The 57,671-nt window shown below is 41.1% G+C and carries 42 protein-coding genes, 2 tRNA genes and 2 rRNA genes (2 of these 46 only partly in view); 10 read left to right on the top strand and 36 right to left on the bottom strand.

The window, feature by feature from the left end; translation table 11 throughout:
* The 11 genes from HW271_RS07775 to HW271_RS07825 all read right to left on the bottom strand — a co-directional run.
* A 23S ribosomal RNA gene (locus HW271_RS07775) occupies positions 1 to 1,601 on the bottom strand; it reaches 1,302 nt to the left of the window's first position.
* Positions 1,602 to 1,725: 124 nt separating this feature from the next.
* Positions 1,726 to 1,798 (bottom strand) — tRNA-Ala (locus tag HW271_RS07780).
* 50 nt (positions 1,799 to 1,848) lie between these two features.
* A 16S ribosomal RNA gene (locus HW271_RS07785) occupies positions 1,849 to 3,396 on the bottom strand.
* Together the 16S and 23S rRNA genes with 2 tRNA genes alongside form the textbook arrangement of a ribosomal RNA operon.
* A gap of 228 nt (positions 3,397 to 3,624) precedes the next feature.
* A tRNA-Glu gene (locus HW271_RS07790) sits at positions 3,625 to 3,696 on the bottom strand.
* A gap of 240 nt (positions 3,697 to 3,936) precedes the next feature.
* A complete protein-coding gene (gene rpsD, locus HW271_RS07795; RefSeq protein ID WP_004253981.1) occupies positions 3,937 to 4,548 on the bottom strand; it encodes a 30S ribosomal protein S4 in 612 nt (203 codons plus the stop codon).
* Between the two features lie 204 nt (positions 4,549 to 4,752).
* Positions 4,753 to 5,787: a cell wall metabolism sensor histidine kinase WalK gene (locus tag HW271_RS07800; RefSeq protein WP_178895516.1), complete on the bottom strand. Its 1,035-nt coding sequence runs from the start codon at positions 5,785 to 5,787 to the stop codon at positions 4,753 to 4,755.
* On the bottom strand, positions 5,784 to 6,482 hold the full coding sequence (locus tag HW271_RS07805; RefSeq protein WP_178895517.1) for a response regulator transcription factor: 699 nt from the start codon (positions 6,480 to 6,482) through the stop codon (positions 5,784 to 5,786). Before HW271_RS07805 ends, HW271_RS07800 begins: the two co-directional genes overlap by 4 nt.
* Positions 6,483 to 6,562: 80 nt before the next feature.
* Positions 6,563 to 8,188 (bottom strand): SSURE domain-containing protein, encoded by a 1,626-nt coding sequence (locus tag HW271_RS07810; RefSeq protein WP_178895518.1) that lies wholly within the window; start codon positions 8,186 to 8,188, stop codon positions 6,563 to 6,565.
* Between the two features lie 136 nt (positions 8,189 to 8,324).
* Positions 8,325 to 8,990, bottom strand: a complete 666-nt coding sequence (locus HW271_RS07815) for a TrkA family potassium uptake protein (RefSeq protein WP_178895519.1) — start codon at positions 8,988 to 8,990, stop codon at positions 8,325 to 8,327.
* 13 nt (positions 8,991 to 9,003) lie between these two features.
* A complete protein-coding gene (locus HW271_RS07820; RefSeq protein WP_178895520.1) occupies positions 9,004 to 10,380 on the bottom strand; it encodes a TrkH family potassium uptake protein in 1,377 nt (458 codons plus the stop codon).
* 33 nt (positions 10,381 to 10,413) lie between these two features.
* Complete coding sequence (locus HW271_RS07825) at positions 10,414 to 11,178, bottom strand: nucleoside phosphorylase (protein ID WP_178895521.1); 765 nt, start codon at positions 11,176 to 11,178, stop codon at positions 10,414 to 10,416.
* A gap of 190 nt (positions 11,179 to 11,368) precedes the next feature.
* On the opposite strand from HW271_RS07825, the gene HW271_RS07830 reads away from it, so the two are divergent.
* The 3 genes from HW271_RS07830 to HW271_RS07840 all read left to right on the top strand — a co-directional run bounded on the left by HW271_RS07830 (position 11,369) and on the right by HW271_RS07840 (position 12,771).
* The gene (locus HW271_RS07830) at positions 11,369 to 11,821 is read left to right on the top strand and encodes a DUF3290 family protein (protein WP_178895522.1); all 453 of its coding nucleotides are present in this window, start codon (positions 11,369 to 11,371) and stop codon (positions 11,819 to 11,821) included.
* Positions 11,818 to 12,450: a DUF421 domain-containing protein gene (locus tag HW271_RS07835; RefSeq protein WP_074324953.1), complete on the top strand. Its 633-nt coding sequence runs from the start codon at positions 11,818 to 11,820 to the stop codon at positions 12,448 to 12,450. Before HW271_RS07830 ends, HW271_RS07835 begins: the two co-directional genes overlap by 4 nt.
* Positions 12,451 to 12,567: 117 nt before the next feature.
* The gene (locus HW271_RS07840; RefSeq protein WP_006151004.1) at positions 12,568 to 12,771 is read left to right on the top strand and encodes a CsbD family protein; all 204 of its coding nucleotides are present in this window, start codon (positions 12,568 to 12,570) and stop codon (positions 12,769 to 12,771) included.
* Between the two features lie 60 nt (positions 12,772 to 12,831).
* On the opposite strand, the gene HW271_RS07845 is transcribed toward HW271_RS07840, so the two are convergent.
* The 5 genes from HW271_RS07845 to HW271_RS07865 all read right to left on the bottom strand — a co-directional run bounded on the left by HW271_RS07845 (position 12,832) and on the right by HW271_RS07865 (position 30,082).
* Positions 12,832 to 14,073, bottom strand: coding sequence for a carbohydrate-binding domain-containing protein (locus HW271_RS07845; RefSeq protein WP_178895523.1), 1,242 nt, complete (start codon positions 14,071 to 14,073; stop codon positions 12,832 to 12,834).
* A gap of 153 nt (positions 14,074 to 14,226) precedes the next feature.
* Positions 14,227 to 14,790 (bottom strand): sugar O-acetyltransferase, encoded by a 564-nt coding sequence (locus HW271_RS07850; RefSeq protein ID WP_178895524.1) that lies wholly within the window; start codon positions 14,788 to 14,790, stop codon positions 14,227 to 14,229.
* A gap of 145 nt (positions 14,791 to 14,935) precedes the next feature.
* Entirely contained in the window at positions 14,936 to 22,540 is a 7,605-nt protein-coding gene (locus HW271_RS07855) for a CshA/CshB family fibrillar adhesin-related protein (protein ID WP_178895525.1), read from the bottom strand.
* Positions 22,541 to 22,796: 256 nt separating this feature from the next.
* A complete protein-coding gene (gene rpoC / locus HW271_RS07860) occupies positions 22,797 to 26,447 on the bottom strand; it encodes a DNA-directed RNA polymerase subunit beta' (RefSeq protein ID WP_178895526.1) in 3,651 nt (1,216 codons plus the stop codon).
* A gap of 32 nt (positions 26,448 to 26,479) precedes the next feature.
* Entirely contained in the window at positions 26,480 to 30,082 is a 3,603-nt protein-coding gene (locus HW271_RS07865) for a DNA-directed RNA polymerase subunit beta (protein ID WP_178895527.1), read from the bottom strand.
* Positions 30,083 to 30,615: 533 nt separating this feature from the next.
* Here HW271_RS07865 and HW271_RS07870 point away from each other — a divergent pair.
* The 3 genes from HW271_RS07870 to HW271_RS07880 are packed head-to-tail and all read left to right on the top strand — an operon-like array spanning position 30,616 to position 32,879.
* Positions 30,616 to 30,921 carry a rhodanese-like domain-containing protein gene (locus HW271_RS07870; protein ID WP_006150962.1) on the top strand — a complete coding sequence of 102 codons (306 nt, stop codon included), beginning with the start codon at positions 30,616 to 30,618 and terminating at the stop codon, positions 30,919 to 30,921.
* 19 nt (positions 30,922 to 30,940) lie between these two features.
* Positions 30,941 to 32,596, top strand: coding sequence for an FAD-dependent oxidoreductase (locus HW271_RS07875; RefSeq protein ID WP_178895528.1), 1,656 nt, complete (start codon positions 30,941 to 30,943; stop codon positions 32,594 to 32,596).
* Complete coding sequence (locus tag HW271_RS07880) at positions 32,586 to 32,879, top strand: rhodanese-like domain-containing protein (RefSeq protein WP_178895529.1); 294 nt, start codon at positions 32,586 to 32,588, stop codon at positions 32,877 to 32,879. The genes HW271_RS07875 and HW271_RS07880 overlap by 11 nt, the downstream gene beginning before the upstream one ends.
* Before the next feature lie 97 nt (positions 32,880 to 32,976).
* On the opposite strand, the gene HW271_RS07885 is transcribed toward HW271_RS07880, so the two are convergent.
* Complete coding sequence (locus tag HW271_RS07885; protein ID WP_006150993.1) at positions 32,977 to 33,234, bottom strand: metal-sensitive transcriptional regulator; 258 nt, start codon at positions 33,232 to 33,234, stop codon at positions 32,977 to 32,979.
* 486 nt (positions 33,235 to 33,720) lie between these two features.
* On the opposite strand from HW271_RS07885, the gene HW271_RS07890 reads away from it, so the two are divergent.
* A complete protein-coding gene (locus HW271_RS07890; RefSeq protein WP_178895530.1) occupies positions 33,721 to 35,733 on the top strand; it encodes a DUF2079 domain-containing protein in 2,013 nt (670 codons plus the stop codon).
* Between the two features lie 48 nt (positions 35,734 to 35,781).
* On the opposite strand, the gene HW271_RS07895 is transcribed toward HW271_RS07890, so the two are convergent.
* From HW271_RS07895 to dltB (HW271_RS07950), 12 genes are all read right to left on the bottom strand, one after another.
* Positions 35,782 to 36,636: a VOC family protein gene (locus HW271_RS07895; RefSeq protein ID WP_178895531.1), complete on the bottom strand. Its 855-nt coding sequence runs from the start codon at positions 36,634 to 36,636 to the stop codon at positions 35,782 to 35,784.
* A 130-nt stretch (positions 36,637 to 36,766) separates the two neighbouring features.
* A complete protein-coding gene (locus tag HW271_RS07900) occupies positions 36,767 to 38,269 on the bottom strand; it encodes a zinc ABC transporter substrate-binding protein AdcA (RefSeq protein WP_178895532.1) in 1,503 nt (500 codons plus the stop codon).
* Between the two features lie 9 nt (positions 38,270 to 38,278).
* Positions 38,279 to 39,085 carry a metal ABC transporter permease gene (locus tag HW271_RS07905; RefSeq protein ID WP_178895533.1) on the bottom strand — a complete coding sequence of 269 codons (807 nt, stop codon included), beginning with the start codon at positions 39,083 to 39,085 and terminating at the stop codon, positions 38,279 to 38,281.
* Positions 39,078 to 39,782, bottom strand: coding sequence for a metal ABC transporter ATP-binding protein (locus tag HW271_RS07910; protein ID WP_178895534.1), 705 nt, complete (start codon positions 39,780 to 39,782; stop codon positions 39,078 to 39,080). The genes HW271_RS07905 and HW271_RS07910 overlap by 8 nt, the downstream gene beginning before the upstream one ends.
* The gene (gene adcR, locus HW271_RS07915; protein WP_178895535.1) at positions 39,782 to 40,222 is read right to left on the bottom strand and encodes a zinc-dependent transcriptional regulator AdcR; all 441 of its coding nucleotides are present in this window, start codon (positions 40,220 to 40,222) and stop codon (positions 39,782 to 39,784) included. Before adcR ends, HW271_RS07910 begins: the two co-directional genes overlap by 1 nt.
* 246 nt (positions 40,223 to 40,468) lie before the next feature.
* On the bottom strand, positions 40,469 to 41,737 hold the full coding sequence (gene dltD / locus HW271_RS07920) for a D-alanyl-lipoteichoic acid biosynthesis protein DltD (RefSeq protein ID WP_178895536.1): 1,269 nt from the start codon (positions 41,735 to 41,737) through the stop codon (positions 40,469 to 40,471).
* A complete protein-coding gene (gene dltC, locus HW271_RS07925; RefSeq protein ID WP_178895537.1) occupies positions 41,730 to 41,969 on the bottom strand; it encodes a D-alanine--poly(phosphoribitol) ligase subunit DltC in 240 nt (79 codons plus the stop codon). The genes dltD (HW271_RS07920) and dltC overlap by 8 nt, the downstream gene beginning before the upstream one ends.
* A gap of 13 nt (positions 41,970 to 41,982) precedes the next feature.
* Positions 41,983 to 43,227, bottom strand: coding sequence for a D-alanyl-lipoteichoic acid biosynthesis protein DltB (gene dltB, locus HW271_RS07930; RefSeq protein WP_178895538.1), 1,245 nt, complete (start codon positions 43,225 to 43,227; stop codon positions 41,983 to 41,985).
* A complete protein-coding gene (gene dltA, locus HW271_RS07935; RefSeq protein ID WP_178895539.1) occupies positions 43,224 to 44,774 on the bottom strand; it encodes a D-alanine--poly(phosphoribitol) ligase subunit DltA in 1,551 nt (516 codons plus the stop codon). The genes dltB (HW271_RS07930) and dltA overlap by 4 nt, the downstream gene beginning before the upstream one ends.
* Positions 44,775 to 44,794: 20 nt before the next feature.
* Entirely contained in the window at positions 44,795 to 44,926 is a 132-nt protein-coding gene (locus HW271_RS07940; protein ID WP_049525793.1) for a teichoic acid D-Ala incorporation-associated protein DltX, read from the bottom strand.
* A gap of 451 nt (positions 44,927 to 45,377) precedes the next feature.
* Positions 45,378 to 46,550, bottom strand: coding sequence for a D-alanyl-lipoteichoic acid biosynthesis protein DltD (dltD, locus tag HW271_RS07945; protein WP_178895540.1), 1,173 nt, complete (start codon positions 46,548 to 46,550; stop codon positions 45,378 to 45,380).
* A 37-nt stretch (positions 46,551 to 46,587) separates the two neighbouring features.
* Positions 46,588 to 47,742 (bottom strand): D-alanyl-lipoteichoic acid biosynthesis protein DltB, encoded by a 1,155-nt coding sequence (dltB, locus tag HW271_RS07950; protein ID WP_178895541.1) that lies wholly within the window; start codon positions 47,740 to 47,742, stop codon positions 46,588 to 46,590.
* Positions 47,743 to 48,122: 380 nt separating this feature from the next.
* Here dltB (HW271_RS07950) and hslO point away from each other — a divergent pair, with 380 nt between their 5' ends.
* Entirely contained in the window at positions 48,123 to 48,995 is an 873-nt protein-coding gene (gene hslO / locus HW271_RS07955; RefSeq protein WP_178895542.1) for an Hsp33 family molecular chaperone HslO, read from the top strand.
* On the top strand, positions 48,982 to 49,962 hold the full coding sequence (gene dusB, locus HW271_RS07960; RefSeq protein ID WP_178895543.1) for a tRNA dihydrouridine synthase DusB: 981 nt from the start codon (positions 48,982 to 48,984) through the stop codon (positions 49,960 to 49,962). Before hslO ends, dusB begins: the two co-directional genes overlap by 14 nt.
* 50 nt (positions 49,963 to 50,012) lie before the next feature.
* On the opposite strand, the gene HW271_RS07965 is transcribed toward dusB, so the two are convergent.
* Both HW271_RS07965 and HW271_RS07970 read right to left on the bottom strand, forming a co-directional pair.
* Positions 50,013 to 50,699 carry a YoaK family protein gene (locus HW271_RS07965; protein ID WP_178895666.1) on the bottom strand — a complete coding sequence of 229 codons (687 nt, stop codon included), beginning with the start codon at positions 50,697 to 50,699 and terminating at the stop codon, positions 50,013 to 50,015.
* A gap of 123 nt (positions 50,700 to 50,822) precedes the next feature.
* Positions 50,823 to 51,509 carry a hypothetical protein gene (locus tag HW271_RS07970; RefSeq protein WP_178895544.1) on the bottom strand — a complete coding sequence of 229 codons (687 nt, stop codon included), beginning with the start codon at positions 51,507 to 51,509 and terminating at the stop codon, positions 50,823 to 50,825.
* A gap of 262 nt (positions 51,510 to 51,771) precedes the next feature.
* Here HW271_RS07970 and HW271_RS07975 point away from each other — a divergent pair, with 262 nt between their 5' ends.
* The gene (locus tag HW271_RS07975) at positions 51,772 to 52,002 is read left to right on the top strand and encodes a hypothetical protein (protein ID WP_178895545.1); all 231 of its coding nucleotides are present in this window, start codon (positions 51,772 to 51,774) and stop codon (positions 52,000 to 52,002) included.
* 51 nt (positions 52,003 to 52,053) lie between these two features.
* Here HW271_RS07975 and HW271_RS07980 read toward each other — a convergent pair.
* The 5 genes from HW271_RS07980 to HW271_RS08000 form a co-directional block, all read right to left on the bottom strand.
* Positions 52,054 to 53,402, bottom strand: a protein-coding gene (locus HW271_RS07980) for an IS3 family transposase (protein ID WP_178894523.1) whose coding sequence is annotated in 2 segments (ribosomal slippage) — positions 52,054 to 52,961 and positions 52,961 to 53,402 — 1,350 coding nt in all. Because the reading frame shifts where the segments join, the coding sequence is not laid out codon by codon here.
* A gap of 74 nt (positions 53,403 to 53,476) precedes the next feature.
* The gene (locus HW271_RS07985; protein ID WP_178895546.1) at positions 53,477 to 54,250 is read right to left on the bottom strand and encodes an NUDIX hydrolase; all 774 of its coding nucleotides are present in this window, start codon (positions 54,248 to 54,250) and stop codon (positions 53,477 to 53,479) included.
* 75 nt (positions 54,251 to 54,325) lie between these two features.
* On the bottom strand, positions 54,326 to 56,758 hold the full coding sequence (locus HW271_RS07990; RefSeq protein ID WP_178895547.1) for an ATP-dependent Clp protease ATP-binding subunit: 2,433 nt from the start codon (positions 56,756 to 56,758) through the stop codon (positions 54,326 to 54,328).
* A gap of 6 nt (positions 56,759 to 56,764) precedes the next feature.
* Complete coding sequence (locus tag HW271_RS07995; protein WP_178895548.1) at positions 56,765 to 57,223, bottom strand: CtsR family transcriptional regulator; 459 nt, start codon at positions 57,221 to 57,223, stop codon at positions 56,765 to 56,767.
* Positions 57,224 to 57,549: 326 nt separating this feature from the next.
* Positions 57,550 to 57,671, bottom strand: partial view of a hypothetical protein gene (locus HW271_RS08000; protein ID WP_178895549.1) — the 3' end only. It continues 178 nt past the right edge of the window; 122 of the gene's 300 nt are visible here — the last part of the coding sequence; its start codon lies beyond the right edge, outside the window; its stop codon occupies positions 57,550 to 57,552.

Raw genomic sequence — 57,671 nt, forward strand, 5'->3', positions numbered from 1 at the left:
TTTTCTTGGCAGTGTGACGTCACTAACTTCGCTACTAAACTTCGCTCCCCATCACAGCTCAATGTTATAGAATTAAGCATTTAACTCAATTCACACCTCACTGCTTAGACAGACACTTCCAATCGTCTGCTTTAGTTAGCCTACTGCGTCCCTCCATCACTACATACTCTAGTACAGGAATATCAACCTGTTGTCCATCGGATACACCTTTCGGTCTCTCCTTAGGTCCCGACTAACCCAGGGCGGACGAGCCTTCCCCTGGAAACCTTAGTCTTACGGTGGACAGGATTCTCACCTGTCTTTCGCTACTCATACCGGCATTCTCACTTCTATGCGTTCCAGCGCTCCTCACGGTACACCTTCGCCACACATAGAACGCTCTCCTACCATACCTATAAAGGTATCCACAGCTTCGGTAAATTGTTTTAGCCCCGGTACATTTTCGGCGCAGGGTCACTCGACTAGTGAGCTATTACGCACTCTTTGAATGAATAGCTGCTTCTAAGCTAACATCCTAGTTGTCTGTGCAACCCCACATCCTTTTCCACTTAACAATTATTTTGGGACCTTAGCTGGTGGTCTGGGCTGTTTCCCTTTCGACTACGGATCTTAGCACTCGCAGTCTGACTGCCGACCATAATTCATTGGCATTCGGAGTTTATCTGAGATTGGTAATCCGGGATGGACCCCTCACCCAAACAGTGCTCTACCTCCAAGAATCTTGATGTCGACGCTAGCCCTAAAGCTATTTCGGAGAGAACCAGCTATCTCCAAGTTCGTTTGGAATTTCTCCGCTACCCACAAGTCATCCAAGCACTTTTCAACGTGCCCTGGTTCGGTCCTCCAGTGCGTCTTACCGCACCTTCAACCTGCTCATGGGTAGGTCACATGGTTTCGGGTCTACGACATAATACTAAGACGCCCTATTCAGACTCGGTTTCCCTACGGCTCCGTCTCTTCAACTTAACCTCGCATCATATCGTAACTCGCCGGTTCATTCTACAAAAGGCACGCTCTCACCCATTAACGGGCTCGAACTTGTTGTAGGCACACGGTTTCAGGTTCTATTTCACTCCCCTCCCGGGGTGCTTTTCACCTTTCCCTCACGGTACTGGTTCACTATCGGTCGCTAGGGAGTATTTAGGGTTGGGAGATGGTCCTCCCAGATTCCGACGGGATTTCACGTGTCCCGCCGTACTCAGGATACTGCTAGGTACAAAGACTATTTAAAATACGAGGCTCTCACTCTCTTTGGCTGATCTTCCCATATCATTCTTCTATAGTCTTTGAGTCCACATTGCAGTCCTACAACCCCGAAGAGTAAACTCTTCGGTTTGCCCTCCTGCCGTTTCGCTCGCCGCTACTAAGGCAATCGCTTTTGCTTTCTCTTCCTGCAGCTACTTAGATGTTTCAGTTCACTGCGTCTTCCTCCTCATATCCTTAACAGATATGGGTAACAGGTAGTACCTGTTGGGTTCCCCCATTCGGAAATCCCTGGATCATCGCTTACTTACAGCTACCCAAGGCATATCGTCGTTTGTCACGTCCTTCTTCGGCTCCTAGTGCCAAGGCATCCACCGTGCGCCCTTATTAACTTAACCTTATTTTTTGACCTTTCAGTCATAAACTCTTATTAATACTACAGCGTTTTCGGTTTATTTTCTTGTTACTATTTGATATAGATATTCAATTTTCAATGTGCATTACTTGGTGATCTCTCACCAATGGAGCCTAGCGGGATCGAACCGCTGACCTCCTGCGTGCAAAGCAGGCGCTCTCCCAGCTGAGCTAAGGCCCCACAAGACCTCTCAAGACTAAACAAGACCAATGTGCATTCCTTATCCTTAGAAAGGAGGTGATCCAGCCGCACCTTCCGATACGGCTACCTTGTTACGACTTCACCCCAATCATCTATCCCACCTTAGGCGGCTGGCTCCTAATGGTTACCTCACCGACTTCGGGTGTTACAAACTCTCGTGGTGTGACGGGCGGTGTGTACAAGGCCCGGGAACGTATTCACCGCGGCGTGCTGATCCGCGATTACTAGCGATTCCGACTTCATGTAGGCGAGTTGCAGCCTACAATCCGAACTGAGACTGGCTTTAAGAGATTAGCTTGCCGTCACCGACTTGCGACTCGTTGTACCAGCCATTGTAGCACGTGTGTAGCCCAGGTCATAAGGGGCATGATGATTTGACGTCATCCCCACCTTCCTCCGGTTTATTACCGGCAGTCTCGCTAGAGTGCCCAACTGAATGATGGCAACTAACAATAGGGGTTGCGCTCGTTGCGGGACTTAACCCAACATCTCACGACACGAGCTGACGACAACCATGCACCACCTGTCACCTCTGTCCCGAAGGAAAACTCTATCTCTAGAGTGGTCAGAGGGATGTCAAGACCTGGTAAGGTTCTTCGCGTTGCTTCGAATTAAACCACATGCTCCACCGCTTGTGCGGGCCCCCGTCAATTCCTTTGAGTTTCAACCTTGCGGTCGTACTCCCCAGGCGGAGTGCTTAATGCGTTAGCTACGGCACTAAACCCCGGAAAGGGTCTAACACCTAGCACTCATCGTTTACGGCGTGGACTACCAGGGTATCTAATCCTGTTTGCTCCCCACGCTTTCGAGCCTCAGCGTCAGTTACAAGCCAGAGAGCCGCTTTCGCCACCGGTGTTCCTCCATATATCTACGCATTTCACCGCTACACATGGAATTCCACTCTCCCCTCTTGCACTCAAGTTAAACAGTTTCCAAAGCGTACTATGGTTAAGCCACAGCCTTTAACTTCAGACTTATCTAACCGCCTGCGCTCGCTTTACGCCCAATAAATCCGGACAACGCTCGGGACCTACGTATTACCGCGGCTGCTGGCACGTAGTTAGCCGTCCCTTTCTGGTAAGATACCGTCACAGTGTGAACTTTCCACTCTCACACTCGTTCTTCTCTTACAACAGAGCTTTACGATCCGAAAACCTTCTTCACTCACGCGGCGTTGCTCGGTCAGACTTCCGTCCATTGCCGAAGATTCCCTACTGCTGCCTCCCGTAGGAGTCTGGGCCGTGTCTCAGTCCCAGTGTGGCCGATCACCCTCTCAGGTCGGCTATGTATCGTTGCCTTGGTGAGCCGTTACCTCACCAACTAGCTAATACAACGCAGGTCCATCTGGTAGTGGTGCAATTGCACCTTTCAAGCACATATCATGCGATATCTACTGTTATGCGGTATTAGCTATCGTTTCCAATAGTTATCCCCCGCTACCAGGCAGGTTACCTACGCGTTACTCACCCGTTCGCAACTCATCCGCTCGGTGCAAGCACCAAGCTTCAGCGTTCTACTTGCATGTATTAGGCACGCCGCCAGCGTTCGTCCTGAGCCAGGATCAAACTCTCATTAAAAGTTTGAGTTCTCACTCATTTCTGTCACTGACAGATTTATTGTTTTTTCATTGTTCAGTACTATAACCTTAAGTTATAGTGCCCTGCACATTGGTTCGTCTTGTTCAGTTTTCAAAGGTCTTTGTCGCGCTTGCGACAACTATATTAGTATATCACAGTCAATTTTCTCTGTCAACAGGTTTTTTTAACTTTTTTTATAACCTGTTCCCATCAACCGCGATACACACATAGTCCGTACGGGATTCGAACCCGTGTTACCGCCGTGAAAAGGCGGTGTCTTAACCCCTTGACCAACGGACCCTGAGCTTGTCAACTCTTTCTATTATACCTACTTTTTGACGCTTGTCAACTGGTTTGAATTATTTTTTATAAAAAATTTTTTCTATTTTTTTCTTTTATATTAATTACTGTTAAAACAACTTACTTTTTATATAAGAAAAAAACACTATATACTTTTTATTGTGAAATAGGAAAAATCATGATCAAAGTATAAAACAAAAAGCCCACTGTTGTAGGCTTTCTGTATCATATATCTTAAAATTAAAGCATCTTGTTGTAGAATTCAACGATAAGTGCTTCGTTGATTTCTGGGTTGATTTCATCGCGTTCTGGCAAACGAGTCAATGAACCTTCCAATTTTTCAGCATCGAATGATACGAATGCTGGACGTCCAAGAGTAGCTTCAACTGCTTCAAGGATAGCTGGAACTTTCAATGATTTTTCACGAACTGAGATTACTTGACCTGGAGTTACGCGGTATGATGGGATATCAACGCGTTTTCCGTCAACAAGGATGTGACCGTGGTTTACGAATTGACGAGCTTGACGACGAGTAGTCGCAAGACCAAGACGGTAAACTACGTTATCCAAACGACGTTCCAAAAGAAGCATGAAGTTGAAACCAAGGATTCCGCCTTTGATTTTTGTAGCTTGTACAAACAAGTTACGGAATTGTTTTTCACCTACTCCGTAAGTGAAACGAAGTTTTTGTTTTTCAGCCAATTGCAAACCGTATTCTGACAATTTAGAACGGTTGTTTGGTCCGTGTTGTCCTGGTACGTAGTTACGACGTGCCAATTCTTTACCTGTACCTGTAAGTGAAAGGCCTAGGCGACGAGCTTGTTTCCAAGATGGTCCTGTATAACGTGACATATGTATGTCCTCCTAATATAAATAAAATTTCGGCGGAAATAGTCACTTAGAAAGCCCTGATTCGTGCAGATGCCCTTCGCCTAAACAGCCCCAAGGTTACTTGTTATAAGACACCTGTTGACGAGCTTCATGCTTTCCTGCTGCTATTTCACACAAAGGCTATTGTATCATGAATCTGTCGATTTGTAAAGAGATTTTACGCCTTTATTTCAAATTAAGGCAGAATGTGAACTTGCTTCCTAAGCCATACTGGCTTTCTGCTGTTATTTCACCACCTAGTTGATGAGCTAGTTCTCGCGCAATCGCAAGTCCTAATCCATGGCCACCTGTCTTCATATTACGCGACGTTTCTACACGATAAAGTCGGTTAAAAATTTTTTCCAAATCTTCAGGAAGAATACCTTGACCCTCGTCTTTCACACTGATTATCAGTTCTTCTTCTGTTAATTGGGCAAGAACCTCGATTCTGGTTCCTGGTTCTGAATATTTAAAGGCATTGTTTAACAAATTGACCAGAATACGAGAAAGTTTGTCATAATAACTCTTGATTTTCGCCGACTCAGGTGATACTTGAATGTAAACATCCCGCTCCTCTTGTTCAATCTGGAGTTGAAATTCACTCATTGACTCAATCAACAGCTGATCTAAAAAGACCTCTTCGACTTCTTCATCAGCAGTATCTTGAGGTTGTGTGTTAAGAGTCAAAACATCCAATTCCTCCACTAGTTTGTTTAGACGCTCAGTTTGCCGACCAATCGTGGTTAAATAATGGAGTCGTTCCTCTTCCTTGATTACTCCATCAAGAATTCCTTCCACAGTAACCTGAATGGAGGTAATGGGTGTTTTAATATCGTGAGAGAGCTGAGCAATCATCATTCTTTTTTCTTGCTCACTCTCATCAAGTGATAGAAAAGTAGCCTGCAAATTGTGGGACATGTCATTAAAAGCCTGGCCTAGCTCTTGAAATTCTATCGGCCCTTTGGTTTCAATTTCTGTGCTAAAATCTTTACCAGCTATATTCTGAGCTTGTTTTTTCAAATGTTTCAGAGAAGAGAAAACGGGCGACAAAAGAAAGATGCTCACTGCAGCGCCAATGAAACTTGCAATCAAGGTCATTCCAACCAGAAAGTAAACTTCACTTTTATCAATTAACATTCGTTGGATTGCCCAGAAAACAACCAAAATCGTTAGTAGAGTCGAAACTAGATACCCCACTAAAATATAGCTTTTTAATTTCATTTTTTTCCTCTCGGTCTTTCCATCTTATAGCCCAATCCCCAAACAGTTTTGATAGCAGGAGTGTTTAAATTCGTATACTTACTCAACTCTTGTCTCAAAGCATGAATATGAACATTGAGTGTATTGGTATCATCCACATAATCCTCTTGCCATACCTTCTCGTAAAGTTCAGTTTTTGAAAAGACTCTCTCAGGATTGCTGGCTAATATCCATAGAAGTTCAAAAGATTTCACTGTCAATTCCAAAGGCTGTTCCCCAATGCGAACCTCATGAGTCACATGGTTGATCACTAAGTCACCAAACTCAATCTGCTCGGTCTCTCCGCCACGACTAAGACGGCGTAAGATATTATTCACTCTTAAAACTAATTCCCTTGGGCTAAACGGTTTAGCTATAAAATCATCTGCCCCCAAACTTAATCCATAAATCTTATCCTGTTCGCTTGTCTTAGCAGTTGTAAAGAGAAAGGGTTGATCAGGAGCAATATATTGAACTTCGCTGATGAAATCATAACCGTTCATATTAGGCATCATGATATCCGTGATAATGAGATCGATAGATTTTTTTCTAAAAAGTTCTAATCCTTCCTTACCGTCATGGGCAACTAAAACATCGTAACCTGCCTGCAAAAGATAGCGATTTTGAATATCTAGAATATCTATCTCATCATCAACCAACAAAATTGTCTTTTTCATCTGACACTCCTTTGACAAAAACAGTGTTATACTTGCTTTAGTATAACACTATTTTCTCTAATGTTTAAGTGATTTGAATCTTAATCTTCTCGTTTCGTTTTCCAACCCAAAAATCCAACAAGACCTGCCAAGACTAGGCCAAGGGCTCCAAGTCCAGCTGTATTCGTTTGAGCTTCACCAGTATTTGGTAGCATCGGTTGCCCATCATTTTTCCTAGTTTCAGCCATGGAATCACCCATTCTCATCTCTGAAGCTTGGGCTTCCTTCATCATATCCTTCATTTTGTTCATTGAATCTGACGTAGAAGAAGGCATTGCCATCTGATCGCCTTGAGGAGTTCTGGACATCATTTCTAATCCATGAAGTCGAATCGTTACTTGACGAGTAGCAACCAGATTGGTCAAATCAGGTTTGCCATCTTTAGAGCCATACACCTTGATGGTAGCTAGATATGTTTGGCTTCCGTTAGCTCGAAGTTGCTCTAGCAAGGCCTGACCATCTTTACCAACCGTATTACCATTCAAATCTACTTCGTAGAAATATTGGCCTTTAGCCAAGCCTTCAAGTGGTAATAGAGCAGGATTTTTTGCTGTTCCATTGTCTGACCATGGGGCCTTGTCAGAGGCTTTCAAGATAAGGCGGGTCAACATTCCATCTCCACCAAAAGCTTCGTAAGGAATGACTTGGTTGACACCGGCTGTGAATGGGCCTGGGAAGTTAGCCTTGTCCAAGTAAGTGGCTGGGACATCTACTGTGTCTTTGGTGTTGTCAGCCACACCTTTTTGCACCTCAGCTGGTGTGGTCAAACCATTCAAATTAACAGTCAAATCTTTAGTCGCTACGAGATTTGTTAAGTCAGGTTTTCCATCTTTAGCCCCGTACACTTTAATAGTAGCTTTATAACTTTGCGTTCCATTTTGTTTTAAAAGGTCAAGAAGCTCTTTATCTGATTTACCTTGAGTACCTGCCAAATCTACTTCATAGAAGTAGAGGTCTTTGCCCAATTTCTCTACTGGTGGGAGGGCAGGATTTTTAGCCGAACCGTTGTCTGACCATGGAGCCTTGTCAGAGGCTTTCAAGATAAGGCGAGTCAACATGCCGTCGCCAGCGAAGAATTCGTATGGAATGACTTGGTTGACACCAGCTGTAAATGGTCCTGGGAAATTGGCTTTGTCAAGGTAGCTAGCCGGGATGTCTACTGAGTCTTCGGTGTTATCAGCCACGCCTTTTTGTACTTCAGCTGGGGTAGTTGCTGGTTGCGCTTCACTTACGTCACAATCTTGCCCAGAAACTGTAGACGTAGGACCTTCTACAGGTTTAACTGCATCTTCTGTTTGTTTCTTAGAGTCAGGTTGTGCTTGCACTTCTTCTTTTGGTGCTACTACTGGATCTTTAGCATTTGCGTCCGCTTTTTCTGGAGAGCTTGTAGAATCCAAGCTTACTTTAGATACTGTGTCTGATTGTTCTGAAGGAAGAGCTACATCGACTGCTTTTTTTAGAGCCTCTGCTGGTAAGTTGCTCTTTTCACTCACCGAATCTGCATCTGGCACGACTTGAGCAGTGGTCGGATTGACCACATCAGCACGCGCAGAACTTGGTTGTCCGACCAGGACAAAGAAGCCACTAGCTACAACAACTGAAGCAACACCGACACTGAGACGGCGAATAGACCAACGAGTATATCTCTGATTTGGATTGAATTTCATAGGATTCTCCTTAGAGTTTTCTTTTTTTGATGACTCTAGTATAATCTCCTAAAATTAAAAAGGATTAAGAAAAAGTTAAAATTTTTCTTAAATCCCTCTTATAAAATACTTATATTGACTCAATAATCTTTTTCTTCTACTCATTGAGGCGTGCTAGATTATCCAAATATTGGTTATTGATTACTGCCATCATATAGCCATCAGCTTTCAAAAGATCATCTGGTCCAAATTTAACATCTAAGGGAGCATTTTCGTAGTCACGAAAACCAAGGATATTGAGATTGTATCGTCCTCGAAGGTCCAGTTGACTTAGGCTTTTGCCTGACCACGATTGTGGAATTTTCATCTCGACAATGGAGACATTCTTGTCCAACTGAAAGACGTCTACGCTATTATGAAAGAGAATCGTTTGAGCTAATGAACGACCCATTTCATACTCTGGTGAAATAACAGAGTCTGCACCGATTTTTTCAAGTACTTTTTTTGCTGTATGACTTTTAACCTTAGCAATAACAGTTGGTACTCCTAGACTCTTGCAATGCATGACTGCAAGCACACTAGATTCTAAATTTTCCCCAGTTGCCACCACAACTGTATCGCAGGTATCAATTCCTGCTGAGAGCAAGAGCTCTTCATCTGTGATATCTCCAACAACTCCACGTACCAAGACTGGTTCAAATTGATTGATTCGCTCCTCATGGTCGTCAATAGCGATAATATTTATATCATGCTGAGCGAGAGTTGTAAGAACACTACTCCCAAAAATACCCAAACCTAAAATTCCAATTGTCCGATCCGCCATAGTTTATCCTTTCTTATCCTATAGTAATGTCCGCTTTCATATAGTGGATTGTATCTTTCTTATCTGGTTGATACTCAGCCAAACTAACTAACAGTGTGAGTGGCCCGATCCGGCCAATAAACATCAGTAGCATGACGACGCTAAGAGCTAATTTACCTAACTCTGGTGTCAGATTAGCAGTTACTCCAACCGTAGCAAGTGCTGAAATTGTTTCAAACATGATGTAGATAAAGCGCGGATTCCCTTCTGCTGTTATTCCTAGTAGGATTAAACCCGATAAAAAAGTTATCAAGAAGATAATAAAGACACTGAATGATTTTTGGACTGTCCGAGGTAAAATTGTTCTCCGAGCTACATTGGCATGGGGTAATCCTAAAAGTTCACTGCGTGCAAATACTAATAATACAAAGAAGGTTGTGATTTTAAGCCCCCCAGCTGTTCCACCAGGCGCCCCACCGAGAAACATTTGTAAGATATAAATCATCAAAGTAACAGGCCGAGCCTGGGTGTAATCAATAGAAGCAAAACCTGCCGTTCTCATACTAACTGTTTGGAAAAAACTGACTAGCAATTTATCAGGGATGCTGAGATTGCCAATCGTTCCCGGATTGTTCCACTCTATCAAGAGGGTTGAAACTGTTCCAGTAAATAAAATTCCAGCTGTCAAGAAGAGAACCAACTTGGTATGGAAGCGAAGCCGACGTTTTTTCTTGCTCAACTGCGTGGCCAGGTCAAACCAAACCATGAACCCTAGACCGCCTGTGATGATCAAAGCAGCAAGCACTAGATTAATCAAAGGATCAGTTTGAAAAGCTACTAAACTTGTACTTCCAAAATTATCAAAACCAGCATTACAGAAAGCTGAAATAGCTACGAAGATAGAGGTAAAAATTCCTCGGCCCCAACCAAATTCCGGAACAAAACGAAAACTTAACAGGAAGGCTCCGAGTCCTTCAACGATAAAAGTCGTCAAGAAAATCGAACGTATGAAAACCATTAAAGAATGAGTTTCTCCATAACTAAAGCTCTCCAGAATTGTTTCACGGCTACGAAGACTTAGCTTTTGCTTACTTTGAATATAAAAGACCCCTATAAAGGTCATGAGACCCAAACCACCAATCTGGATCAAAAACATACAGATTAACTGACCCCAGATGTTATATGTAGTAGCTACTGGTTGAGTAAAGAGTCCCGTCACACAGACCATGGATACTGCTGTAAAGAGATGGTCGAAATAGGTCGCTTGGGAGCTTGTTGCTTGCACAAATGGCAGACTCAAAAGGAGAGAGCCTGCGAAAATAACCAAAGCAAAACTTAAAAAAATTCGACGAGCAGGTGATAAACGTCCCAAGGTCGTGTTTATTTTTTCCGAAAATGATTTGAATAGCATAGTTACATTGTACCATAAAAACAATTAAAGCAGTCACATATGACTAACGATTTCAAGACAGAGTTCTAAGGCCTTGTCAAAAGCTTCTGAACCCCAATCGCGCTGGTCATAGTTATCAAGATCTGCCAATGAATCAGCCGTGAACAGCAACTCACCCCAGACTGCACCGCGAAGTTGAGCTACTGCTGCTAATGCAGCACATTCCATCTCCACAACTGCACAGCCTTCTTCCTTACGATAGGCAACTTTTTCAGCTGTTTCTCGGTAAAAACCATCTGTCGTCCAGGTCATGACTTCCTCATAAGGAATACCTCTTTGTTCCAAGACTTGCTCAATGGCAGAGATAGCCTCAATCTGCATCTCCATATAACGAGAAGGCGCTACATAGTGGTAGCTGGCCCCCTCATCTCGCAGAGCGCGAACAGGGACGAGAAAGGCATTTTCCTCTATATCGGCTAGGACTCCACAAGTACCAGTGGAAATGATTTGCTCCACACCATAGCCAATCAACCAATCCATAAACTGGGCCGCTGGAGCGGAACCGACAGGCGCTTGGGCCAAACACACTTTTTCACCTTTGTAGTCCATGACATAAACCGGGTAGGTCTTAGTGGCAGAAACAAACTCCCCTACGCAATCTGCTTCTACTTCCTGAGCATAGCGGTCAATCTCTTCTTCCAAAAATGCATAGATGCACTTCTTTGGTAACTGTAAATCCAAGCCTTCGTGATTGGGCATAATGACTGCCTGAGGATTATCGTCAAACTCTAAAATAGGAATAGCATGTTTTTGAATCATAGAATACCTCCTCTAAATTTTTACTATTATAACAAAAGCCAAACGAAAGTCAAGACGGGAGGCTAAGTCAAATTATAAAAAACCTACCTTAAGTAGGAAACAACAATTAAATGCTATTTTCCTAATGGTAAAATTGCTATATCTTAGGAATTATTTTATAATAGATTGAATTTAAAAAAGGAGAAATCTTATGAAATTCTATTCATACGACTATGTTCTAAGCCAAATCAGTCAACAGGATTGGGTCATGATTATTGTGTCGACGCTCTTAGTGATTGTGACTGGATTCTTTGCATTTAAGGCTTTCAAAGATAAAAGAGGGAGTAAGTTCCGTGAATTATCGCTCATTTCTATTTTGACGTTAATTGCTTTTGTATTGATTAGCATTACGAATCTTCAAAACAACCAATCCAATGATAATCAATTTCGTAGTTCCTTGCACTTCATCGAAATTGTATCAAAAGAGTTAGGTGTTGATAAGAAAAATGTTTATGTCAACACATCAGCAGTGACTGATGGGGCGATTATTAAAGTAGGTGACAATTTTTATCGTGCCATTAGTGGGACTGCCCAAGATAGCTATTTATTAGAAAAGATGGAACTCTATAAATCAGATGTGGAACTCGTGGAGGTTGAAAAATGATAAGCTTTTTTGCTACAATTGCAATTAAATTAGCCTTGGGGCTACTTTCTCTTGTTTTTGTTATTAACGTAACAGGTAAAGGAAATTTAGCACCAAGTTCTGCAGTAGATCAAATCCAGAACTTTGTTCTCGGGGGTATTATCGGTGGGGTTATCTACAATAGTTCCATCACTATCATCCAATACATTGTTATCCTCATTATTTGGACTATTCTCATTTTACTCCTCAAATGGTTGAATACCAATGTTTCCTTCATTAAACATCTGATTGACGGAAAACCTACGATTATCATTAAAAATGGAACATTAGATCCAGAAGCCTGTCGCTCAAAAGGTCTAGCTGCTGCTGATGTTGCTCTTAAATTGCGCGCTCAAGGAATCTTTCAATTAAAGGATGTCAAGAGAGCTGTGATTGAGCAAAACGGACAACTAATTGTCGTAAGAATGGGTGACGAGAATCCTAAGTACCCAGTCATCACAGACGGTGTTGTCCAAGTTGAAATCCTAGAAACCATTGGCAAAACTGAAGAGTGGTTAATGGATGAGTTAAAACAAGAAGGTTTTGAAGAAGTCTCTAATATCTTTATTGCTGAATATGATAAAGGTCAATTGAATGTTGTAACCTATTAAAAAAATAAACTGATGCTTTTTGTATCAGTTTTTTGCTTTTTAGCATAAAAGGGTATATACTTAAATTAGTATCTGATGTAATTTAGATAATACAAAAAATTAACGGAGGTATCCCCCATGTCCATCGAAGAAAAATTCAACCAAGCTAAAGGTTCTGTCAAAGAAAGTTTTGGTAAACTTACTGGCGATACTAAAACTCAAGCGGAAGGAGCTGCAGAAAAAGTAGCTTCAAAAGCTAAAGAAGTTGCTGAAGATGCTAAAGAAGCTGTCGAAGGTGCAGTATCTGGCGTAAAAAACATCTTTAAAAAAGACGGAGAATAATTCTTTCTCATCCTAATATCATAAAAATCTCCCTTCTCTTTCGAGAAAGGAGATTTTCTTTTATGGTCGTCCATCAGGAGCGGGACCTCCAGGGCTACCATTCCCTTGAGGGCCACCGCCAGGTGCCCCTCCGCCTCCAGGCATAGAATTGACAATCTCAGTTTGTTTTTCACCATTGAGATAGATATCTCCGCCTGTGCAGGTCGCTGTTCCATCAAAGTCAAAACCAGTTTGACCAGTCATTTTGATGGTTCCTCCATTAACTGTAATATTACCATTTGAGTCAATTGGATCCGTGTCCCCTTGACCAACTTCAACCGTCAAGTTCCCACCATTCATAGTGAAGAAAATTTCACTTTGTTGAGCATTTTTGTTGGCTGCATTGACACCATCATCCGTTGAATAGATGGCGATATCTCCACCGTTGATAGTGATTGACTTACCTTCAAGCCCTTCTGTAGAATTCTTAACGGTATAGGTACCACTATCAATAACCAAATCACCTGATGCGTGGATACCATCGTCCCCTGCAGTAACAGTGATGGTATTATCAGAGAGATACATGGTTCCTACAGATGTGTCCTCATCATTGTCGACCTTAACTCCGTCTTCCTTGGCATCGATAGTCATGGTTGTGCCAGTAATATTGAGTTCATCATTGACATTAAAAGCATCTCCGACTGCTGTGATGTTGTAGGTCCCGCCTGTGATGTGAAGTGTATCGTTGGCCTTAATACCATTGTTTTTCTTACCATCTACATTGAGAGTTCCTTTACCATTGATGGTCAAGTCCACTTTAAAGAAGAGGGCAGCATCAGCTTTTTCATCACTATTAGAAGCAGAATCTGAGAGGCTATTAGTTGTGCCATCTGCTAGAGTTAGGTAAACATGACCAGCTGATGTTGCAGAAATAGCTGCATTGGTATTGGTCATGGTCACACCCTTTAGTACGATATGTACATCATCAGAATTCCCAGCTTCGATCTTGATTTGAACTCCATCAGATTGACCAGAGATCACATAGGTACCTGACTTAGAGATTGTAACGGTAAATCCTGATACGGCCACTCCATCACCTGATACCATCGCCGTTGATCCTGACAAGGTTACAGTTGCGGCTGCCTTTTCATCATAGGAAGTATCGTAGTCCTTATCTGTGAAATAGTTAGTTTTCTTAGCATCTGTAGTGGATGTAGTTGTTGCAGCACTATTGCTTGTATTTGAAGTTGACTGGGTACAAGCTGTTACCAGTGCTAGAGTTGCTATACTCGTTAATAAGAATGTCCATTTTTTTGCTTTCATGCTCGTTTCCTCGTCTTTCATTTACATGCTCTTAGTCTACGTGACTTTCCTAAAACAAGCCTAAACTTTTTCTAAAAGTTTTCTTAACCCCATCCGAACTTCATTAATAATCATTGCTTATGGTACAAAAAAGAACAGCATTTCGCTGTTCTTTTAATTTTCTTTGACCGGAATTTCTTTGATAACTCGTGCTGGGTTGCCTGCCAAAACTACATTATCACCAAAAGATTTAGTAATGACAGCTCCTGCTCCTGCAACAACGTTATCACCTAGTGTAACACCTGGAAGGACAATAACCCCACCACCTGCCCAGAAGTTCTTGCCGATTGTAATTGGTTTCCCAAATTCTAAACCTGAATTTCGTTCATCTGGATCCAGGGGATGAAGGGGTGTTAAAAATTGGCAGTTAGGACCAATCATAGCATTGTCGCCAATGGTAATGGGACAAACATCTAGCATGGTCAGATTCCAATTGGAATAGAAATTTTCTCCCAAATGAATATTGACACCATAATCCACTACCAAACGAGTATTGACATAGAGATTTTCACCAGTTGAACCAAACCATCCTTTGATGATTTCCATACCTTTTATTGGATCGACTTCTTCATTAAAGGAAGCTTGCTTTTGTCGTGCTGTTAGTGCTAGAGCACGAAGTTCTGGATCGAACGGGCGATAGGGTTCTCCGGCAATCATTTTTTGGTATTCACTTTTCATATCTTGATATCCTTGCTTGTTTTACAAGATTGTAGCATAGTTCTATCCTTAAAACAAGCAGCAAAGAGATAAAAAAACTAGTACATCTTTGGATGTACTAGTTTTTAATTAGAAAGGTGACTTTCTCACTACTTTACAGAGTTGTTTAGTCTTCTTTCTTTTTACGGGCAATAAGTCCAAATCCACTCAAGACACCTACTAAACCAAGAGCAGCAAGGCTAGCATTATCCTTAGTACCTGTGTTTGGCAATTGAGGAGTATTTTCCTTAGCTGGAGCCGGTTTAACTGGAGCTTCTGGTTTTTCTGAATCTGGAGTTGGTTCTGGATCTGGAGTCGGCTTTGGATCTGGAGTTGGTTTCGGATCTGGAGTTGGCTCTGGATCTGGAGTTGGTTTCGGATCTGGAGTTGGCTCTGGATCTGGAGTCTTAACCTTCTCATAAACGTGCTCTGTGTCACCGTTTGGCAACTTCTTAGTTTCAACGAAGCGGTATCCTGGAATGTCTTTCTTAGGATTTTCGCCGTCTTCTGTTGGATATCCTGGAATTTCATTTCCGTCTTTATCTTTGTGACTAGTCTTCACTTTTTCATAGACATGTTCTGTGTCGCCGTTTGGAAGTTTCTTAGTCTCTACGAAGCGGTACCCTGGAATATCTTTCTTAGGATTTTCGCCGTCTTCTGTTGGATATCCTGGAATTTCATTTCCGTCTTTATCCTTGTGACTAGTCTTCACTTTTTCGTAGACATGTTCTGTGTCGCCGTTTGGAAGTTTCTTAGTCTCTACGAAGCGGTATCCTGGAATGTCTTTCTTAGGATTTTCGCCGTCTTCTGTTGGATATCCTGGAATTTCATTTCCGTCTTTATCTTTGTGACTAGTCTTCACTTTTTCATAGACATGTTCTGTGTCGCCGTTTGGAAGTTTCTTAGTCTCTACGAAGCGGTATCCTGGAATATCTTTCTTAGGATTTTCGCCGTCTTCTGTTGGATATCCTGGAATTTCATTTCCGTCTTTATCCTTGTGACTAGTCTTCACTTTTTCGTAGACATGTTCTGTGTCGCCGTTTGGAAGTTTCTTAGTCTCTACGAAGCGGTATCCTGGAATGTCTTTCTTAGGATTTTCACCGTCTTCTGTTGGATATCCTGGAATTGCTTTACCTTCTTTATCTACAAATGTAGTAACTGGTGTTACTGTTGGTGTGTATGTTGCAGAAGCTTTTGTTCCGTTCATATCTTCACGAACAACTGTAACGGATGGAGCTGTTCCTGTAAATTCAGGTTCTGGTTTGAAGGTTACTGTTCCGTCTGGTGCTACTGTGTAAGTACCAACACCTGGAATAGTCTTAGTTGTTGAACCATCGTCAAATGTAGCTGGAACATCATCATTCATTGGAACACGGCTATCACCTTCCTTGAATGTTGGTTTACCAGACTGTTCTTTACCTTTTGGTCCAATAGTTGTAGCTGGTTCTGCTGTTGGTGTTACTGGTGTAACAGTTGGGGTGTACTTAGCTGTTACTGGTGTACCATTCTTATCGACACGTTTAACAGTCACGCCTGTTCCTGTGCCTGTGAATGATTTCTCTGGGACAAATGTAACTGTTCCGTCTGGAGCTACTGTGTAAGTTCCCTCACCTGGAATTACCTTAGTTGTTGAACCATCTTCGAAGGTTGCAGGTGTATCATCATCCATCGGTACATCTGGGTTACCTGGTGTGAATGTTGGTTTACCTGTTTGTGTTTTACCTTGAATATCAGTAGATGTTGTTGGATCAGCTGTTGGTGTTACTGGGGTTACAGTTGGTGTGTACTTAGCTGTAACTGGTGTACCATTCTTGTCTACACGTTTAACAGTCACGCCTGTTCCTGTTCCTGTGAATGATTTTTCTGGTACAAATGTAACTGTTCCGTCTGGAGCTACTGTGTATGTTCCTTCGCCTGGAATTACCTTAGTTGTTGAACCATCTTCGAAGGTTGCAGGTGTATCATCATCCATCGGTACATCTGGGTTACCTGGTGTGAATGTTGGTTTACCTGTTTGTGTTTTACCTTGAATATCAGTAGATGTTGTTGGATCAGCTGTTGGAACAACTGGAGTAATCTTAGGTGTGTATGTTGTTTCAGCTGGAGTGCCGTTAGCATCCTTAGCTTGAACTTTAACTGGAACTACTTCACCTGAGTATGACTTATCAGTTGGTGTAAAGGTTACAACACCTGTTTCTTTATCAACTGTGAAAGTACCAATAACTTCACCACTTGGAGATTTAGCATCTACAGAAGCCGCCGGTTGACCATTTTCGTCAAGAAGAGTAATGGTATCTTTGTCGATTGGTGCAACTGGATCACCTTCTGTGAAGGTAACAGTACCAGTTTGAACCACACCTTGAGGTGCAACTGATTCAGCTGGAGTTGCTGTTGGTGTTACTGGAGTTACTGTTGGTGTGTAGGTAGCTGTTACTGGTGTACCGTTCTTATCGACACGTTTAACAGTCACGCCTGTTCCTTTACCTGTGAATGATTTTTCTGGAACAAATGTTACTGTTCCATCTGGTGCTACTGTGTATGTACCTTCACCTGGAATTGTCTTAGTTGTTGATCCATCGTCAAATGTTGCTGGAACATCATCATCCATTGGTACGCTTGGGTTACCTTCTGTAAACTTAGGTTTACCTGTTTGTTCTTGACCTTGTTTGTCAGTTGATGTTGCATCTTCAGCTGTTGGAACAACTGGAGTAATCTTAGGTGTGTATGTTGTTTCTACAGCAGTACCGTTAGCATCTTTAGCTTGAACCTTAACGGCAACAACATCACCTGAGTATGACTTGTCAGTTGGTGTGAAGGTTACAACACCTGTTGCTTTATCAACTGTGAAAGTACCGATTTCTTTACCTTCTGGCGACTTAGCAACTACTGATGTAGCTGATTGACCATTTTCGTCAAGAAGAGTAATCGTATCCTTGTCGATTGGTGCAACTGGGTCACCTTCTGTGAAGGTAACAGTACCAGTTTGAACTACACCTTGAGGTGCTACTGATTCAGCTGGAGTTGCTGTCGGTGTTACTGGGGTTACTGTTGGTGTGTATTTAGCTGTTACTGGTGTACCGTTCTTATCGACACGTTTAACAGTCACGCCTGTTCCTGTGCCTGTGAATGATTTCTCTGGGACAAATGTGACTGTTCCATCTGGAGCTACTGTGTAGGTTCCTTCATCTTGGATAGTCTTCGTTGTTGAACCATCTTCGAATGTTGCTGGTGTATCATCATCCATTGGAACTACTGGATCACCTTCTGTAAACTTAGGTTTACCTGTTTGGGTTTGACCTTGTTTATCTGTTGAAGTTACATCTTCAGCTGTTGGTGTTACTGGGGTTACTGTTGGGGTGTATTTAGCAGTAACTGGTGTACCGTTCTTATCGACACGTTTAACGGTCACGCCTGTTCCTGTGCCTGTGAATGATTTCTCTGGGACAAATGTGACTGTTCCATCTGGAGCTACTGTGTAGGTTCCTTCACCTGGAATTGTCTTCGTTGTTGAACCATCTTCGAAGGTTGCTGGTGTATCATCATCCATTGGTACACGGCTATCGCCTTCAGTAAATACAGGTTTACCAGTTTGTGTAGCACCTTGGATATCTGTAGTTTCAACTGGTGTTGCAGTTGGGGTTACTGGGGTTACTGTTGGTGTGTAGGTTGCTGAAGCTTTTGTTCCGTTCTTATCTTCGCGAACAACTGTCACAGCTGGTGCAGTTCCGACAAATGATTTCTCTGGTACAAATGTAACAGTACCGTCTGCTGCTACTGTGTAAGTACCAACACCTTCAACTGTCTTAGTTGTTGAACCATCTTCAAATGTTGCTGGAACATCTTCGTTGATTGGAACAGTTTTTTCTACTCCATCAACTGTAACAGTTCCACCCTTGAACTCAGGTTTACCTGTTTGAGTTGCGCCTTGGATGTCTGTTGTTTCAGCTGGTGTTGCAGTTGGTGTGACTGGAACAATCTCAGGTGTGTAAGTTGTATCAACCTTGATTCCGTTTGTGCTTTCAGCTTGAACCTTAACAGGCGTTACTTTACCTGTGTAAGACTTATCAGTTGGTGTGAATGTTACAGTACCAGTTGCTGGGTTGATCGCGAATGTACCGATTGGTGTTGTTCCATCTTCAGCATAAGCTGGTGTAGTTGAAACTTCGTTACCATCTTTATCTAGCAATGTGTAGCTATTGTCTTTAATGGTAATAGCTTTATCTTCACCATTTACTTGAACAGTTGTTCCTGCAAAGGTTGGTGTACCGGTTTGAGTCGCACCTTGGATATCTTTTGAAGTTGCAGGGCTTGCAGTTGGAACTGCTGGCACAACAGTTGGTGTGTAGGTCGCATCTGAAGTAATGGTTGCAGTCTTACCATTAGCGTTTGTGATAGTTGCAGTTGCTTGAACCTTAACGCCTTTGGCTGTTCCGACAAAGTCTTTTTCTGGAGTGAAAGTTACCGCTCCTGTAGTAGGATCGATTGTGTATGTTCCTTCTCTTGGAACAGTCACAGTTGTCTCATCAGTAGGTTGACCTGTTGCTGGATCTACCAATTTCTTGCTTGTGATTTTTGCAGTTTTGTCGTTGCTCAACTCAAATGTAGGAGTTTGAGTTTGTGGAACGTTTTGGATATCCTCAGAAACCTTATCTGTTGGAGTGATTGTAATTGGAGTCACTGTTGGTGTGTACTTAGCTGTAGCAGTCTTAAGGTATTCATCACGAACAGTACCATCTTTATCTCTTCCGACAGGTGCAGTCAATGATACAGTAATACCTTTTGCAGTACCAGTAAATCCTGGTTCTGGAACAAAGGTAACTTCTCCTGTAGCGTCATTGATTGAGTATGTTCCTTCGCCTGCTACTGTTACAGAGGTTGCATTGGTTACTTGACCAGTCGCTGGGTCCACCAATTTAGCAGGGTATTCCAAGCTTGGAGTGACAGAGATCTTGTCGCCATTAGCATTAGTTGTAGTTGTGTTAAAGGTTGGGGTACCAATTTGAGTTGCTCCTTGGACATCAGTTGAAGTCTTATCAACACCTTCAATATTACTTGGAGTTACTGTTGGGATGTAAAGACCATCCATTGTGTTTAATACTGTATCAACGTTTGCTTCCTTATCTGGGAATTTAGTTGACCAACCAGTATCGTAACCATTACTATCTGTACGACGGATAGAGATCCCATCAGCTGTGCCTAGGAAGTGATCTTCTGGGATGAATTCCACATCTACATCTTTACCATTACCAGTAACTTTGTATTTACCTTGACCTGGCACGACATAGTAACCTTCCGCATCCAAAGTAGCCTTGTTCCCATTTGCATCGACAATGTATGGTGCTACTGTTTCATCAATTTTTGCTGATTCAGTTAAGCTATAGCCTTGCAAACCTCGAGCAGTAAAGGCTACAGTTGCAGTTTGCTTCGCCCCTTGAAGACCACTTGTTTCTTTGAATTCTCCTTTTGGTGGGTGGGTGATTTGAGTCTTGAAGTCCTCAACCTCCCCTGAAAAGGCCATTCCTGTCGGACTCTCAATTTGAGCAGCATCCTTAGCAATTCGTAACCGTACTCCTAGTTCGTTGACACTAGGATCGATATAGGTTTTGCTCTTGGTGAATCTTAGGGTAACGGCTCCATCCTTAGTAATGGTTGCTAAATCAGAGCGTTCGTCTTCATCAAAGGTACCGTTTTGGTTAAAGTCAACCCAACCATAAATATTGGCTTGAGGCGCCCCGTCTGTATGAGCTTCAACAGTAATCGTATAATTCCCTGGTTTTGTACGATCCATCTTGATCAACTCATTGGTTTTTCCTTTGAGGTCATTCGGAAGCAATTGGTCGATGCCTTCATCAGCCGTTGTCGCTTTATCGTCACCAGTCCAATCAAGGGTATTGTTTTCATCCATATCAGGACTCAAGTGGCCGAGATAAGGTTGGTTTACTTTCTTACCGGTAATCCCATCCACAGTTGCAATTGAATGAACTGCCTTACCGTATGATTCAGGCGCATCTCCTTCATCAAGTGGGAAGAAACCAAGCATTGCTGATTGTTTACCTGAAGATGCGATATATAATCCAATTTCAGAAGCCCCCTTTGTCATAACAAGGGGAACAGCAAATTTACTAGCTGATACGTTTGGACCAAAGACACCCGTTCCAAGTCCAGCAGTTGTTAAATCAGCACTTTGAAAATACTTCCAGGCAACTGCTTTTTTGTCTGGTCCCGCTTGCGTGGAATCACGAAGTTGTTGTGTATTCCAATTTCGAATTTCAATTCCTTCAACCGGAACTGGTTTAAAATAACTAAAATTATTCGCTGGGTCAAAATAATAAGTAAGATCTTGTGGGGCATAAGTTCTAGTTGACTTATCACCATTCTTATACCATTCACCAATGTGTTGCCATCCTTCTCCGTTGGTGGTGAACATAACCACCTCACCTGGGTTAGCGGACTCGCCATCTGCCATGACAACGGCTGGTCTGACTACTTTCCCGCGGAAAGTAGCGGAGACTTCAAACTGAACCCCAATATTACCGCCGTTCAAGTCGGAACTGATAGTTGTTTTTTTAGTACCAGTATTGATGCCTTCTGTTCGTACTTCTGTCCAGCGATTTTGAGCTTCAGCAATAACTTTGGCTTCCTCACCAGCAGCAAATGCAGCTTTGGTAGTCCTATCAGAACTCCCACTCACATAACCATTTCTAGCATTTGGATCATAGGTAGCTTTTTCAGCTTCTGTTGCTCCTCGTTCTTCAAGGCGTTTTTTGTATATTTCTGTCGCTTGGAAGGGTTTCAAAGACTTGACTTTGATGGTAACCACATAGCCCGGCATAATTTCCTTGGTGTAGGTCGCGCCGACTTGAAGTGCAAGTTTGCCATCTGACGTTGTCGTTGTACCTGTCCAGTTAGCAGTATCCCCAAAGTCCAACCAAGAGATTTGACTAGCAAGGTCTGCGGCTTTTACATTTGTTGTAAAGCCTGGTTTTTCAACTTTCGGTGTAGAAGTTGCGTCTTCAACGTCTGCACCAATTCCAGTAGCTGTTGCAGTATCTGCACGGAAGGCAGTATTCTTATCAATCTCTTTACCATTACGAGGGTCGTTTTCCCCAGTATTCGCAATAGAGTTTGTAGCTTCAGCTGGTTTTGTATTTTCTGCAGGTTTTCCAGTTGTTGCTTCTGTCTTATCAGCAGTTGCTACTTTTTCTTCAGCTACAACTTTTTCTTTATTTTTTAGTTTAGCATTGACAGTTGTTACAAGCGATTGATAAGCTGCATCTAGTTCAGCTTGACTTGAAGCAGATGCAAGAACGTTCTGAGCGTTCGCAAGACTAGCTTTAAGAATTTCGACGCTCTCGTCTGTCTTGTTGCTGTACTTACCATTTGCCAAGTTCCCTTCAATCTCAGCAACGTAAGCTGACAACGTTTCAGTCTTAAGCTCAGGTTTCACTTCAGTAGAAACTGCAGGGGCTGCTTCAGCTTGGTAAGTTACTTCTTTAGCTGTTGTAGTTTCTTTAGCTGTTGTTGCTTCAGTCGCAACTGGAGTTTCAGCTTTAGCGACTTCTGTCGTTGCTGCAACACCATCAGCTTGTTTTTCTTCCGTCACTTCATCGGCACCGACACCTGTGGCAGTTCCGAGCATTACTAACGTTCCTAATAGGACCGAGCAAACTCCTACATGAAGTTTACGGATCGAGAATCGACTAATTCGGTCGTTAAACAAATCATTTTTCACGATTTTTCCTCCAATACCCTTTAGGGAGTGTATATATTGTTATATTTTATGCATTGTTTTTCAAAAACCCTAAACATGCAACGTCTTATTTTAGCACTATTATACTTAAAATCAAAGCATAATGCTCATCATTTTGAGACATAAAAATAAGTTAACTTAATTTCAATTTATTGCAATTTTTCAGAAAAATTACATATAATTTTAAGTGCCTAAACATGCCAAAAGAGGGGTGAGCCCCTCTTTTAACTAAATAAGATTATTCACTTGTTTCCACAGTTTCTACTTGGACATCCACTTGCTCTTCCTCTTGTGAATCTGCAAGAAGTGACTCTTCATTAACTGCTAGTGGTTCAATGTTACGGTAGCGAGCCATACCAGTACCAGCTGGGATAATCTTACCGATGATAACATTTTCCTTGAGACCAAGGAGATGGTCTTTCTTACCACGGATAGCTGCATCTGTAAGGACACGAGTTGTTTCCTGGAAGGAAGCAGCTGACAAGAAACTATTTGTTTCAAGTGAGGCTTTAGTGATTCCCATAAGGACTGGACGACCAGTTGCTGGAACACCACCTGCGATAAGAACATCTTTGTTGGCATCTGTAAAGTCGTTGATATCCATGAGAGTACCCATGAGAAGGTCTGTATCTCCTGGATCCATGACGCGGACTTTACGGATCATTTGACGAACCATTACCTCGATGTGTTTGTCTCCGATTTCTACCCCTTGGCTACGGTAAACTTTTTGCACTTCACCAAGTAGGTAGGTTTCAACTGACAAGACATCACGTACAGCAAGGAGACGTTTTGGTTGGATTGAACCTTCTGTCAATGCTGCACCACGAGAGACTTGGTCTCCAACCTGGACACGCATACGGGCTGTAAATGGTACCACGTATTCGCCTTCGCCAGTTTCGCCTTTAACGAAGACTTTCTTAGTACGAGTTGAAGCATCTTCTTCGATTGCTGTAACTTCCCCTTTGACTTCTGTGATGACCGCTTCCCCTTTAGGATTGCGGGCTTCAAAGATTTCTTGGACACGAGGAAGACCTTGAGTGATATCGGTATTTGAGGCAACCCCACCCGTGTGGAAGGTACGCATTGTAAGCTGTGTACCAGGTTCCCCGATAGATTGGGCAGCGATTGTACCAACTGCTTCACCGACTTCAACCGCATCACCAGTCGCCAAGTTGATACCGTAACAATGACGGCAGACACCATGACGAGTGTTACATGTAAATACTGAGCGGATGGTTACTTCTTCAACACCGGCATTAACAATTTCACGGGCCTTATCTTCTGTGATCAATTCATTTGGACCAATGATAACTGCGCCAGTTTCTGGGTGCTTAACAGTTTTCTTAGTGTAACGACCATTGAGACGTTCTTCAAGAGACTCAATCATCTCTTTACCTTCAGTAATAGAACGGATCAAGAGACCACGGTCAGTTCCACAGTCATCCTCACGGATGATAACGTCTTGGGCAACGTCAACCAAACGACGAGTCAAGTAACCTGAGTCGGCTGTCTTAAGGGCCGTATCGGTCATACCTTTACGGGCACCGTGAGTTGAGAAGAACATTTCAAGTACTGACAAACCTTCGCGGAAGTTTGAAAGGATTGGCAATTCCATGATACGTCCGTTCGGAGCAGCCATCAGACCACGCATACCGGCAAGCTGTGAGAAGTTTGAGATGTTACCACGGGCTCCAGAATCCATCATCATAACGATTGGGTTCTTAGGATCTTGGTTGGCAACCAAACGTTTCTCGAGTTTTTCACGGGCAGCACGCCATTCAGCTGTAACAGCATTGTAGCGTTCGTCATCTGTGATCATACCACGACGGAATTGTTTTGTGATTTGTTCTACACGTTTGTGTGATTCTTCGATGATTTCAGCCTTGTCTTCAACAACTGGAATATCAGCAATACCCACTGTCAAACCTGCAAGAGTTGAATGGTGGTAACCGAGGTTCTTCATACGGTCAAGTAGGGCAGATGTTTCTGTCGTACGGAAACGTTTGAAGATTTCAGCGATGATATTTCCAAGGTTTTTCTTCTTGAATGGTGGGTTGAGTTCAAGTCCTTCAATAGCTTCCTTGATATTTCCACCTAATGGCAAGAAGTACTTAGTCGGAACACCTTCTGTCAAGTTGGCGTTTGTTGGCTCTTGCAAGTAAGGCAGTCCTTCTGGCATGATATCGTTGAAGAGGATTTTACCAACAGTTGTAAGCAAGATTTTGTGTTTTTGCTCTTCTGTCCATGGTTTGTTAAGGCTATCTGTTGCGATACCAACACGTGAGTGGAGGTGAACATAACCATTACGGTAAGCCATGACAGCTTCGTCACGATCTTTGAAGACCATACCTTCGCCTTCACGACCAGCTTCTTCCATAGTCAAGTAGTAGTTACCCAAAACCATGTCCTGAGATGGAGTAACAACTGGTTTACCATCTTTAGGGTTCAAAATGTGCTCAGCAGCAAGCATCAAGATACGAGCTTCTGCTTGGGCTTCTTCTGAAAGAGGTACGTGGATGGCCATTTGGTCACCGTCAAAGTCGGCATTGTAGGCTTCACAGACAAGCGGGTGCAAGCGAAGGGCTTTACCGTCAATCAAGACAGGTTCAAAGGCTTGGATACCCAAACGGTGAAGGGTAGGTGCGCGGTTCAAAAGTACTGGGTGTTCTTTGATAACTTCTTCCAAGATATCCCAGATACGTTCATCTCCACGTTCTACCAATCGTTTAGCCGCTTTAACGTTTTGAACGATATCGCGCGCAACGATTTCACGCATAACGAATGGTTTAAAGAGCTCGATTGCCATTTCACGTGGCACACCACATTGGTACATCTTAAGAGTTGGACCAACGGCAATAACAGAACGTCCTGAGAAGTCAACACGTTTACCGAGCAAGTTTTGACGGAAGCGTCCTTGTTTCCCTTTGAGCATGTGGCTCAATGATTTCAGTGGACGGCTACCTGGCCCTGTGATAGGACGACCACGACGGCCATTGTCAATCAAAGCGTCAACCGCTTCTTGAAGCATACGCTTCTCATTTTGAACGATGATACCTGGCGCGTTCAACTCAAGCAAACGAGCCAAACGATTGTTACGGTTAATAACACGACGGTAAAGGTCGTTCAAGTCAGATGAGGCAAAACGGCCACCATCCAACTGCAACATTGGACGAAGATCTGGTGGAATAACTGGAAGGATGTTAAGAACCATCCATTCAGGCTTGTTTCCAGACTTGTGGAAAGCATCCAAAACATCTAAACGACGGATAGCTTTCACACGTTTTTGTCCAGTAGCTGTTTTTAACTCTTCTTTGAGTTCAGCAATTTCTTTTTCAAGATCTACTTGTTTCAAGAGGTCTTGGATAGCTTCGGCACCCATTTTGGCAACGAATGAACCATGACCAAACTCACGCAAGCGCTCACGGTATTCACGCTCTGTCATGATAGACTTGTGCTCAAGTGGTGTATCTTTTGGATCAATCACCACGTAAGCAGCAAAGTAGATAACTTCCTCGAGGGCACGAGGACTCATGTCAAGGGTCAAGCCCATACGGCTTGGAATCCCCTTGAAATACCAGATATGAGATACAGGAGCTTTTAACTCGATGTGTCCCATACGTTCACGACGAACTTTTGTACGCGTTACTTCAACACCACAACGGTCACAAACAATCCCTCTGTAACGAATGCGTTTGTATTTACCACAAGCACATTCCCAGTCTTTTGTAGGACCAAAGATCACTTCGTCAAAGAGTCCTTCACGTTCTGGTTTCAACGTACGGTAATTGATTGTTTCAGGTTTTTTGACTTCTCCATAAGACCATGAACGGACTTTGCTTGGAGAAGCTAGTGTGATTTGCATACTTTTAAAACGATTTACATCAACCACTATTTCTTCCCTTTCTATTATAAGTGAACTGCTTATTCTTGTTCAGCAGCTTCTTCTGTTGCTTCCGCCTTTGCATTTTCTTCTGCTTCAAAGGCTGCTTTAGCCTCTTGAGCTGCTCTTTCGCGGGCTTTTTCAAGGTCATCTACGTGGATGACATCTTCGTCCATTCCTTCATCAAGGTCACGAAGTTCCACTTCTTGATCGTCTTCGTCAAGGACACGCATATCAAGACCAAGAGATTGCAATTCTTTTACAAGAACTCGGAATGATTCTGGAACACCTGGTTTTGGAATTGGTTTTCCTTTTGTAATAGCTTCATATGCTTTCAAACGTCCGTTGATATCGTCAGACTTGTAAGTCAAGATTTCTTGAAGGACATTTGACGCACCGTAGGCTTCAAGCGCCCAAACCTCCATCTCACCGAAACGTTGTCCACCAAACTGAGCTTTACCTCCGAGTGGTTGTTGTGTAACGGTTGAGTATGGTCCGACTGAACGAGCGTGCAATTTATCATCAACCATATGGTGAAGTTTGATCATGTACATGACACCAACTGACACACGGTTATCAAATGGTTCACCAGTACGCCCATCGTAAAGAATCGTCTTAGCATCGCTATCCATACCTGCTTCTTTGACAGTGTCCCAAAGATCTTCAGAACTTGCTCCGTCAAAGACTGGTGTTGCGATGTGGATACCAAGAGTACGAGCCGCCATACCAAGGTGAAGCTCCATAACCTGACCGATATTCATACGTGATGGCACCCCAAGTGGGTTCAACATGATATCGACTGGAGTTCCATCCGGAAGGTAAGGCATGTCTTCTACAGGAACGATACGAGAGACAACCCCTTTGTTTCCGTGACGTCCGGCCATCTTATCTCCGACCTTAATCTTACGTTTTTGTGCGATGTATACGCGAACCAGCATGTTGACACCAGATTGCAATTCATCACCGTTTGCACGTGTAAAGATTTTAACATCACGAACGACACCATCGGCACCGTGTGGTACACGAAGGGAAGTGTCACGAACTTCACGAGATTTGTCACCGAAGATAGCGTGCAAGAGACGCTCTTCAGCAGAAAGATCTTTTTCACCCTTAGGTGTTACTTTACCTACAAGAATATCCCCTTCTTTAACCTCAGCACCGATACGGATGATACCCATTTCGTCGAGATCTTTAAGGGCATCTTCACCAACGTTTGGAATTTCACGAGTGATTTCTTCAGGCCCAAGCTTTGTATCGCGAGTTTCTGATTCGTATTCTTCAAGGTGAACAGATGTGTAAACATCGTCTTTCACCAAGCGTTCGCTCATGATAACGGCATCCTCGAAGTTGTAACCTTCCCATGTCATGTAGGCAACGATTGGGTTTTGTCCAAGCGCCATTTCACCTTTCTCCATAGAAGGTCCATCAGCGATAAAGTCACCTTTTTCGATAACATCGCCAACTCGAACAAGGGTACGTTGGTTATAAGCAGTACCTGAGTTTGAACGACGGAATTTTTGGATGTGGTAAACATCAAGGGAACCATCTTCACGGCGAACTTCTACTTTGTCCGCATCCGCATAGGTAACCTTACCACCATGTTGTGCAATAACTGCCGCTCCTGAGTCATGGGCTGCTTGGTATTCCATACCAGTACCAACGAAAGGCGCTTTAGGATCGATCAACGGAACAGCCTGACGTTGCATGTTGGCTCCCATGAGGGCACGGTTGGAGTCATCGTTTTCCAAGAAAGGAATACATGCTGTCGCAACGGCAACTACCTGCTTAGGAGAAACGTCCATATAGTCAACGCTTGATGCTGGATATTCTTGGTTAACCCCTTGGTGACGTCCCATGACAACTTTTTCAGCAAAAGTTCCATCTGCGTTCAATTTAGAGTTAGCCTGCGCTACTGTGAACTCATCTTCTTCATCGGCTGTCAACCAAACGATTTCGTTGGTAACTTTACCAGTTGCACGGTCAACCTTGCGGTATGGAGTTTGAATGAAACCATACTTGTTGAGGTGTCCGTATGAAGACAAGTTATTGATCAAACCGATGTTTGGTCCTTCAGGCGTTTCGATTGGACACATACGTCCATAGTGAGTGTAGTGCACGTCACGCACTTCATATCCAGCGCGGTCACGTGTCAAACCACCAGGCCCTAAGGCAGACAAACGACGTTTGTGAGACAGCTCAGAAAGTGGGTTGTGTTGGTCCATGAACTGTGACAATTGTGAAGAACCAAAGAATTCTTTAATCGCCGCAGTCACTGGACGGATGTTAATGATTTGTTGAGGTGTCAATACTTCGTTATCTTGAACAGACATACGTTCACGAACATTACGTTCCATACGTGAAAGTCCAAGACGTACTTGGTTGGCAAGCAATTCACCAACGGCACGAATACGACGGTTTCCGAGGTGGTCGATATCATCGACACGACCGATACCTTCAGCCAAGTTGAGGAAGTAGCTCATCTCAGCGAGGATATCTGCAGGAGTAATCGTGCGAACTTTATCCTCTGGATTTGCATTGCCGATGATTGTTACAACACGGTCTGGATCAGTTGGTGCCACAACCTTGAATTTTTGAAGAACAACTGGTTCTGTCAAAACAGCTGAGTCATTTGGAGTGTAGACAATCTTGTTCAAATCACCATCCAAGTGACTTTCGATACTTTCGATGACATCGCGAGTCATTACAGTACCTTTTTCAACCAAGATTTCACCGGTTTCAGGGTCCACCAATGGTTCAGCAATTGTTTGGTTGAGCAAACGAGTTTTAATATTTAATTTCTTGTTAATCTTGTAGCGTCCAACAGCTGCCAAGTCATAACGACGTGGGTCGAAGAAACGAGCCACAAGCAAGGTACGTGAACTCTCAGCAGTTTTTGGTTCACCTGGACGAAGACGCTCATAAATTTCTTTCAAAGCTTCGTCTGTACGAGAGTCCATTGGGTTTTTATGGATATCTTTTTCAACAGTGTTGCGAACCAACTCGCTGTCACCAAAGATATCAAAGATTTCGTCATCGCCTGAGAAACCAAGTGCACGAACCAAAGTCGTAAATGGAATTTTACGTGTACGGTCGATACGAGTATAGGCGATGTCTTTTGAGTCACTTTCCAGTTCCAACCAAGCTCCACGGTTAGGGATAACAGTTGAACCGTAGCCCACTTTACCGTTTTTGTCTACTTTATCATTAAAGTAAACACCTGGAGAACGCACCAACTGTGATACGATAATACGTTCACCACCGTTGATGATGAAAGTACCCATCTCAGTCATGATTGGGAAATCTCCAAAGAAGACTTCTTGAGTTTTGATTTCGCCAGTTTCTTTGTTAATCAAGCGGAAAGTTACAAAGATTGGTGCTGAATAACTTGCATCATGGATGCGAGCTTCTTCAAGCGTATATTTAGGTTCTTTGATTTCGTAGCCAACAAATTCCAACTCCATTGTTTCTGTGAAGTTTGAAATTGGCAATACATCTTCAAACACTTCCTTCAGACCATGGTCTAGGAAATCTTTAAATGAATCAGTTTGAATTTCAATCAAATTTGGTAAGTCAAGAACTTCTTTAATTCTTGAAAAACTACGACGGGTACGATGTTTCCCGTATTGAACGTCATGTCCTGCCAAGATGATTCTCCTTTGTAAATAAAGTTCCAAGCTTAGTCGTCTAAGCTAATAATTATCGTTTAATGGTTCTAAAACCCCTATCAACTTATCCCCCTTGACTAATTTTTCAGAATCTTTAAATCTCTGTTACAGATGCAAAAAATACCGAAAAAAAGCACAAAAAGAGCAGTTAAATCCGACTTTTTTCAGGAGATTTAACTGCTGTGAGCCTTGTCCGGACAATATTTCAGACAAAACCTACGACAAATGATTACTCATATTATACCCGATTTTCTCTAATTTTTCAAGTCCTTTGAAGGATTTTTCTTGCTTTAGTATAGTTATAGCTTGTTTTCAGAAAAGGTAATTTTCTAGACAAGTAGTTGTTGAATAAATAAGACAGGTTCTATTCATTAACCTATCAACCAACTCTTTAGTTTGTAAGTTGGCATCTTGTATACTGAAAAAGAAACAATACTAATCAATTCAACTTACTTGACAAAAGCGTTGCTTAGTGGTTTAATATACCCCATAAGGGTATATCGGAGGTGCCTATGTTTCATTTATTTACAAAAATTGATAGTATTTCTACCAGCGAATTGGAAGCTAAACTCAAGGAACCAATTCAACTACTGGATGTGCGGACGCCTACGGAATTCCGTAGAGGCCATATCAAAAACGCCAAGAATGTTCCTCTAACCGAAATCGGAGCTTACACACCTGCGACAAATGAAACACTTTATGTCATTTGCCATTCCGGTGTTCGAAGCAAGATGGCTGCTAAAAAGCTAAAGAAAAAAGGCTATGATGTTATCAACGTCCGAGGTGGTATGAGCGCTTGGACAGGCAAGATCATATAGAACAAGAGGGAGAAAATTAATGAAAATTATCATTATTGGAGGAGTTGCAGGCGGTATGTCTGCAGCAACCCGTCTCAGACGTCTCTTAGAAGACGCTGAAATCACTATTTTTGAGAAAGGTCCCTTTGTTTCCTTTGCAAACTGCGGACTTCCTTACTATGTTTCAGGAGAAATTGCAAACCGTGATAGTTTATTAGTCCAAACCCCTGAAAGTCTCAAGGCACGGTTTAATCTGGATGTACGACCTTTCCATGAGGTCATCAGCATTTCCCCAGCAGAGCATACTGTGACTGTCCGCCATGATGGACAGGAATTCACAGAAGGCTACGATAAGTTGATTCTCTCCCCAGGAGCTAAGCCATTTGTTCCTGCCATTGATGGCTTGGCAGAAGCTAAGAATGCTTACACGCTCCGCAATGTTCCCGATCTTGACGAGATTATGGCTGCCTTGGACAATCATCCAAAAGAAGCTGTCGTTATCGGTGCAGGCTTTATCGGGCTTGAAATGGCTGAAAACCTGGCGAAACGTGGATTACAAGTTACCATCGTTGAGAAAGCACCCCATGTCTTGCCATCATTAGATCAAGAAATGGCAGCCTTTGTCCAAGCAGAATTGGTTAAAAACAGCGTCCGCGTTATCACTTCTCAGTCTGCGACTCGATTTAAAGACCAAGGAAAAGTCATCGTTCTTGAAAACGGTCAGAAGATAACTTCTGACCTCACCATCCTTTCTGTCGGTGTTGAACCTGAAAATAGTCTGGCTAAAGCTGCGGGGATTGAACTGGGACTTCGTGGCGGGATCCTGGTCGATGAACATTACGAAACCAGTCAAAAAGATATTTTTGCAGTTGGGGATGCCATCGTCGTCAAGCAAGAGATTACGGGCCAAGACGCTCTCATCTCACTCGCTTCTCCTGCCAATCGTCAAGGACGCCAAGTGGCGGACGTCATCGCAGGACTTGGTCGTACAAACAAAGGCAGTATCGGCACTGCGATCGTTCGTGCCTTTAATATGACAGCTGCTTCGACTGGTCTTAGCGAGCGTATCCTTACCATGAATCAACTTCCTTACAAGGCACTTCATGTCAGCGGGAAAGATCATGCTGGTTATTATCCAGGAGCTACTGATATTACCTTGAAACTCCTCTTCGACACAACCAGTGGAAAAATATACGGTGCCCAAGGAGTTGGGAAGAAAGGTGTTGACAAGCGAATCGATATCCTAGCAACTGCTATTAAAGCAAATCTCACTGTCTTTGATTTGCCAGAGTTAGAGTTTTCCTATGCACCGCCATTTGGCTCTGCCAAGGATCCGGTCAATATGCTGGGTTACGCCGCTATGAACCTCATCGAAGGTCTCAGTGACAATATCCAGTGGTACCAACTAGAAGATGAACTGGCTAAGGGCAAAAAGTTCCTAGATGTACGAACAAGTGGCGAATTCCAAAGTGGTCGACTTAAGGTTGACACCATCCACATCCCCCTAAACGAACTACGGGAACGCTTGGATGAACTAGACAAGAACCAAGCCTACATCGTTAGCTGCCACAGTGGTTTACGCAGCTATATCGCAGAGCGTATCCTCAAGCAAGCAGGATTTACCGTCCAAAACCTTGACGGCGCTTATTCACTATACAAAATGGCGAATCCAGAAGGAGTAGAATATGCTAACTAATATCAGCATGGCTGACTTTTATGAAAAATATCAACATGAACATCTAGATCTTATCGATGTCCGTGAAGTACATGAATTCCAAGCAGGACATGCACCAGGTGCCAAAAATCTTCCGTTAAGTACCTTGGAGCAAGGCTACAAAGAACTCAAACCTGACCATGAATACCATGTCATCTGTCAAGGAGGTGTACGTTCTGCCTCTGCCTGTCAATTTCTCAGCGCCCAAGGCCTCACCGTTACCAATGTAGAAGGTGGCATGAATGCCTGGCCAGGTGATATTTAATAAATAAAATTCAAAAAGAGCAATTGGTCTAATTTCAAGAAAACCAACTGCTCTTTTAATCATTTGTTCACTATTTAAGAGAAACGTATGTTTTTTATTACTTGCGTTTAATCAAGTATTTAACCGCCTTTTCCAATCTTTCCTTCTGTGCTTGAGGATCCTCTAAAGGGTCGTTAATACAAGATGTTAAATTCTCCGTTATCATCAGTTCAATAATACGATCAACACTGGATCGCACTGCTGTTAATTGAGTAATGATATCGACACAATCACGCTCTTCCTCCATCATTTTTTGAATACCTCGCAATTGACCCTCTGAGCGTTTGAGGCGTGTAATGTATTTTGAATTTGTCATATCTTTATCCTTAAACGATTTTTCTACATTATATCTCTAATACAGACCTTTGTCAAAAGGAGCACTTATCTTAAAGGTAAAGACTTCTAGTTCCCCACTCTAACTCGCGTAACGATACCGTCTTTGTCAGTCATGCTTAATTCTGAGGATGAAAACCACTGAGTTACCGCTTCGCTACTTTTAGATTGAGCAAATACTTTTAATAATTCCTCTTTGTTCTCAATTTCAGCCACATAGTAGGCTAGGGCTTTGAAGGATTTTTCTTACTTGAGTATAGTTGTGGCTTGTTTTCAGAAAAGGTGGTTTTCATAATTTCATCTTTTCTTTACTTTTTATTTCAAAAATGCTAACTGATAATACGATGAGTAATTCTTCAAAAATTGTAAGAGATATTTTTTAAAGGCAACTCAAAACTATATAATAATCAGTCACAAACTAAAGAAATTACTTTTTTATGATAGAATACTAGTTGGAGGACTTTATGAAATGAAACGAATTCTAACAAACTTGATAGAGCAACGAATGTATTACTTATCTTGTTTACTCGGAGCCTATCTTCTGATGATTTTGATCGAATTGTTAACTTCAACACCACACGATGTATTTCTCGCCTTAGCTCCCGTGTCAGCTTTAATAATAGGAACTTTTTTTATAGTTGGGTCCGCTTTGATTCTTTTTGCTAAAAAATTTCCTGCATTAAGTATTTTCAAAATCAATACTTTATTATTAAACATTGTATTATTTATTGCTATCTATAAGAGCATGTCCTTTTTCTTATCCCTAGGTTTGCTATTATTGACATTAATATTATATATAGGCAGTTTTTTAAGAAAAGAAAAACTTTCTTTTTCATATCTGCTCGTCATTTTATTCACAACACCTCGTCTCTTGACATTGGCCAGTTCAAACTTCCAAGATACTGCACTTGAGTTTCATGCTTTCAATCTGGCAGACACTCGATTTAACATCATTATTTGGCCTGTTATCTTTGCTGGTTTGCTTTCGGGAGCTACCCTTCTTTTAATTCACAACTCTCCGCTTAAGCAATACTTAGAGCGCTACAAAAAATTACTAACCTATGGTGTATTTTCTATAGTTGCTCTCTATATAGTCTATCTCTCAGTTGTTTTTGTCTATAAGGTAAAAACCTTTGATGGTTCCACCTTTGATATTGGTCTATTCTCACAGATGTTTCATCGGATGAGTACTGACTTGACAGCCATCACAACACTCGAACGTGATCGAGTATTATCTCACTTTGCAGTTCACATCTCACCCATTTTCTATCTGATGTTACCTTTCTACAAGCTTTTCCCGCATGTTGAAACTTTAGAAGTGCTACAAATTTGGGTTGTGTTCTCTGCAGTTATTCCTTTAAAATTGCTTCTCTCCAAATTGAATCTATCGAAATTGGCAAACATTTTGACAATTCTTTGGTTCGTACTTTTACCTGTATTAACTACTGCAGGAGGTTATCACCTGCATGAAAATTGTTTCTTGGTTCCTTTGATATTTTGGGTATTCTATTTCATAGTAAATGAGAAGAAGTGGGGTATTCTAATATCCACTATCCTACTACTTTTGGTCAAAGAAGATGCTTTTATCTATGTTATTAGCATTGGTATGTATTTCTTATCACAAAAACGCTTCTTTCTAACCACTAAGACAAGGAAATGGATTGTTTTTTCAGAATTTGTTTTACCAGTTCTCTACTTTGGATTTTCAATGTATCTTTTAAAGACTTATGGAGAAGGAGGGTTAATTTCTCGATATGATGCGTTCTTAATGAGTAACGAGAGCGGGATTTCTAGTGTGTTAAAAAATTTGCTTCTTCACCCGACTTTCGCTATCAGCCATCTGTTTATGGCTAAAAAGTTAGGATATTTATTCTTAACCCTTGCCCCTTTATGTTTCTTACCTTTAATTCAAAGAAACTGGTCAACTTACTTCCTTAGCCTACCATTGATTGTCATAAATCTATTGTCAGATTGGCCTTATCAACATGACATCGGATTTCAATATAGCTACGGTACTAGCGCTTTACTCTTTATTATGGCTTTACTAGCTTTGGAAGATTTAAAATTGCACAAACTCATTAACGAAAAAATTGTGATTTCATTTATTTTTGTTGGCATGATTTTTTCTGGTACTATTCTTCATCGCCTTACTCAAAGTTGGTCTTTCAACATTGGCTATTATCAACAAAATAAAGAGAAATTTGAAGCAATCAAATATGGCCTAGAAATTCTACCAGAAGATGCCTCAATCGTTGCAGAAGGAGGCTATACACCTGCACTTAGAAAACATCGGGCCCTATACGATATTTTCTACCACAACCAACGAAAAGCCGACCCATCAATTGATTATGTCGTAATTCCACGTGAACAAAAAGGGAAGAACGATGTCTATGATCCTTTAATTACTAGCTATGAAACACTAGGATATAAAGAAAGTAAGTACGCAACAAAAGAACTTTTCATTCTCGAAAAACCTGAATAAAAAAAGAGCGGTTCAAACTACTTTTAAAGTAGATTGAACCGCTCTTTTCTAATTTCTTACTCTAATTCGAGTCACAATGCCATCACCATCAGTTATCCTAAATCCTGCAGAAGAAAGCCACTGTGTTATCGCCTGATTGCTTTGTGACTGAGCAAACACCTTTAACAACTCCTCTTTGTTCTTAACTTCAACGACATAGTAGGCTAGCCCCACCATTCCTTGCTCACGAGGAGCTAAGTTTTTACCTCCCCATTCGTTAACTGCTAGATGATGATGGTAATCCCCTGATGCAATCCAACTAGCGTGTGGTATCGTGAATTTATCTTCAAGACCGAGAGCAGATTGATAGAAAGAGCTAGCTTCTCGGCTGTTTTTAACAGATAGGTGAACATGACCCATGCGAGTGCCACTTGCGATTGCAAAAGGCTCTATTTCTTTTCCTAGTTCGTAGATATCTTGTGCAGACAGCTCTTCTGTCACACCGATAATTCGTCCATCCTCACGAATATCCCACTCGGTCACAGGCTTGTCTCTATAGAGTTCTATGCCATTACCCTCCAGGTCTTCTAGATAGACAGCTTCACTATAGCCATGATCAGCTCCACCAACTAATGGAATCTTTAAGTCTAACAAGTGTTTAAAAACATTAGCCAAATCTTCACGACTCGGCAAAAGAAGGGCCATATGATAAAGACCACAACTTTGCTTAGGATTGCTAATGTCATCTGTCTTAATTAGCCGAACTAGCGGTTTCCCACCGGCACCTAAAAGAACTTGATTTTCCGATTGAATCAAAATCTCCAACCCAAGCAACTGATGATAAAATGCTGTCTGACTTTCTAAGTCCTTGACATTTAAAGCTACTTCAGCCAAATGAATGCGACTATTATACTCGTAAACCATAGAAAACCTCTCCTTGTTGTAACTATTTTTATTACACCTATTATACTCCCTTCTCAGCCAATGTCAATCCAGATGCTTATAGATGAAAAAACAAGAACAATCCTCCCCATGTAGGAAGGATTGTTTCGCTTTAATGAGCCAACATTTCTTGGGCGATTTCTTGACCAGATAAATTCTCTGGATAGTAGGTTGGCCAGTTGTCCATCTCTTCAAAGAGGGCTTCTTGGCTAGTTCCTCCAAAGAAAATATGGAAGTGCCCAGTCTTAACTGGCGCGATATTGTGGTCACTGAATTGAACATACTTAAATTGTCCAGCATCCGCATCTGTCGCTTCAAAGAGATAACGAACTCCTCGATTCCCTTTCTTATAGGTCAAGATTTTCTTGCCGACATACTTGTATGTATATTTTTTACTTTGGTCACCTTGAATGAATTCCATGGTGTTATCCGTGATATTAATCTTAGATACATCGGTTTGATAGCCTTTTTGATAGTAGGCTTTGTATTCATCCTTAGTCATTTTGCCAGTCAATTTAGCCTTGTAGTCAAAGACTTGATCTAGAGTACCATTTTCGAGGAAAGGAAAAACAGACTGCCAGTTGCCAGCATAGTCACTCAAGGTACGGTCCTTAACATCTGCATCCTCAAAGTAACCATTTTGAACGGTTTTAGTTTCCTCTGCTTTTTCTGGTTCAATTTCTGCCCCTGCCTGGTCAGTTGTTTGCTTGAGAGCTTTGAGATTTTTCTCCATAACAGAGATATAGTTCTCTCCCGCCTTCATATCCTCTTCGGTTAAACTTTCAAGAGGATTTAGAACGTCTAACTTCACTCCTGTTTCTTTTGAAAGAGTATTGGCTAGAGCTTGAGAGGCATTTTCTTCAAAGTAGATATAAGAAATCTTGTTTTTCTTGATATATTCGGTCAATTCTGCCAAGCGACTTGCTGACGGCTCCGCATCTGGCGATAGTCCTGAAATAGAAACTTGATTGAGTCCGTAGTCCAATGCTAGATAACGAAAGGCCGCGTGTTGAGTCACAAAACTCTTTTGTTTTGCACTAGAAAGTCCTTCAGTATAAGCCTTGTCCAAAGCTTGTAGTTTTTCGATATAAGCTGCTGCATTTTGTTCAAAAGTCGCCTTCTTATCTGGATAGTCAGCTGAAAGACTATCACGGATATGTTCTACAAGTTTGATTGCACGCGCAGGAGACAACCATACATGAGGGTCATACTCGTGATGATGACCTTCTTCACCGTGGTCATGGTCTTCCTCCTCTTCACCTCCTGGAAGAAGCAACATATCTCCAGTAGCCTTGATTGTTTTTACTTTTTTCGCATCTAGTGAATCTAAAAGCTTGGGAACCCAAGTTTCCATATTTTCATTCTCATAAACAAAGGCATCAGCATCTTGAATTTTAGCGACCGCCTTAGGTGATGGTTCATAGTCATGTGGCTCTGTTCCAGCCCCGATTAAGAGTTCGACATTGGCTGTGTCCCCTGCTACTTGCTTGGTAAATTCGTAGACAGGATAGAAAGTTGTAACGATATTTAATTTCCCGTCTGCTTGTTTTTGATTGGAACAAGCGACTAAGAATAGTGTCACAAGGCTTGCCAAAAGTAGGCCTAGTTTTTTCATGTACTTCTCCTATTTGATAAAACGTTTGAATAAGCTGACTAACAAGAAGACAACTACAAAGATAAGAGTGATACTTGCACTAGGAGGTGTCTCTGCATAATAGGAAATATAAAGTCCTGCCACCATGCCTAGAAAACCAATAGCGCTAGCAAGTATCATCACAGAACTAAAGTTTTTACCTAGACGCAAAGCAATACTTGCTGGTAGGACCATGATAGTCGATACCAAAAGCGCCCCCGCAGCTGGTATCATGAGGGCAATAGCCACACCAGTTACCATGTTAAAGAGAATAGACATGGTACGCACTGGAAGACCATCGACAAAAGCTGTATCCTCATCAAAAGTTAGAATATACATAGGTCTTAAAAAGAGGAAGGTCAGGATTAAAACAACCGCCGCAATGATAAAGAGTCCAATGACCTGCTCTTGACTAATGGTCACAATAGAACCAAAAAGGTATTGGTCCAGACTCATAGAGCTAGAGCTCTTACCCTTACTCATGACAATAAGTGAAACTGCAAGTCCTGTAGACATGAGAATAGCTGTCCCAATCTCCATAAAGCTTTTATAAACCGTACGTAGGTATTCAAGGAAGACCGCCGCAATCAAGACAATCACAATGGTTGAAATAGTCGGAGAAATCCCCAAAACCAAGCCAACGGCAACCCCTGAAAGGGAGACATGACTCAGAGTATCACTCATAAGACTTTGACGACGCAAGATAAGGAAGGTCCCCAGAACTGGCGAAAAGAGACTCATGGCAATAACTGCCAAAAAGGCTCGCTGCATAAAATCATAAGACAATAGATTAAGCATGCTCCACCTCCTGGTCACTTTCATGGACATTGAAGCAACGCCATGGGGAATCTTGGTCTCGGACCAGGTGAATATTACGATCTGCGTAGTCCTTAACTTCTTCAGGATCGTGAGTAATCATCAAAACAGCCTTGCCATGATGATGGGCACTGTGGTGCATGAGTTCGTAAAACTCATCCTTTGTACCCGCATCCATCCCTGTCGTCGGCTCATCCAAGATAAAGATATCAGGATCTGAAGCAAACATACGTGCGATAACAGCCCTTTGCTTTTGCCCACCAGAAAGGGAGCCAATGCGTTTATCCCGATGTTCCCACATACCAACAGAGTTTAAACTAGCCTTGATGTGTTCTTCATCGTGGGCATTCAAACGGCGGAACCAGCCTTTTCTTGGATAGCGACCGGATTTAACAAATTCATAAACAGTACTTGGAAAGCCCGCATTGAAACTAGCAATTTGTTGAGGAAGATAGGCAATTCTTAGTTTTTTACCATGAATATTTGTCTTTGAAATAGTTACTTTCCCAATTCGCGGTTGTAAAATTCCCAGACTAGCTTTGATAAGAGTAGTCTTCGCCGCTCCATTTTCTCCTGTCAGGGTGACAAACTCCCCACTATCAACACTGTAATTGATATGTTCAAGCACAGGTTCCTTGTCATAATAGAAGGATAAATCCTCTACTGTGATGTATCTCATTACTTGATTTCTCCTACTAAAGCAGTTAAAAACCGCTGGATGATTTCTTGTTCATCTGGTGTGAACTGAGTCGCGACCTGCTCATAAGTCGAGAGGGTGTGCTCATGATGATGATGGTGCTCTTCAGCAATTGGTCGAGCTAGGTCTGTCAACTGATAGAAAATGACACGAGCATCCTTGGGATCCTTAGATGTCTCCAACATCCCCTCTTTAATCAAAGATTTGATAGCCTTGGTAACAGCAGCCTGACTGACATTCAGACGACGTGCTAACTCCGAATTGGTCAATGATTCCTCTGATAAAAGCATAAGAATATGCTCCTGGGTATTAGTCAGAGCCACTTCGCTGGTGCAATGACCAATCAAAATTTCGTGCTGGTTTTCAGCTTTGAGGATAACTTCATTTAAAAAATGATCAATATCTTTTGCTAATTGTCTCATGAACTTCTCCTTTCCTAGTTATCTTTTTCTTAAAACAATATAGATCACCATAGATTCTTTACTGGTTAATTATATCATAAACCAAAAAAGAATCAAGAAAAAAGATGAAAACAATTTTTTATGTTTTCATTTTCTCGATCTCTTTTTACTTACCTTTATTCAAATGAAGAGGCCGCTACCACAATGTCCATTACCAAAAATCATCTATTACAAAGAGCCCAAACTAAGGTTCAGGCTCTGTTGCTATTATTGAAAATCTTTAATATTCCCATCGTAATTTGCCCAATCCTGGCTAAAGAAGCGGTCATTCATTTGGTAAATAGGTGCTGTTGTTGGATTGCTCAAAAAAGGATTTACAACCTTATCAAACGCCAACCAGCCTAACCAACCGATATGAATCGTATCCTTGACAAAATAAGGTTCATCACCGTTTTTTGAAAAATCAGCAATATTGGTGAAACCCTGACTCTCCAATTGGTAACGAATTTTTTCGACAGAGTGTTGATACATCTCCTCACTCAAACCTGTATAATCCATCCATTTTTTATTGACAGGTTGAAAGACAAAGAGCACATTGACCTTGGACTTGGCAAATTGATCGAGCACTAGCTGCAAATCATTGTACTCAGAAGACTTGAGAAAGTTGTAATTTTTTTGATAACCTTCCCACTTTTTCAAATCTTTCATTATCTGAGTATTGTAAAAATGGTTCTCCATTCCCAAATCATTATTGGTTGTATTTTCTTCACCCTCTTTTCGAGCGATTTTTTCCAATTCTTCATAAGAAAATTGGTCTGGGAGACTGCTCAAATATTTTTCAATATGATCTTTATACTCTGATCGACCTCGAATCAAGAATTGGCCAAAAAGAGCAGCTTGTTTTTCGTTGAACTCTGCAGAAGCTGTAATAATTGAATGATTAAAGTCCGACAATTGCTCGTTCTTAGCCAACTTCTCAACAATCCCCTTCATCGGTACGCTTGGATTCTGCTTCAAGAGTCTATTAGCCGCATGTTTGGCTCCTATATCTCCCGATTGATTTTCTAAAAAGGCTGTCAACTGATCGTTATTAAAGTAGTTTTGGAAGATGGCTGGCTCATAGTCATCCTCTGTAAACCACTGAGGGGAAATGACAAATACTGCCTGCTTTCCCTCGATTTCTGGCAAGATTTGCTGCATACCGAAATACTGGTTAAGCGAGGCCGCTCCTGCTTGTCCCAAAAAATAGGGTCGGTAGGGGCGACTATATTTCTCCGCCAAGACCGCAGGATGCATGCTGTCGAAACGCATCCATTCACTTGATCCAAAGAAAGGGACAAAACGCATATCGGGATCTGTAAGGGCTCTTACTTTTTGACTTCTTTCCTTAAAGCTTTCTGCACTTATCGAAGCCGCAGAGTATTTCTCCTCCGTCAGATTATGGCTTCTTGTACTTGGATAAAAAAAGATCAATAGAAGAACCAACAATCCCGCTACAAAGATAGGCCCAAAGATTAGCCACAAGCGTTTAAGCATTCTTTAACTCCGTAATCCCTGCTACGATTTTATTAGCCGTATTCCAATCGTCACGACCAAATTCTGTAACCGGGACACGAATATCAAAGCGGTTTTCGATTTCCACAATCAATTCAACTGTTCCCATACTGTCCAAGACACCCGCATCAAAAAGATCCTCATCCATCATGTTAGAAACATCTTCCATAAACAATTCATCAATAATTTCAATAACTTCTGATTTGATATCCATTTTTTAATTCCTTTTATTTTTTAAACCATAAATCATTCAAAAATCCAGAAAAGATTAAGAATGAAGCCATTACGACATGGAAGGTTATCACCATGCCAAGCAACTGAGCCCAACGATTCTCAAGCAAGGGAGGTCGCCCTGCTTTCTTACGTTCCTTATTGAGCGTTTTTTTCTTTCGAACCCAGGCATCATTAATGACTAAGCCTAGTCCATGAAAGAGTCCGTAGGCAATGTAAAACCAAGTTATCCCATGCCAAAACCCCATAAGGAGCATGTTCAGGATATAGGCAATACTTGAAGTCACATTTCGATTCTTAAACAATTTCTTTCTGGTCATCAACATAACCATGCGCATAAAGACAAAGTCACGGAACCAGAAAGATAAACTCATGTGCCAACGATTCCAAAACTCCTTCAAATCCCTTGATAAAAAGGGTTTGTTAAAGTTGATCGGACTACGAATTCCCATCAGATTTGAAATTGCTAGAGCAAACATAGAGTAACCTGCAAAATCAAAGAAGAGCTCCAAACCAAATGTGTACATGATGGCCACTACATAATAGTTAAAGACGCCACCTGTCTGTAAAGCTAAATTCTTTAGCGGTGGTAATAAAATCTCGCCTAAAATATGAGCTAGGATAAATTTATACAGGAACCCCCACATGATAAACCGAACGGATTCAGCTAGCATATCCATCAACTCATCGCGCTCTGGTATCGTCTGATAATTTTCATTAAAACGTTTGAAACGATCAATAGGACCACTTGAAAATGTCGGCATAAAGAGAAGAAAACGCAAATACTCCCACATTTTCAAATCCTTAATGACTCCATCTCTCAGTTCGATGATGATTCCCACCGAACGAAAGGTCAAATAAGAGATTCCTACAAATCCCAGGAGAGATTGTGTTCCGTTAATGGCCGGTTGCACTTTCACAAAGATGATGGGAAGTAACGATAATAGACTTACTAGGTAGAAAATCCATTTGCCATCTCGAATTTTTCGATACTGCTTGTAAAAAAGAACCAGTACAATTTGCCAAATTAGATAGATTCCTAAGGCAGCTATTTGATTAGTCTTGCCACCCGTCAACATGGTAACGATAAAGAAGAGACTAACCAGTATTTCATACCAGGCAAAACGTTTTTTGAAAAAAAGACCGATAAAGATTGGCAAGGTAACAGTAATCACATACAAAAAGTACTGAGGATTCCCATACGGCTCAATATGAGGGAGCTGTTTCAGGAAATCCATCATCTATTGTTGACCTCGCTAATCAACCCTTTGATGTCGATTTTTCCATTTGGAGTTAGCGGCAATTCCTTTCTGTAAAGGAACTTAGACGGCATCATGTAAGACATCATAATATCTTCCAAGTCTTCCTTGATCGCTTTGGTAATATCAATCTCGCGCTCAAATTGTTCTTTGACTCCATCTTTTAAGATGACATAGGCCAAGAGATTTTGAACCTTGTGATCTTTGTTATAGCGTGGTACTGCAACAGCCGAGTCGATGTACTGAGATTTGTTTAAGTTTTGAGAAACATCCTCAAGTTCGATACGGTAACCATTAAACTTAATCTGGAAGTCCATCCGTCCACCATAGAGAAGGAGGCCTTCATCTGTCATGGTTCCGACATCTCCCGTATGATAGGCTGGAAGTCCCTCAAATTCGAAGAAGGCTTCTGCTGTTTTCTCTGGATTATTCATATAACCTTTTGAAACGGCTGGACCAGATACGATGATCTCCCCTTGCTCACCATTTGGCAATTTGTTGCCTGCCTCATCAATGATGAAGGTTGGAGAATCTTCTTTGGTGTAACCAATTGGCAGACGTTTCAAGGTAGCTAACATCTCATCTATGATAGCCACTGCCGACAACGCAACGGTTGCTTCCGTTGGTCCATAAGCATTGATGATGCGTGCATTTGGGAAACGCTCGCGCAATTTCTGAGCCGTTTTAACGGTCAACTCTTCCCCATCAAAGTAGAAATGGGTGATGCCTGGCATCTTTTCAGCATTGAAATCTTCAGACAGCATAGCCATATCTGCAAAAGATGGTGTCGAAGTCCAGATCGCAATTGGAAGAGAAAAGATGGTCGCAAAAAGTTGTTTGAAGTCTTGAGTGATAGCTGACGGAAGGGCAAAAAGCGTTCCTCCAAGAGCTAAGGTCGGTGCCCAATACATGACAGACAAGTCAAAAGAATAGGGTGGTTGCGCCAACATTTGCGGACGCTCTGGCGTTGCAAATTCCTTGTCCGTAATCATCCAGTTGGTAAAGCTGAGCAAGTTATCGTGCGAAATTTGCACCCCTTTTGGTTTCCCAGTTGTCCCTGAGGTAAAGATGATGTAGTAGTTATCATCCCCTTTGACTGGATGTTGCAATTCGTAGGCATGCTGAGCCGCATAAGCTTCATGCACTTGCTCCAAGGACATGATTGGAGCAGCTGGGTTTTCAATTGGAAACTCATTGATGGCAATAATCAGGCTTGGCTCAGCTACTTCAAGAATAGCAGACACGCGCTCCAAGGCAGAGTGGCTATCAATTGGGATATAGGCATGGCCAGATTTGGTCAAGGCCACAAAGGTTGCTAACATTTCATATTCTTGGCCACCAAAAACGACTACAGGAGATTTTTCAGGTAAATCTAGTTGATCGATTGTTGCAGCCAAACTATCTGAATCAGTCTTCAATTGGCCATAGGTATGTTCCTCACCAAGAACGTTATAGACTGGAAAGCTAGGCTGAGTGTGGGCGAAGTGCTCAATCGCTTCAATCATATCTTTTATCGGTTTATTAGACACAGTTCATTTTCTCCTTAAAGTTAAAATTCATTGTAGATAAAGCCACCCTGACCTTGACCAAGATAACTAAAGAAATAAAGCAAACCCAGTAAAACAATAAAATACAAGGCTGTCCGACCAAGAAAGAGGTAGAGTTCTTTTCTCTGTTTCATCAAGAAAAACCTTTCATTACTGTAATTTTCAACTAAAATAAAATCAATTTCTTGCTAACTTATTTTTCTGCTATTATACCACTTTATAAACTATTTTTTCAATTGTTTGCCGTCCATTTTCACTACATTTCAACAACATTAAATTGTTCCATATGATACCTTCTAATGATAGCTTAAATGCTTTTCAGTATAGATTATATTGGGAGCTACAATAAAGTAAGCTCTATACTACCTATAGAGGATTTCCCAACTATAAATATTATAGAGCCTTATCTTATGTCTCACTTTATCAGTGCAGTTCCCTTTATCTAGAGATTTTTATAATATGTAATCTTAAAATTCACTATAGATGAAATCTTGAATGTTCGAAAAATCGGTCACAAAACAGTAGATTACGATGCTTAAAATAACCGTGTAGAAAAACAAAGTCCACAATAGTAAACGATGTGTGTCAGTTAGTTTCATTTGCAAATTTGTAAAGTTCTTTTTCAACTTCCATCCATCCTTTCACCCCAACGTGCATCACGTCAAATAAAAAGTAATCTTCATACTCTTTATTTCCATAGTTTAGCACCGTTGCCCCATGAGCTTTTGCGACATCTTCTATTTTTTTATAAGTTTTCTCCCGCATCTCTCTTGAGACACCTGTATAATCATTCCATTTACCATTTACAGGAAAGATAATGACTTCAACTTCAATTCCCAATTCCTTAGCAACTGTCAAGAAGAGTTCCATATCTGAATACTCTGGTGACTCCAGGTAGCTCAAGTCTTTGTTAGAATCTTTCAACGAAGCATAGCGATCTCTCAAATAAGTATTGTAGTAGTTATTATCCACAGCATAATCATTGTTATCTGTTTTCTTTTTAACTTCTTCTACAAACTTCTTCGTCATCTCCTCCCAATCATAATCCGGCGTTTTATCCCCTAATGAAGGATAATCTGATTTGGCATGTTTTTCATAGAATTTTCGTTTAAGCTTAAAGGAATAAACGGCATTGTCAAGTTCCAACAGTTTTTTATCAATGATTGTCCCTTTTCCTTCTATAAAATAGCTTTTATACTTTTTATAGATATCATTTTGTTGTTTGTTTCCTTTGGTAATCTCAATAATGCGATTAATCAGTTTTTCTTTCGTTTCCTTACTGATTTTCTCGTTATCTAGCATGTGAAAAATATGTTCCTGAGAGGCCTTGTTTAAGAAGGCGTCTTGATGAGTCCCATCCTTTTCGAACCATTGAACAGACTCTACGATGGCTACTTTTCGCTTGCTCATAGCCCCCTCAATCGAGCTCAAGGTCGTAGCTTGAATGATATTTTGAGAATAACTGGTTCCTATCTGCATGATATTAAAATCATTATAGTTAAAGATTTTATTGGGATGGTAATCCTCATTTATTGTCGCAACTAACTCTGAGGAACCCATTAGAACTAGTGTGTTGGGAGTGATATTATTTGTTAGAATATCTCTACTTTTATACTTTTCATAAGAAGTGCTGTAGCGAATACTATTGTCCTCGACTTTATAATAGTCATCAATCTTCTTGACGTATGTCACATTTAAAATAGCAAGAGTCGCGATTACGAGCACAAGCGATAGTAAAAATGCTTTTAACTTAATCATCTTGTTTTGTCCAATCTCCTTGTTTTAGCAAATCTCTTTATCTACTTAGAATTGCCATCATTATCTTATAAGGTTCACCTGAAAAGATAAAGAAGCCAACCATAACTAAATTCATGGTCACAAACCAACTTATTAGCTTGTACCAAGTTTTATTTTTATGATTCTTATAAAAAGTGCTTTTCTTTTGATAAATTTCAAATCCAGACATCAGGATTCCATGGTAAAAACCATAAGCGATGTAGCTAACACTAATTCCATGCCAAAATCCCATAACCAACATATTGACCATATAAGCATAGGCTGCATTGTGTAATCTATTCTTAAACCATTTTTTTCTGATAACCTGCATCAAAACTCTTGAAAATACGAAATCTCTCAACCATGTTGACAAGGTGATGTGCCATCTAGTCCAGAAATCCTTGATATCAATACTCAAGAAAGGCTTATTGAAATTCATTGGTGTCTGAATACCCAAAATATTACTGCTCCCCACAGCCATTAAACTGTAACCCGCAAAGTCAAAGAACAGATAAAGGGTATACAGGTACATATATTTGATTGAATAAATGACTGTGCCAGTATTGCTTAAAGCAAATAGTATCTGGCAAACATAGGTTGATAAAATAACCTTGTAAAGAAGGCCTAGAACGATACGATACACACCGTCCCCTGCTAACTCCAAATACTCTTTTCGAGGCATAACCTCGTTTATCTCTTTTAAAAATCTCCTGCTACGATCGATTGGGCCAGAGCTAACTGTAGGGAAGAAGAGTAGAAACTGCAGATAATCTTTTACACTGATTTTTTCTTTGATTAAACCATCCGATATTTCCAGCATGATTTGGATAGTTTTAAAGGACATGTAAGAAATACCAATAAAAGACAACAAATGTAGCTGAGTTATGGCAAAGACTTTATTGACCACTAAAGGTAAAATGGATAATATAACTAGAGGTTTCAACCGTTTTGAATCCATTCTTTGTGCTATGAAAACTAGGAAATATTGGTAGACGATGAAAGCCAATAGATAAACAACCATAGCCTTACTCTTACCATAGATGGCTCCTGCAAATAAAATTGACAGACTTAAAATATAATAATCCTTACGCTTGCCAAAGTAGTTTAAAACAAAGCCAATCAGTAAAACTACAAACAATAGAAGGAAAAACTCATTCCCCTCAAAATAATTCATACCAGATGGACTCCTTTTCTCTTTTTCTCATCTCCTGATTTGTCATTTAGGATTAGTTCCTATCATATTATCAAGGATAGTTAACTTTATTCATTATATCATAATTTAAAAACTATATACTTCTATTATCCAATTTTCTAAAATAAAAAACCCAAACGACTCTTACTACTAAATCCCAATAACGAGACAAAATTATTTATACAATAAATAAAATTCAAGAGTAAAAAATTGACTTGACTCAGCTTTTTCTATCAAGTCTCCTAAATACATTCGTTATCCCTTTCATTTTCTCCTTCAAGCATAGCATAATTTAAAAAATGCTAGAGAACTAGCAAACACACGGCTCCACCTTTGGGCATTTTTATGCTAAAATAGTAGCTATGGATAAAATTATTAAAACAATATCAGAAAGTGGATCTTTTCGTGCTTATGTACTAGACAGCACTGAAACCGTCCGCACTGCTCAAGAAAAACATCACACTCAAGCTAGCTCAACTGTGGCACTTGGTCGCACTTTGATTGCCAGTCAAATTCTCGCCTCAAACGAAAAGGGAAATACCAAAATAACTGTCAAAGTCCTCGGAACTAGCTCACTCGGAGCCATCATCACCGTTGCAGATACTAAGGGAAATGTCAAAGGTTATGTACAAAACCCTGGTGTGGATATTAAAAAAACTGCAACTGGTGAAGTACTGGTGGGACCTTTTGTCGGCAATGGACAATTCCTAGTTATTACTGATTACGGTACTGGAAACCCATATCATTCCATGACGCCTCTTATTTCTGGAGAAATTGGCGAAGACCTAGCTTTCTACCTGACAGAAAGCCAACAAACTCCGTCAGCAGTTGGACTTAATGTTCTTTTAGATGAAGACGATAAGGTCAAGGTTGCAGGCGGCTTCTTGCTACAAGTATTGCCAAATGCCAAGGAAGAAGAAATAGCCCGTTTTGAAAAACGCATCCAAGAAATGCCAGCCATTTCAACACTGCTAGAGAGTGACGACCATATCGAAGCCCTTCTCAAAGCTATCTACGGCGACGAACCATACAAACGTCTGTCTGAAGAAGAAATTCGTTTCCAATGTGACTGCAGCAAAGAACGATTTATGAACGCCCTTGCAAGCCTTCCGAGCTCAGATTTACAGGAAATGAAGGATGAAGACCACGGGGCAGAAATTACTTGTCAGTTCTGCCAAACTACTTACAACTTTGATGAAAACGACTTGGAGGAACTCATTCGTGACAAATCTTAATACACCTTTTATGATTGGGAACGTCGAGATCCCAAACCGGACGGTCCTCGCACCCATGGCCGGTGTGACAAACTCAGCCTTTCGTACTATTGCAAAAGAACTTGGAGCTGGGCTCGTGGTCATGGAAATGGTCTCTGACAAAGGAATCCAATACAATAACGAAAAGACTCTTCACATGCTTCATATCGATGAAGGAGAAAACCCAGTTTCTATCCAGCTCTTTGGTAGTGACGAAGATAGCCTCGCACGCGCAGCAGAATTCATCCAAGAAAACACCAAGACCGATATCGTCGATATCAACATGGGCTGCCCAGTTAATAAAATCGTAAAAAACGAGGCTGGTGCTATGTGGCTCAAGGATCCAGACAAGATCTATTCTATCATTAACAAGGTTCAATCAGTCCTTGATATCCCTCTCACTGTCAAAATGCGTACAGGCTGGTCTGACCCATCCTTAGCAGTAGAAAACGCCCTCGCTGCTGAAGCTGCAGGTGTTTCTGCCCTTGCCATGCACGGTCGTACCCGTGAACAAATGTATACTGGCCATGCGGACCTTGAAACCCTTCACAAGGTTGCCCAAGCTCTTACAAAAATTCCATTTATCGCCAATGGTGACATCCGCACTGTCCAAGATGCAAAACAACGTATTGAAGAAGTCGGTGCTGATGCCGTTATGATTGGACGCGCAGCTATGGGAAATCCTTATCTCTTCAACCAAATCAATCATTACTTTGAAACAGGAGAAATCCTGCCTGATTTGACCTTTGAAGACAAGATGAAAATCGCCTACGAGCACTTAAAACGCTTGATTGACCTTAAAGGTGAGAATATCGCTGTCCGTGAATTCCGTGGCTTAGCTCCTCACTATCTCCGTGGAACATCTGGAGCCGCTAAACTTCGTGGTGCTATTTCACAAGCAAGTACTCTAGCAGAGATTGAAGCACTATTGCAGTTAGATAAAGCATAATCTTCTATCCACCTCACAAAAAAGGCAAAGCTCAAAAAGAGCCTTGCCTTTTATATATTTTCATCTTGCAAATCTAGTTGCTTCACTCTAGCTATATAGTAGGCCATGATCAAAAACAGATTGAAGCTGACAATCCAAATAGACCATTCATGGAAAAAATGCATCGATACAGCCAAACTAATTGCCCCCAAAACAAAACTCCCTACAACAATTCCATAGTTCAAGGCTTGGCGACGATATTCTTGAACATCTCCCTCTCCTCTAACGATGCGATACAAAGCAGTCAACATCTTTCGGTAATTTCCAGAGGTCATAAAAATGACATAGGGATGATCTTCAATTAAACTACCCGTAAATGTTAGCATCATCATACCTGTTCCAAAAGCAATAAAAGGTACTTCTAGTAAAGGAAATCGAGAAAAGAAGGGCAAAAGAAGAGTTCCAATAAATAAGGGAAGCAACATCTTAACCCGCCAATAGGCTGTTTTGTGATATTCTTTCATGTGTAAGGCAAAAACAAATCCTAGGGAAAAGAAAATAATGGAGCAGAATCGCAACATGGTATTGAGGACATTCGAGTCGTGCCAATCTGATATCAGTAGGAGAATGTTCCCAGTCTGTGTCGCCACCAAACTATGGTACTGGATGTGACAGAACACATCCAAAGAACCACCTATAAATCCAAGAAACACTCCCATGAGTCGTGTATTTTGAGGTAAAATTAATTTATCCACCATTGATTTATCACTCATTCCCTTTTGATTCATTTATTATACCACTTCTATTTAGAGAAATTAAGTGAAAAACAGTTGAACTACTCTTTTATAAATCTAAGTCTAGACTATACTTGAGGTAGTTTTCTATGGTTGAATCAAGACAACACTAGAAACTGTACCATCCGCTCCTGTTGTAATTTGGATGACTTTTCCACCACCTACTTCAGCATTGTATTTCCCATCATCAAGAGTATAAGAATAGCTTTGGATAGAATAGTTTTCTTTCTTACCATCAGCAGATTCTACTGTAAACTGACCACTTGATGAGACAGTGATAGTTTCGCCATTAGCACCCTTCCAATTTCCAGCTGCAGCCGAAAAATCTTTGTCAACCATGGTCAAGACACCTTTATAACGTTTGTTATGTTCTGCCTGCTTGTCTTGAAGTTTGCGATCAGTTGTTGGATCATAAGTTGACTGATTCGGTTTTGCTTGTGTTCCTTGTTGATTGGATGGGGATTGAGAAGGGGCTTGCTTAGCAGAAGATTCTTGGCTCTGCTTTGTTTCTGGTGCCGTTGTTGCTTGCGATTGATTAGGAGTAGACGTCGACTGATCAGAAGATGACGACTTAGTGTTTTCTGATGAAGTTGATGACTTCTGAGTCTTGTTATCTTTACTTGAAGAACTTGCCTTAGAACTAGAAGATGCTTGTGTTGTCTTACTAGAACTATCACTCGCAGTGTTCTCTTTCTTATTACCACAAGCTCCTAATATCAGAGTTGAAGCGAGTACAGTTGCGACCATTAATTTGATAGAAGTTTTGGTTTTCATTTTACACTCCTTTGTAACACTTTTGAAATGTTAAGAAATATTTTTGTAACATTATTGTAATATTTGTTTTTGAATCTGTCAACTATTTATCTAAAATTTTTTAGTACATTTTTCCTACTCCCTCCATATCTTTTATTCGTAAAAAATTTAAAAAAGAAAGATTCTTCCTACTGAAATGCTATCTTTTAAAAGTGTAATCGCTTGCATTTTTTTCTTGAAGGGCTATAATAAAATTGAAATAGGATGTTGGAGGTGTAGGTTTATGTCAAAGAAATATTACAAGTATCTTCCTTGGATGATTATTGGTGCATTCTCTTCTTATGGAATTGCTACTCATTACGCTCAAACAACATTTGATTTGTTCTATTTAACTGCCATTTTCATGATTGTCTATGTGGCTCTAATGTACTTACATGAACATTATTTAAAATATAAATACAAAGATTTATTCATTCGAACCATGAGTAATTCTAATAAAGATAAACATCCTTAAACAAAAAGAGGTCGGGAAAATGTACTGCCCCCAAAAAGTTAGACAATTAATTTACCCAAAGGATTTAGTTCTGTATTGTACAGGACTAAGTCCTTTTAGTTTTACCTTAATTCGTTTGTTGTTGTAGTAATCAATATAGTCTACAATAGCTTGTTCCAAGTGCTCAAGTGACTGAAACGTATTCTCATAACCATAAAACATTTCAGACTTAAGAATGCCAAAGAAAGATTCCATCATACCGTTATCTGGGCTATTTCCCTTACGTGACATAGATGGTTGGATTCCCTTATTCTTTAAAAAATGATGATAGAAATCGTGTTGGTATTGCCATCCTTGGTCACTATGGAGAATTGTATTTTCGTAATGGTTCTCTGTAAAGGCTTGTTCTAGCATAGCTTTCATTTGTACTAAGTTCGGTGAAGTAGAAAGATTGTAGGAGATAATTTCGCTGTTAAAGCCATCTAAAACTGGTGATAAATAAAGCTTTTGACTGCTTGCTGGAATGGTAAATTCTGTCACATCTGTGTAGCACTTTTGCATTGGTTTGGTTGCTTCAAATTGACGTTGAATAAGATTGTCTGCTTTCTTGCCAATCTCTCCTTGGTATGAAGAATACTTCCGTTTACGACGAATTCGAGCACTTAAACCAAGGACCTTCATTAGACGTTGCACCTTCTTATGATTCACTACAAAACCACGATTCCTCAATTCAAGAGTCATTCGACGATAGCCGTAATTCCCTTTATGCTCAGTAAAAATAGCTTGAATTTCAACTTTAACATCATAATCTTTATCGTTTTGATCGAGCTGTTTTAAATGATAATAATAAGTTGAACGGGCAAGCTTAATAATCTTTAGAAGAATCTCTAAAGAAAACTCTGTTACCAATCCTCGGACAATTTCCGTTTTTCTTCTTGCTCTTTTTCGTCCCTCAATCGGAGTTCTCTCAACTTTTTTAGAACAGCATTCTCCGCTCTCAGGTATTCATTTTCTGCTTGAAGACGTTCTAACTCTGTCATCTCTTCAGGTTTCTTCTTTGACTTACGTCCCATTTTAGGTGGTCTCCCTCTTATTTTCTCAACAATAGTATACCCGTTTTTCTTGTATTGTGCCAGCCAATTCGAAAGTAATCCACTACTTGGAAGAGCATAATCCAGAGACACCCTAATTTGTGAACGACCTTCAAGAAGAACTTTATCAATGATCTCTTGTTTTAGTTCAGGAGAATAGTAACAATTCTTTCCTTTTTTGACGATTTTTATCCCATAACGATCAATCAATTTAATCATGTACTGAAGATTAGAAATATTTATCCCAAATTGATTTGAAAGCTTTCTAAAGCTCTCTCCTTGCTTTTTGAGTTCATAGATCCGAACTTTATCTTCATAAGTTAATTTCATAATAAAACACCCCAAAAGTTAGATTTTTTCCTGTCTAACTTTTGGGGTGCAGTTCAAAATCCCGACCTCACTTTTTATTTTAATCGATAAATAGTGATAACTTCCTTTTGAGGAATCCGTTTAAAACCAACTTCCTCTAAGCTATGACAATATTTCGATAAGAAACTATCACTCGTACATGATTTGCCTGGGCATAGAGTCTCAACGAGGGCTAACCCATCATCCACTGTGAACTCATCCTCTAGTAGATAAAGGAAACGAGGGTCATAGTCGATAGCTTTTTTAATTTTCTTGATGGATGTTTGAATAATGGATAAGTGGTCAAATGCAAAGTCCTTCTCTTCCAGTTCTTTTCCATCCAAATAACACTTACCTGTGTGAAAATCAACATCTACAAGAAGGACTTCTTTTGCATCATCTCCTGCCTTAGCCAGGTCAAACGCTCGACCAGGTAGGTAAACCAAGTGGGCAATGGTAACTGTCCAACCCCTGGGATCACGACCAGGAGTAGATACTGTCACTAGCTGCTCAATCTTTTCCAGTGGAAGCTCAAGATTGATTTCTTCTTTTACCTCACGCTGGCAAGCATGGGCAGCATCTTCCCCTTCATCCATAAAACCACCAACTAGCGCTAAGCAATTTTGAAAAGGGTGTGCCTTCCGACGAATCAGAAAGAGCTTCATTTTCCCTTCTACAAAGCAATAGGCTACCATGTCCACAGTCACACTTGGCTTTTCATACTGAGGGAGTTCTTGCTGGTGATACCACTCAAGAAACTCCTCCTGGCTTGCATGAACTTCAAAATACTCTTTTTCTGTCATCCCGGTTGGAATTTTCTGATTCATCATCTTCTACTTCCTTTCTGCATTGATGGCAATGAAGGGTTTCTCTCTACTGTAACTGGAGTATCCTAGTTCTTGTTTTTATACAATGTCAAACTTCAATTGACCAGCTTTGACGCCAATCTTCAGTGTCTTACCTTCTTTCAGTTCACCTGTAAGAAGGAGTTCTGCTAGTTTGTCTTCTACTTCTGTTTGCAGAGTTCTGCGCAGTGGACGAGCCCCCATCTCTGGATCATAGCCTTGCTGAGCTAGAAGCTTCAGGGCAGATGCTTGGAGTTTCAAGTCAATTCCTTTTTCTGCCAGGCTTGCAATCAGTGGTTTGACCATAATCTTAACCACTTCCTGCATATCTTGACTTGACAAGCTATGGAAGACCACTTTTTCATCAATACGGTTGATGAACTCTGGACGATATGTCTTTTTCAACTCTTCAAACATTCGTTTTTCCATATTTTCCTGATCAAAACGAATATCCTTAGCTCCAAAACCGACTGTCTTGTCATCACGAAGAGCTGTCGCACCAAGGTTCGACGTCATGATAATGATGGTATTTGAAAAATCAACCTTACGGCCTTTACTGTCCGTCAAGACACCATCATCTAAGACCTGCAAGAGAACATTAAAGATATCTGGGTGAGCCTTTTCTACCTCGTCAAAAAGCAAGACTGAATATGGTTTATTGCGGACCTTCTCAGTCAACTCTCCACCTTCTTCATAGCCTACATAACCTGGAGGAGCTCCGTTGAGACGGCTAGCTGCAAATTTCTCCATGTACTCACTCATATCAAAGCGGATAAGGGCAGATTCGTCATCAAAGAGGACTTCTGCCAAAGCCTTAGCCAATTCAGTTTTACCAACACCAGTTGGTCCTAAGAACATAAAGGATCCAATTGGACGTTTGTTATTGCGAATACCTGATTGATTTCGGCGAATGGCACGACTGATACTAGATACTGCTTGTTCTTGCTCAATCACACGCTTGTGGAGTTCAGCTTCAAGATTGAGATACTTCTTAGCATCTGTTTGCGTCAATTTTTGAACTGGAATGCCTGACAAGCGACTCAAGGTTGTCAAAATATCAGATTCTTTTACGACATCTTTGTAAACAGGGGTTACCTGCTCTTTTGAAATGAGCTGCGCTGCTTGCTTCCATTTGCCATCCATCAAGGCCTTGTCAGCTGCTGTTAAACCTGACTCATCTGATTTCACATGTTTCGATTTGTTTTGGACTGTCGCTGCTGCTTCATCCAAAAGGTCAATCGCTGAGTCTGGCAAGTGACGGCTTGTCAAATAGCGATGCGCCATTTTAACAGCTGTTTCTACAGCATCGTCTGTAATTTGGACATGGTGGTGCTTCTCATAAGTTGCTTTCAAGCCCTGTAAGATAGCCATACTGTCAGCCACGCTCGGCTCCTCAATCATCACTTTTGCAAAGCGACGAGAAAGGGCTGCGTCTTTTTCGATGTGTTTTTGGTATTCTTCCTGAGTGGTGGCACCAACCGTTCTCAAAGTTCCACGCGCCAAGGCTGGCTTCAAGATATTGGCTGCATCCAAGGTCGAATCAATCCCGCTCCCTGAACCCATGATGGTATGGAGCTCATCTATAAAGAGAATAACCTGACCATCTTCCTCAATGTCTTTAATGATGTTGTTCATGCGCTCTTCAAAATCACCACGGAAACGTGTCCCTGCAACCACATTCATCAAATCGAGTTCTAAGACTCGCATCTTAGCCATTTCAACCGGTACATCTCCACTAGCAATTCGCTGAGCTAGTCCAAGTGCTAGAGCTGTTTTACCAACACCTGCGTCACCAACTAGTACAGGATTATTCTTTGTCTTCCGGCTCAAAATTTGAATCATACGAGAGATTTCTTGATCACGTCCGATAACTGGCTCCAATTTGCCTGAACGAGCTTGCTCTGTGAGATCATGAGTGTAATCTTCCAAACCACCACTTGGAGTTTGAGGCATGCCCATCATATTAGCCATGGAGTTTTGCTTATCTGCTACTGAGCGATGGCGCTGACGTAGAGCCTTCAAATCTTCCTTTGTCCAACCAGCACGCGCTTCAAGGCTACGACGAAGTCCAGCAATCTTGACTTGGTCCTTCTGGTCTTCATAAGAAAATCCTGCTTTTTCCAAAATGCGAGTAGCTAAAGCATTGCCGTCATGCAAGATTGCGTAGAGAAGGTGCTCAGTTCCCAATGCTTTTGCATGTACAACGGAGGCAACATGTTCCGCCTCCAACATCAAGACGTTTAAACGATAGGAAAAAGGGAGTTCCTTGTAATCTTCCTTGTGGTTAAAGTTTGCCTCTGTTAATTCAACAGCTACCTCCTCTAAACGATCAATTTCATATGGAAACTCGTTCAAAGTTGCTCCAGCAACACTGTAGCTATGATTAGCCATAGCAATCAGTAGGTGCCAAGACTCCAGGTAGTCTGCTCCAAAGCGACTCGCCACTAGAAAGGCACTGTCTATACATTCTCTCAATGCTTTTGAATATTCCATTAAATTTTATTTTCCTTTTCTATCTACTTCATGCAATATCTGACGAAGCATATTCGCACGAATATAATCAGCTTCCTCGCCCAAAACACGATCTGAGGCCGTTGCAACTAACAGATTCATCTCCTGACGAGTCAAGAGTTCTTGTTCAAGTAAAAGTTTTAAAACATCTTCAAAGATAACTTGGCTGACTTCTTCACCCACTGAATACAACAAATCGCGGAGCATATCATGATGGTTAGAAAATTCAATTCGACCAATGCGAATATAACCCCCACCACCACGTTTACTCTCAACTAGATATCCTCTACTCTCTGTAAAACGAGTTTTAATCACATAGTTAATCTGGCTAGGTACCACTTGAAAGGTATCCGCTAGCTGGCTTCGTTGCAATTCTACGATACCAGATTGTTCTAAAATTGCCTTGATATAGGCTTCAATATGATCCGATGTATTTTTAAATTTCATAGCTTGCTACCTCCTTCTTAAACTTTGACTATCTTTGACTATACTATCATTTACGACTCTATAAGTCAAACTTTTAGGGCTTAATCCTTGAAAATACTGACTTTTAAAATTGCTCCCGATAGCAAACTATGCCTTATTCCATTCTCTATTCTACACTTATGTTATAATAACAAAATTACACCTAGCTTTCAAATCCTTTGAAAGTATGTTATTTATCATCAAATCTAAGAAATATTTCGTAAAGTCTAGAAAAAAACTTCGGTATCATTAATGGTATACCGAAGTTTTTTGTAGTGTGAATTTTTCACAGTTTTTTCTACTATAGTTCATATTCTATCCGAGAAAAAATCTCTCCAGTAAGGATTTTCTCTATCAAAAATTCTAACTTCTTCTTCAGTCATATTGTGAGGATAATCACGAAAAAGGTTATAAATTTTTTTCTGGTCAA

The organism is Streptococcus sp. oral taxon 061, from assembly GCF_013394695.1.
Classification (GTDB): domain Bacteria; phylum Bacillota; class Bacilli; order Lactobacillales; family Streptococcaceae; genus Streptococcus.

Bases quoted from the DNA above. Each gene is read 5' to 3' on its own strand.
- hslO (WP_178895542.1), top strand. From the start codon at position 48,123: ATGGATAAAATTATTAAAACAATATCAGAAAGTGGATCTTTTCGTGCT.
- HW271_RS07820 (WP_178895520.1), bottom strand. From the start codon at position 10,380: ATGCTATTCAAATCATTTTCGGAAAAAATAAACACGACCTTGGGACGT.
- HW271_RS07905 (WP_178895533.1), bottom strand. From the start codon at position 39,085: ATGCTTAATCTATTGTCTTATGATTTTATGCAGCGAGCCTTTTTGGCA.
- HW271_RS07805 (WP_178895517.1), bottom strand. From the start codon at position 6,482: ATGAAAAAGACAATTTTGTTGGTTGATGATGAGATAGATATTCTAGAT.
- HW271_RS07910 (WP_178895534.1), bottom strand. From the start codon at position 39,782: ATGAGATACATCACAGTAGAGGATTTATCCTTCTATTATGACAAGGAA.
- HW271_RS07895 (WP_178895531.1), bottom strand. From the start codon at position 36,636: ATGGTTTACGAGTATAATAGTCGCATTCATTTGGCTGAAGTAGCTTTA.
- HW271_RS07965 (WP_178895666.1), bottom strand. From the start codon at position 50,699: ATGGTGGATAAATTAATTTTACCTCAAAATACACGACTCATGGGAGTG.
- HW271_RS07890 (WP_178895530.1), top strand. From the start codon at position 33,721: ATGAAACGAATTCTAACAAACTTGATAGAGCAACGAATGTATTACTTA.
- HW271_RS07815 (WP_178895519.1), bottom strand. From the start codon at position 8,990: ATGGCGGATCGGACAATTGGAATTTTAGGTTTGGGTATTTTTGGGAGT.
- HW271_RS07995 (WP_178895548.1), bottom strand. From the start codon at position 57,223: ATGAAATTTAAAAATACATCGGATCATATTGAAGCCTATATCAAGGCA.
- HW271_RS07870 (WP_006150962.1), top strand. From the start codon at position 30,616: ATGTTTCATTTATTTACAAAAATTGATAGTATTTCTACCAGCGAATTG.
- HW271_RS07990 (WP_178895547.1), bottom strand. From the start codon at position 56,758: ATGGAATATTCAAAAGCATTGAGAGAATGTATAGACAGTGCCTTTCTA.
- HW271_RS07875 (WP_178895528.1), top strand. From the start codon at position 30,941: ATGAAAATTATCATTATTGGAGGAGTTGCAGGCGGTATGTCTGCAGCA.
- HW271_RS07880 (WP_178895529.1), top strand. From the start codon at position 32,586: ATGCTAACTAATATCAGCATGGCTGACTTTTATGAAAAATATCAACAT.
- HW271_RS07825 (WP_178895521.1), bottom strand. From the start codon at position 11,178: ATGATTCAAAAACATGCTATTCCTATTTTAGAGTTTGACGATAATCCT.
- HW271_RS07900 (WP_178895532.1), bottom strand. From the start codon at position 38,269: ATGAAAAAACTAGGCCTACTTTTGGCAAGCCTTGTGACACTATTCTTA.
- dltC (WP_178895537.1), bottom strand. From the start codon at position 41,969: ATGGATATCAAATCAGAAGTTATTGAAATTATTGATGAATTGTTTATG.
- HW271_RS07850 (WP_178895524.1), bottom strand. From the start codon at position 14,790: ATGAAAAGTGAATACCAAAAAATGATTGCCGGAGAACCCTATCGCCCG.
- HW271_RS07940 (WP_049525793.1), bottom strand. From the start codon at position 44,926: ATGAAACAGAGAAAAGAACTCTACCTCTTTCTTGGTCGGACAGCCTTG.
- rpsD (WP_004253981.1), bottom strand. From the start codon at position 4,548: ATGTCACGTTATACAGGACCATCTTGGAAACAAGCTCGTCGCCTAGGC.
- HW271_RS07830 (WP_178895522.1), top strand. From the start codon at position 11,369: ATGAAATTCTATTCATACGACTATGTTCTAAGCCAAATCAGTCAACAG.
- dltB (WP_178895541.1), bottom strand. From the start codon at position 47,742: ATGAATTATTTTGAGGGGAATGAGTTTTTCCTTCTATTGTTTGTAGTT.
- HW271_RS07845 (WP_178895523.1), bottom strand. From the start codon at position 14,073: ATGAAAGCAAAAAAATGGACATTCTTATTAACGAGTATAGCAACTCTA.
- HW271_RS07970 (WP_178895544.1), bottom strand. From the start codon at position 51,509: ATGAAAACCAAAACTTCTATCAAATTAATGGTCGCAACTGTACTCGCT.
- dltD (WP_178895536.1), bottom strand. From the start codon at position 41,737: ATGCTTAAACGCTTGTGGCTAATCTTTGGGCCTATCTTTGTAGCGGGA.
- HW271_RS07800 (WP_178895516.1), bottom strand. From the start codon at position 5,787: ATGAAATTAAAAAGCTATATTTTAGTGGGGTATCTAGTTTCGACTCTA.
- HW271_RS07840 (WP_006151004.1), top strand. From the start codon at position 12,568: ATGTCCATCGAAGAAAAATTCAACCAAGCTAAAGGTTCTGTCAAAGAA.
- HW271_RS07810 (WP_178895518.1), bottom strand. From the start codon at position 8,188: ATGAAATTCAATCCAAATCAGAGATATACTCGTTGGTCTATTCGCCGT.
- HW271_RS07885 (WP_006150993.1), bottom strand. From the start codon at position 33,234: ATGACAAATTCAAAATACATTACACGCCTCAAACGCTCAGAGGGTCAA.
- adcR (WP_178895535.1), bottom strand. From the start codon at position 40,222: ATGAGACAATTAGCAAAAGATATTGATCATTTTTTAAATGAAGTTATC.
- dltD (WP_178895540.1), bottom strand. From the start codon at position 46,550: ATGATTAAGTTAAAAGCATTTTTACTATCGCTTGTGCTCGTAATCGCG.
- HW271_RS07985 (WP_178895546.1), bottom strand. From the start codon at position 54,250: ATGATGAATCAGAAAATTCCAACCGGGATGACAGAAAAAGAGTATTTT.
- dltB (WP_178895538.1), bottom strand. From the start codon at position 43,227: ATGATGGATTTCCTGAAACAGCTCCCTCATATTGAGCCGTATGGGAAT.
- HW271_RS07835 (WP_074324953.1), top strand. From the start codon at position 11,818: ATGATAAGCTTTTTTGCTACAATTGCAATTAAATTAGCCTTGGGGCTA.
- HW271_RS07975 (WP_178895545.1), top strand. From the start codon at position 51,772: ATGTCAAAGAAATATTACAAGTATCTTCCTTGGATGATTATTGGTGCA.